This window comes from Roseovarius sp. MMSF_3359, assembly GCF_030733385.1.
GTDB lineage: Bacteria > Pseudomonadota > Alphaproteobacteria > Rhodobacterales > Rhodobacteraceae > Roseovarius.
The window spans coordinates 55,983-110,228 of the sequence record NZ_JASHJC010000011.1 but is presented as its reverse complement, the minus strand read 5'-3'; the positions used below and the strand labels follow the sequence as shown (position 1 = coordinate 110,228).

Here is a 54,246-nt window from a genome sequence, read left to right as displayed (position 1 = left end):
TCCTGCGATCAGGCCTATGCGTGATCTAAGACCTGCCGCCTTGATGTCGCGCTCAGCTGCAAACCGGGCCTTCCCGTGCAGATTGCCTTTGGGCTTGTTGGTCAGAAAGGCCAGCGTGATGAGCAGGGCAGGGGTGAGGCCAGCATAACCGCCCAGCTTGATCCATTTGGCGGTTTCAGCGCCTGCAAAGTCAGACAGGGCTAGCCGGGGCCAGAGAAGCAGATCGCTCATCGGATCAAAACTGAGGTTCAGGCCGCGGGCCGCGACGAATCCGGAAAGCGCTAACCCACCGCCAACGGACAGAAACCCGCAGAAGCCCAGGAATGCTCCCTTGGCCGCCGGCGAGAGGTCGGGCCATTTTTCGAGGATCACGGATTGGCCCCGCTGAGTTTGCGGCGCGGGTCGAAGTAGATTTCCGTGATACGAAACCGCCCGTCGCTGCGTTTGACCTGCACGACCACGTCGACCATCTGGAAGAGCATCTCCTTGATTTCCGTGCGCTTCAGATCGCGCCCCGCCTCGCTTTCCTTGACCAGCAGCGCCAACTGCTCGAAGGCCAGGAGCGCGCTGTCCGCATGGATGGTTGTGATCGAGCCGGAATGGCCGGTATTGACGTTGCGCAGGTAATAGAAGGCCGCGGAATCGCGCAGCTCCTGCAGCAGAATGCGATCGGGGCGCATGCGGAGTGCACTTTCCAGCAGTTGCCGCGCCGAGAGCTTCGCCTGTCCTTGGCCATCTTTCGAATAGATCAGTCGCACGTGGTTGGGCTGCGGGATGATCAGTTCCAGCGTGTCTTCGATGGTGAGGATGCGCTCGCTCTCGGGGATTTCACGGATCAGGGCTTTGGCGAAGGTGGTTTTTCCTGAGCCGGTAGCGCCGGAGACCAGGATGTTTTTCCGGGTCGCGACCGCGCGTTGGAGAAACGCCTTCCACGATCTCTTCGCGTGCAAATCGAGCAACTCTTGGTCCGTGGCCGACAGCGCCCCGGTTTCCGGCAGGATGTCGTCGAACATGCCCGCTGCATCGTAGTCTTCCAGCGTGAAGGCACGATCGGAAGGCTTGCGGATGGTGATGCTGATGGTTCCGGCAGGCACCGCGGGCGGGATGACGATCTGGATCCGTTCACCGCCCGGAAGCGACCCGGAGAGGATGGGCTTTGTCGGTGAAATCGACTGCCTGGTGTAAGTCGCCACGGTCGTCGCAAAACTGCTGAGATGGCCAAAACTGAGCGCGTCGATCTGTTCTCTTTCCCAGCCCGCATAGCTTTCAATGAACAGCTCCTGCGGCCGGTTGATACAAAGCTCGATCACCTCCGGCCGCGCGAGGTGGCGTTGAAGTGGCGCCAGAAAGGAGGCCAACCCGGCAGGGGCCAGGTTAGTTGTTTGGTGAGCGTCAAGCGGTGGCTGGGTTCCATCGGGCATTCGGGCTCACCGGGATTTCAAGCGATAGACGTCGGAAAAATCCAGATCGCGTGCGACCATGACCGCGACCTCTTCGCCCTGGTTCTTGCGCAGAACGATCGGTACGTTGATCGTGCTTTGCAGTTCCGTCTGGGCCAGGTTGCTGGCCCCGTTGGTGGTGTTCTCGATCGTGTCGGCATTGCTGGAACTGACCACAAGCGCGGCCAGTGTATCGTCGATCACCGACAGCAGCATCGTGCCGCCGAACCGGGTCCAGAACTTGGTGTCGATATCGCCATCAAAACCGGCGCGGCCAAGCCCGTCGGTTCCGGCAGAATCCAGCGTGACGATCACGCCATTGGGCGTTTCCGCCCGGGTCCAGATCACGAAGAGACGCTGAGTCCCGCGCTGCAACCCGCCACGATATTGACCGACGATCCGCGTGCCTTTTTCCAGAAGAACGACGGTACCAGTGGTGGCATAGATGTCATCGGTGACGGTACAGCGCACCATGCCGGGCTGCGAGGAATCCATGGCCGTGTCCAGCACGCAGGGAATGATCGTGCCTTGGGTGATCGTCAGATGCGGATTTGCCAGGACGGTCGCGCGGCTGCCGTCGAGCTTTGTCGGTTTCAGATCACCGGCAAGACCGGAGGTGCCCTGTGCGTCCGTCGACGATCCGAAGAAACCGCCCTCGGCGGGTGTGGCTGCATCCGTTGCCGGTTTTGCCGGCAATGCGCCCTCATAGGCCATGAGCGGCGCCCGTTTGGAACTTTCAAAGAGCAGCTCTGCCTCGGATGGTTCCGCAGGCAGCACCGCCTGTTCGTTCCGGATCTGCTCGATCGGACCAACGGCTGGGGTGTCGACCTTCACCGCCGCTGGTGTGACAGCCTCGGGCTGTGGATCGGAAATCTCCGCCGGCTGAAACTCCCCGCCCGCACGAATGCGGCGGGTGCTTTCCGCCACCGTCTCGGTGGGTTCTTCTTTGGCCGAGGGCCATTGCAACCAGGCCAGCACACCCAGGAAGGCGATGCCTGCCGCCAGCCCAAGCTTTTTGCCGAACTCTGCGCCACCTCCTTTGCCGGAGGCTTCGGTGATCGAGGTGATGCCTCGCTCGCCTTCCAGGGTTTGTCCTTCGCTCGGATGATCCTGATCCTTTGCCATCAGTTTGGCCCTCCGATGATTTCGCGCTCGACCACATGGCTGGTGGTGCCGGTGCTGATCGTGGTGTGCCCCTTGCCGACACCCATGTTGTAGATCGCTGTCACCTCCCGCCCGAGCCGCAGGCGGATCTCATGGGCCACGCCGTGTACGATGACCTCATTGCGATGAACCGTGGTATTGGCCAGGCGCTCTTCGCCATCGGCGCTGACCATGTAGACGGCCGGCAGACGATTGCTGCGCTTGAAACTCAGCACCGTCATGTCGCCATTGTCATACACCGACGCGGGCTGCAGGCTGCGCGACCCGGCGGCCAGGTATTTCCAGTTCTTCGTCCCGGAATGGGCGACGGAGTCAGACAGGCGGGCGCGCGCCGCCTGTTCCTGCGCGGCCTGGCGTTCCGATGCGCGCGAGGCACGGCGCGCTTCGGCCTCATCACGGGGATAGCGGAACCGGACCTGGAAATAGACATCGCGGTTGTTCGCCATGATGTCACCTTCGCGGGTGATGAGCTCGAAAGAATAGGTTCGTGTCGTGCCGTCGGACCGGACGGTTGCGATCTGCAGGTTTGTCGGCGGATGCGGCTCGCGGGCTTTCAGATAGAGGATGTTGCCCCGTGGTTTGAATTCCCAGGCAACCGTGTCGCCGCCGCCGACATCAAGGATCTCCTCGGACTGGTCGAAGACGATCTGCACCGCCGTGCGCACCGTGCCGACAACACGCACCACGTCCCATTCATTGTAGTTGACCGAGCGGACGCGGCTGTCGGAACTGCTGGGATTGGGTACGTCCAAAGCCAGGGCAGGTGATGCGGCCAGCATCGCGGCGGTGGTAAGAGCGATCAGGCGTTTCATTGGATCACCTCCGGGTCTGCGCGGTAGTCGGTCACGACAAAGCCGAGCGGGTTGATCATACGGTCCTGCGCACTGATTTCCGCCTGACCGTCGAACGTATAGGTGAGCGTGGCGACCCATTGGCTGCGCCGCTCGAGGTCTTCGTCTTCGTGCTTGGTGATCCGGTAGAAGCGCACTTGCGCCAGCCCATCATCCAGGAACGAGACCGACCGGATTTGAACCTCGGCCTTGGTTTTCTTGCCAAAGAGATATTGCGGACTGTCGGGATTGGATGCGTTGTATTGCGCCGAGAATTCGCCCTGTTCTTCGGGGCCCGACATGATCTGCACATGGTCAAAAATCGTGCTGCGCGCCGCATAGGAATAACCCTCGCGGGTGCGCACATAGAGCGCGAGGAAATACTTGGCGACGGCCTCGTCATAGTCTTCCTGACCATCCGTGAGCGCTGTCATGACCTCGGGCACACCGGTGGCCTGATCGACGCGGATCACGAAGGGCTCGACGGATTTGAGCGGCGCGAGGGCGGCAACGGCGATCACGCTGGCACAGGCCAAGACGCTGGCCATGCCGGCGATGGTCCAGGCCAGACGGGTTGAACGCCGCGCGGCCAACAGCCGGTCCTGGTCGAAGGTGCGGGCCTCGGCAAGATACGCCCGAAGTTCCTTGTCATTCTGGATCATTCGAGACCCCCGACCGTCTGACTCCGATCTCGGCCTGTTTGCGTTGAAGGGCTTCCTGATAGTCCCATTGCGTAGGATTGAGCGGGCGTACGACCGACCCCTGAACGTCAGGCAGGGGAGTCGTTGAGGCGCATCCCGCTGCGAGGAGCAGGGCAAGAAATGTGAATTTGTTCATCGGTTGACCTTGATCAGTGAATGGAGGTGCGGGAGATGTCCCGCGCTACGTTCGTGTCGCGCTCCCCCGGGCACCGCCTGAGCCGCCGCGCGTTCGAATGCCAAGATTGCGTTCGATGGAGCGCTGCAACATGCCCGTCGAGGCCTGCGCACCGGCTGAAAGCCCGGAGGCTACGGAGGGAATGAGAAGGAAGAAGAATATCGAGCACAGGAGGCCGCTTACGTAGGCGCCCCAGGCGACGCCGATATCAAGCACTGATGTTTTCGTGTAAATGCTACCCAGCAAACCGACAATTACGATTGTCAGTACGATGACAAGCAATTTCACCAATGCAAAGTTCAGGACCTGCCCCAGCCATGCGAAGAACCACCCCCGCGTCGCATCAAACAGGGCAAAACATATGAACAATGGGCCTATTGCCGCCATCACAGCGAGGGCGAACGTAGTCAACAAGCTGACAACAAAAGAAATTGCCGCGAAGAAGAAGGCAGCGACAAGAATAACGATAGAAATTATTCCGCCGATAATCACACCAGTCCAGCTCTCGCTCGCGTATTTCTCCTGTACTCTGTCGGAAAACTCGTGAGCTTGAACCATAACTGAATCCCCCGGTATCGTCCCGGAACCACCTGTGAGTGAATTTACGAAATCAGATGTGCCATCAGTGATCGTGCTTCCAACCCAGTTCGTATAATCTCCCGCTGAAGAGACGAGGGACCAAATGATAGCGAGCTTGATACCGCGAATGGCGAAATCAAGAGCGGGTTCCTGAATTGCGCCCCGCATGATCGCAACACCATAGAGAATTAGGTACAATGTCATTGCAGCTGTGAGCGGAGCGGTGAGAGCCGACGACATGTTTCCGGCAATGGCGTCAGCCTTTGACGTCACATTGCTTATGAAATTATCGTAAAGGCCCTGCCACATTGTCGCTGCTCAGCTCCCGTCGCCGTATAGTGATTTGACGGCATCTCTTTTGCTTTGACGGTCTTGTTCGCGCGCGATGATGTGCGCTGCCTCGATAGCATTCACGCAATTAGCATCAGATATTGCATCGTCCGTGACCTCGCAATTCGCCAACGTCTCTTCGCGCGCCTGCTTGTTTTCCTGAAAATATTGGACGGTATGGTTCGGCTCGTCTTCCTTGCAGGCCGAAATGACAAGCATGAGTGGCATTGCAGCTAGAAGTCTTAGATTGAGTTTCATTTGTATAGTTCCTCTGCGGCTTTCATAGTTGATGCGCGATTTTGGGCTGCAATTTCCCTCTGCCTTTGCGCCTCGACCGCGCTCTGCGCCTCCTGCAGCATGGCGAGGCCTTGGATACGGTTGGTGTCGTTTTGCAGCATGGCGGATTCGACCTGCAGACGGGCCTGCAGGGCGTCGATTTCCTTCTGGGTGGAGGCGGTTCCGATTGCCTGACGCAACTGTTCCAGCCCGGCCAGGCGGTCGTCGGCGGATTGAACGATGCGATCTCCAACCGCTGCATCGCGAGCCGTTCGAGCACCGATGCGATCAAGCTCCTGGCGGTAGAAATCCTCTGCAGACACGTCCGCCGCTGTCACCCGCGTGTGATCCAGAAACTCGTTGGCGGTGTCCGACAGATCGCCCAGGGCATCGATGTTCACATCGAGGGCGCTTGCGATGGACATGGCCTCTGGCCCGAGAAGCTCGCGCACCTTGGGATCGTTGAGCGCATCGACAATATCGGCCATTTCGGTCAGCCCGTTGACCGCATCATAGAGCCGCTTGGCTTCTTCCAGCTCCTTGACCATCTGGGCGATTTCCTTGGCGAACTCCGCCTTGGAATTGGCGATGGCGGTGGCGTCAATGACCGGCACACCGCCCGCATATGCAGGCGTGGACAAGGCCAGAGCGCACACCAAAAGCGCGGGTTTGAGTGTCATGTGAGGTCCTTTCGCTTGGCGTGGAAAAGGGGGAGCCACCCCGAGGGCTCAGGATGCTCTGCCCGGATGCGATTCATGAGCGCCGTGGTATCGGTGCGGCCCGACAGGATCGCTAAGGCGTCCTCCTGCCCGCGCAAATCAAGCTCGCAGACCACCGAATTGCCGCCCTGCTTGATCAGGAACTGCCCGACCGAAAGTTCATTGCGCACGATCCGATACTCGCGATGGGTCATGCCGAAGCTTCGGGTCAGTTCATCCTCATCGGCGCGTTCGTTTCCGAAGAAGATCTGGGTGGCGCATTGTTCGATGACGGTTCGGGCGATGGGGCTCTGCACGACATCGGAGGTCGACTGGGTGCCCGCGATCACGATACCGTTCTGCTTTCGGATCACCTTGAGCTTGTCCTTGACGAAGGCGACGAAGAACGGATCGGCCAGCGCCTTCCAGAATTCATCGATGACGATGGCGATGCGCTGACCGGTGATGAGCTGCTCGACCCGGTGCATGAGATACATCATCATCGGATTGCGGATGACGGGGTCATCCAGAAACGAGGTGATGTCGAAGCCGATCAGGTTCGCGTCAAACCCGATCTCATCGCGATCATTGTCAAAAACCCAGGAGAGCCGTCCGCCCTCGGCCCATTTGTCCAGCCGGTTGCCGATGTCATCGGCCTCACCGGAGCCGAACCCGATCAGCTCGCGCAGCACCGAGACCGAGCGCTGATCCTGCGGGACGTTGCCAAGACCGGCCACAGCGGCCTCAATTCGGGACGTGTCGTTCGCCGTCAACGGATGCTGCGGATCGGCCAGCATGGATGTCACCAGAGCCACCAGGAAGGCCTCATTGGCCGGTGTCAGTTCCAGTGCCTTGAAGGGCGCGCAGCCGGTTTTCTCGCCGGTCTGCAGCGCGAGATATGTGCCGCCCGAGGCGCGAACGAAGATTTCCCCGCCGCGATCCTTGTCGAAGAGCACGCGTTTCACATCGAGCTTTTCAAGCTGGGAGAGGGCGAAGTTGATGACCACGGTTTTGCCTGATCCAGAGGGACCATAGATCGCGGTATGCCCGAGGTCGCCCATATGGAAATTGAGATAGAAGGCGCTGTCGGCGGTGGTTTTCAGCTTGGCGACGGCCTTGCCCCAGTGATTGCCGTCACGATGCCCTGTGGGGTAATTGTGCAATGGCGAAAGGGAGGCAAAGTTCCGGCTGGTCATCAGGGCGGGGCGCAGGCGCTTCGCATGATTGCCGGGCAGCTGTGCCCAGAAGGCGCTTTCAAGCCCCAGGTCCTCGCGGGCGACAATCGCGCCGGAATTGGCCAGCAGGTTGCTCGCGTCCGCCACATGTCCCCGGACCGTCTCCAGATTGTCGCCGAGGATGAGCAAGGACAGGTTGTGCTCGCCCATCACGAAATTGCCCGCCATCAGATCGTCGCGCGCAGTCTGCAGCTCGTCTGCCTGGGAGATTGCATCATCCCCGGCATTGCGCATCCGGCCTTCCTTGAGCGTCATGGTTTTGAGCGCGTCGGCCCGCGCGATGGGGCGGAAGGATTGCGACAGCACGAAGCGGAACGGCGCTGTCAGCAGATCGTCCAGCATGGTGGGGCGGGTGACGGCCGGATATTCTTTGATGCCGAACATGGCGCCAAAACTGGAGTCTGCCGGATGGCGGATTTCCAGCGCCTCGCGGCCAAAGATCACCCGGTTCGTATAGAGCGCCGACCCGATTGATCCGCGCACCAGCGGCAGGAGCTGAGTGCGACCTGTGATGATCTGGCGCAACACGCTCATGGGTTCGGAACAGGTAAAACCGCGATCACTCTCGGCGAGACCAAGGCGCCGCGCGCCGTAGCGGGCGAGGTTTTTGGCCAGCAGCGACGCCTTGTCGTCGAGTGCATCCAAGAGATCCTGATCGACCTCAACCTGGCTTTTCCGGGCGTGCCTGATGCCGTTGGCAAATCGTGATCCCGCCAGCCCGCGTGGTTGCATGTAGATCGTGAGATAGAGATCGTTGCGATAGAGGTGCTTTTGCTGGATCTGGGCGCTGTAGGTCGCATCGAGCCACCGCCCAAAATCGGATGTGAACGCACCGCCGGGGTAGCTCTGATCTTCGCTGCGAATGACGTGGCTATAGATCATGACATTGTCGTCGGCGACATTGCGGATGTGATGGTTCAGCCCGTCATGCAGCGCATTGATCCCGCTGGTATCCGCTGTGCGGAAGGACGCGCCTTCGATCTTGAGCATTTGGAAAGCACCGCGCCCGGTCGTGATAATGGTGTGCGCATCCGCGTGGCGCAGGAAGGGCAGGTAGTCCGTGGCGGTGATTTCGCGTTTGAGCGCGCGGCCAAACCCCATCAGTCGACCTCCTCGATGCGGTAGCGCCGTTGAACCTGCAGGGGAGAGGGTGAGGAGCCGCCCCAGAACCCGCGGTTGCGGCATTTGGCACCGGTATCGAAGAAGCGGAAGAGTATACGAAAAGCGTTCTGGTCGCGTTTCACGATGAAGTAGGAAATCACCAGCAGGGGCACGGCGAGGATCAGGTAGAAGAGCGAATCCCCGAGGATCATCGCCAGCCCGCCGATCATCACAGAGATGAAGGCCGCCTCCAGAGGCACGCCGAACACCATCGCCGGGCGCGTGAGCGCCAGGTAAAGACGGTCGGTGTTCAGGGATTCCTCGCTCATGGGGTTTACGCGGTAATCAGATCGAGGATTTCGGTGGCCGCAAAAATCACGATGACGCCGATGGCCACCTGGCCGGTGCGGCGCATGTCGATGACGTTGAACATGTAAAGCGCGCCGACGATCATGATCGCGATCAGCGCCAATGGGCGGCGTGCGCTGTTGAACTCATCCACCACGTTATTGAGAAAATCGGTAAAGCCGGCCGCGGCGGCGGGGCTTGCAAGCCCAAGCAAGAGCACCAGGGCGATACTTGCAGGGGCGCGCATCCGGCCAACAAAATTGGTGATGGAATTCATCTGAATCTTTCCTTCTAGTTGAACACGAGGGCGGACGACGCGGCGCCCTCGGAAAATACGTCCCATGTCAGGATTGTGTCCTCGGGTGCCGCACGCTCCGGTGATTGAGCCTGAGTTTCAGCAGGGGGTGTTTCGACAGTCCCGCCCATCACGCGCGCGACGTAGCCGTTGGAAAATCCGCGCGTGAACGTGCCGGTATTGTAGGCGGACAGGGCCTGGTGCAGGGCGGTCTCGGGATCCGAGCCCTGCGCCCGCGCCCGGTCATATCCGTCGCGCAGCACCTTCTCGGAGGCCCTCAGGTTGGCGCAGCTGTCAAACACGGACTCGACTGTCAGACCAAGCCAGTCGAGGTTTGCGGAGTTGATCTGGCCGAGTCCCATGTCGATGGAATGGCCCTGGTCGATCAGCTCGCGCGCGATCCGCGTCGCTTCATCCTGGGAGCGATGATGGTAGCTGCGATGCTCCGCGCCGTTCACGCCGATGGCGAAGCGGTTGAACCCGCTCTCGGCCCGCACGAGCTTTTCCATGATCTCCGGCGCGACAGAAGGCGCGCAGTTTTCTGCGAGAACGAGAAAGGCGGGCAGGGGGATTTGTTCGGCAATGGCAACGGCTGCATTCCCAAGCAGGAGTGCTGCTATTGCGATGGATTTGCAGAAACTCAGCCCAGGGTAGAACGGGTTAGCGCTTGCGCCCTTTTGGCACCTCGTCAAGCCCGCGCAGCTCACCCGTCGTGATGATGAAATCCTTGCCGAAGGCGAGGTCAGTGCCGTCGCCAAATTCGAAATGGTGCTTGAAGAGGCCCGGCCAGATATTGAAGAGACGCGCCTCGATCCCGTGTTCCGATACCCGGTCCGAGATGAGAATGCTTTCCCTGCCGTCGACAAGGTAGATGCATTGGTAGCGCGGTTTGCCATCGTTCAGCTCGACCAGGTCATACCGACACTGAAAACGTGAGCCCTCGGCCATCAAAGCCTTTACGCCCTTGATGGTGATCAGCTGGTATTTTCTTTTGATCGGCATGTGTCGTCCCCCACTTGGGACGACTTCTAATACGTGCGGACCATCTGCGGAAAGGGATTCTCTGTCAATAGCAAAATACAAACCAAAAATCCAAAACAGGCAATATTCAATATTGCATCTATTCAAGTGACCTGACATGGTTGGGAAGAACGGCGCGGGCGACACGCCTCACAACCATGAGGCGTCTCAGACCACGTATCTGAAGGGGCGTCAACATACGAAATACGCCTCTAGGTAGAAAGTTGCCGAGGCACCGAAAACAGATGAAAAAGGATAACTCAGGGTGATCAATCGGGTGAAATCGAAGGCAAAGCGCCTGTTGTTTGGCGCAGCGCTGTCACTGTCTTTTTCAGTACAGGCAAGCGCTTACGAGGTGGATTGCGCGATCCTGCTATGTTTGTCCGGCGGCTGGCCGGCTTCCGCGGAATGCAACCACGCGCGTGCCGTGTTCATTCAGCGGATCACGCCCTGGCCCGTCGAGCCACCGCTGCAGATCTGGCGTTGCCCGATGGGTGCTGCGTTGAACGAGGGGTCGGTTACGACGCCGGGTGAGCGGTTGCGGAAACTGGCAAAGGCGGATGATCAGATGGAAGTGTTTACAGCTTCGAGCTCGCCAATTTCGACGCAGGAATTCGGCGCGATTCTGCCAGTTTTAGAGCACGGCAGCGAAGATACACCCGTATCTGAAATGCTCCGTCGCGTTTCGGCAGAAATCTCGGACGAGAACGGCACGGCTGATATTGATGTGTCAGGCCCGGAGTTCGACTTCATCCGATCCATCAAGGTCTGGAATATCCTGCGTTACAGCCACGCAAAGCGCGGCCGCAATGACGAATGCCGGGAGCAATCCAATATTCAACTAGGGACATATGGTGCGCAGGGTGAGTTCCACTGGACCCCGTCAGAGCCGACCCAGGTTCCGGATTGGGCGATCCCGACGCGAAGCTGCGAGCCGGCGAGCTATACGAGGGCAGCCGGTGTCGAATGGACCGATGTCGAAGGGAACCATGGGTTTGAGGTGGTGAACTATTGAGTGCCTGCTCGAACCGGTTTTGGCGGGTGAGGCTTATGAAATCGTTTTGGGTGTAAATGGGTGTAGAAATGGATTGACAAATGGGTATAAATGGGTGTTGTTTTGGGTATGTTCAGAACTGACGCATTGGTTATCACTTCGACAATCCTTGCCAGGATCGCGGAAATCGACGAGTTCAAAGGCGCCTGGCAAGCCCTTGGGACGCTCGCGCCGGACCGGCTGGCGGCGCTGAGACGGGTCGCAACCATCGAGAGCATCGGGTCGTCCACCCGCATTGAGGGCAGCAAGCTTTCCGATCAGGAAGTACAGCGGCTTCTGTCCAACCTGGAGATCAAAACCTTCGACACAAGGGACGAACAGGAAGTCGTCGGATATTCCGAAGTTATGGAAACTGTGTTCGAATCTTGGGACCACATCACTATATCGGAAAACCACGTCCTCCAGCTTCACCGAGACCTCCTGAAGCACAGCGAAAAGGATGAGCGCCATCGGGGGGCCTATAAAACCTCCTCCAACAGTGTCGCCGCGTTTGACGACACCGGCGCACAGATCGGGATCGTGTTTGAAACGGCGACACCGTTTGACACACCCCGGCTGATGACGGAACTCATCAGCTGGTACAGTGATGCCGCCCAGAAACGGGACATGCATCCTCTGATCGCGATCGGAATATTTGTCGTGGTGTTCCTGGAGATACATCCGTTCCAGGATGGGAACGGCAGGCTCAGCCGGGTCTTGACCACGCTGTTGCTGCTCAGGGCAGGGTACGCCTATGTGCCGTATAGCTCCCTTGAAAGCGTGATTGAGCAAAGCAAGGAAGGTTACTATCTGGCGCTGCGGCAAACCCAGGGCACAATCCGAAGCGCTGAGCCCGATTGGACGCCGTGGCTGGAGTTTTTCCTGAACGCCCTGCAAAAGCAGATGTTGCGGCTCAGGACCCGCGTTGAACGAGAAAAGCTGATGATGGGTGCCATGCCGGAACTGGCTGCGAAGCTTTACGAACTGACGCGGGAACACGGGCGTTTGACAATGGCGGATGCTGTAAAGCTTACAGGCGCCAACCGGAATACGCTCAAACAGCATTTCCGGGCGCTTGTGCATGACGGCCATCTGGAGCTTCACGGCCAGGCTCGGGGCGCCTGGTATTCGGTTCGGTAAATAGGGCTTATAAAAACAAGGTTTCTTGGTTGTCCCAGAATTCGGTCTGGAGGTTATTTTACGAGTTCTGCCGAAACATCAAGAGCGGCGATTGGGGCGGCGTGCGCCTCAGCCCATGGGGCAAGTTCATCTCACGCCGCTAAAACCAAGAATCCTATGCCGAGTGAAGCTGCGATTGAAGCCAGGGTGATTAAGCCAAACAATATTCGGTTCGTGGCAGACTGTGCGCTATCTGCGGGCGTCGACCGAACTTTTCGCAACTGCGCCCAAGCATACCCGAACAAAGTCACGGCGACAAATGTGGGCACGATCGCGAGTATCTTGAGTGGCCAGGTCTCTATGCCACCTAATACGTGGTACAGCAAAAGTGGCATGCTCCCCCAGAAGAGCCCAATGGCCGTCCAGGACATGAACTCCGAAACTGCGCGGACACGGGGTCTATTCCCGGTTGTCACGTCATCCCCCATGCCACGTTGTTGTGGCATCCAGGTGTTTTCGCCGGGCCCTGCATGGATCAGCACTCCTCATTGGTTTCCGGAATAACCAATACCGGGCATGTGGCTTTTTTCGACACTTGGCCCGCCACATCCGAGGACAGAATTCCTTCCAGCCATGTATGTTCGCCCGATCCGACGATGATCAGAGACGCGTTACATTCGTCCGCGGCCTTGAGGATTTCTTCGTCGGCGAACCCGATTTTGACATCAATAGCGCAGTTGTTGGGGACTGAATTCTGTTCGATGAACTCATGTAGAATTTTCTTGCGGGCGTCGGCTTCTGCCTCCACACGCTGAAATCCAGCGTCCGAAGCCCCTATGAACGGGACAACTGCCGTGAGGGTGCCGTGCGCAACCGGGGCTGTCGCATTGGGGACAACACTCACATATTGAATTCGGGCACCCGTCAGCTGCGCGACCCGCCGCGCAGCTTCATCCACCGCCAGATCGACATCGCTATTGCCGGACATAGCGGCGATGACATGTTCGATATCGCCGGTCCGTGTCGCATCTGCATCTGTTGTTTCAGGAAACCCATGCGGTTGACCGAGTTCGGACAGCGCTGAATGTATTGCCCAAATGGTCGGTGGCTGTTCTCCAACATCAAGTGCAGTTTTTGCTTCCTCGTCTGCAAACAATTCAGCTTCTGCTGCCATGGATTTCAGGACGAATTCTTTCTCTGACGGCTTGAGCACGTCATCGTCCAGAACGTCCTGGGCACATTTGTAATAGGCTCTGGGATTGCTACATCGCTCCTTTATGTATGTTTTCATAACCTTACCTTTCTCAACAACGGTTCGCCGACCGTTATTAGTTATCGCGTGATTGGATTGTGAGACCGCTTTGAATTGCGAGATTTCGGCTCGTCTTGCGTCCTAACCGTTCAACGGTTGGACATGCGGTTCTTCCCCCGAACAGGGTATCAAATTTGGGCTGATATTGACAGGCCGCCTCAGTGATTGGCACACAACATACTGGATTATAGAAATAAAAGCCCGTTCATGCGCTTCGGTTCGAGCTGGCAATGCGGCACTCTTGTCTTTGTTGACGTTTGGACCCCGTGATTGCTGACAACTGTGAAGTTGTATAGGGTCATGACGAATTCACCTTGGGGTCTAGATATGTCAGAAGCTCAGAATTTCGCCGAAGGGCCACATTGTTCATGTGTGGCCATGAGATGGGTTTTGGCCCATCCGGACGTGCCCATAGTCTTTAATGAACGGTCGGGCCAAAATGAGCTTCGAACGGGCAGTCAGCATCCAGTTCGTACGTTCTTTAAATACTGCCCTTTCTGTGGAGAGAAGCTGGCTCAATTCAACCCGCTATTGGCAAGTCAGAAACTGGCCTCCTGAACCAACGGGTGTCGTTCAGACAATGCTTACGGTTACCAGAGGCACGATGATTACCGTGCCAAGGAACAGCAGCCCGACGCATGCCAACAGACCGTCTTGGGTTATCAATGCTGTGGTGAACAAGACCACTGTGACCGCCAGTATCGATGACGAAAACGGCACAAATTCCAGAAACGGCATGGCAGCGCCACACACGATACAGAGCACCTGAAACAGTTTTCGGAAGGGCCACATCATCAACAGGTGCAGGCGTTGCCTGGATATGCTGTCGAGAATGACGCTTACCCAACGCAAGCTGCGAGCGGCTTTTTGCATCTTGGCGCCACTCAGCTCCAGTTGCATTATCCGCGCCGGCATCCATACGTGGTCCCGATCCGCCAGCATTTGCCCGGCGATTGATGCAATCAATAGGCCACATACGGTGGAGAGCATCGGTATGCCGCTAAGCGGCGATGCCACCAGCAAGGCTGGAACCAGCATCAGCACCAGAAACGACTTTCTGCCAAATTCTTCTACAAGATCGCCGACGCGCACTTTCTCTGCCTCGGCCTTGCGTGCGATCTGGTGAATAACCTTTCCAACGGGTCGTTGCGTGTTCATAGCTTCAGACATGACAGGGAAAGCCGCGGTTCAGATACTATGCGGCACGGCCCCACATCTGTGGGACCGTGCCAGGAGAGGCTTGACGATACGCAAGTATCTAACTCGCGTAGTGCTGCTTAGCCCGCCCAACGGAGTCCGACATTTCCTTCCAGGCGGATTCAAAGCCGGATTTCAGGTCTTCCCAGGCCCGTTCATTCGATGATTGCAGGGCTTCCAGCTTTTTCTGCGCCACATCACGCTGTTGTTCCAGCGTCTTCAAGTCTTCGCGCCACTTGATTTCCGCGTCGGCCGACGCCTGTTCAGCTTGCGCTTGCAGCTTTTCGATCTCGGCGTTCCATTCGTCCAGTTTTGCTTTGGCTTTTTCTACATAAGCTTCGCGAGTGTTCATAGGATTACTCCTTTCAAATTTCATTGATTTCGGTGTTCGGCTGCAATTTCGAGGCCTTCTTGCGGAACGGGCATCAATAGTCAGTTTGCTCTTTGCCCTCCGCCAATACTCGACCCAGACGTTTTTCAATCCGAGCCAGGCGCTCATCGCAGGTGTTGGTGATGTTCTGGATGGCGAGGAGCTCATCGAGAAGCATCCGTGGATCAGGCGGCGGCGTTTCCGTGACGTGTGATGCCTCCGCATCAACTTCACCTGTGAGCAACCAACGCACGGACACCGACAATGTTCCGGCAACTCTCGGCACCAGGGCGGATCTGGGCTCTGCATCACCACTCAGCCACATCGAGACCGTGGTTTCCGATGCGCCCACGAGCTTGGCGAACTTCTTGACCGAAAGGCCTTTTGTTTGCATTGCCAGCGCCAGACGTTCGCACATCTGAGTGTCAACCATTTGGGTCGTTTCACTATTGTCTTTCACGGGTCTGTTCTTTCCTGTGTCAGCTTATTCTGGGACGATTAGGATCGGTCGGTTGGTCCGTTCCGCAAGTTGCTCGGACGTCTTTGAGGTTAGCAAACCCTCTATCCAACTGCGGTCATGTGCGCCGACGATGATGAGGTCGGCGTTTCGCTCCAGGGCAGCGGCGTGTATCTCTTCGTCGACAAAGCCGCTGCGCACCTCCAACTGGTTTTGCGTCGACACGCCACAGATCGATTGAATGAGATCGCGTATCAGTTCTTCGCGCTGATCGCTTTCGGTTTCTGTTGCAGTTGGGTCGATGGTTGCAGCGGAAATCGGGATCGATGCACCGAACCCACCCGAGACAGTGACGGGTTGCACGACGCTCACAAAGGTCGTTATCCCACCGCTCATCTGGCGGATCGCGCTCGCGAACTGCACCACTTTCTCATCAAGCTTCGTCTCGCCGGAGAGCGCGACCACAATCCGGGAGAACACGCCCGAGCGCCTCTCCTCAACGTCGAGACCGGGCACATTCCCTGGGATTTGGTTCGGCTCGTCCCTCAGTCGCCCCAGGGCCGTTGTGATTTGCTCTGCATCGGGCGGATATTCACCTTTGACGGTCTCTTCCACGTCAGAAGCATTGAGCAGCTCAACGTCGACCGCCAAGGATTTCAGAACATGTTCTTTTTCGTCCGCTGACAGGTTTTGGTCCTTCAGAATATCTTCGGCACTCGTGTAGAAAGCGCTCGGATCAGCGCATCGTTTTTTGGCATAGTGTTTCATGATCTCCGTCCTGAGAGCATCTGCGATGCGGCAAGCATCGCAATGCACCCGGTATCTGGATTGATTTTGATGCTTTGGCTGCTCTGCCAAGCACCGGCGCGTGCCTTAAGCCAATTTGAAGCTCAGCACTTTTCGTTATTTTGTTGGACTTTTGATAGCATATTTTGCTGCAATTCGATAGGTCACGACCCGTGATTTATCCGGTTGCACATTGTATCTTGTTGTTAAGCATCACGGATTCGGTGTTGCGACCTTTCTTTCTTTTGCCATCCGGGCGAGACTTGGCGTTTTTGATCGGTTTGCGCTTACATAGCCGGGTGTGGGCGCATGACGCGCTTGCGCAGTGCATTGAAGATTTTGTGCGCTCCAATTCGTGTCCAGCGTGCAAAGTGCTCTGCGCGCATTTGGTGAGCCCGGGCGATTACACGGTCTATTTCAGCCTGACTGACAGATTTGAACTTGGGGTCTTCGAGCATGATAAAGCTCCTTTCTCATGTTCAGCGTTTCCGCTGTTACCCATGAGATGTGTGCTTTGTGCGAAGATACAAACCATAGCCGCTATGCACTCATCGCCTAGCCATTCAGACGTGCAAGGCTGGACCGGATAAACGTGTACTGGAAGGGAAACGTGCCGCGGCCAGACCCTGGCCGCGGTGCAAGTGCCTCTGAGCTGGTCTATTTCTTGTGTTTTTCGGCCAACTCATCCGTTACGTCATCATCGGCGCCTTCAAAAGACAGCTTTCGTGTCTTCATGGCAATTGCTTCTCGCGTCCACTCAGGATCATTCTTGGGTGCGCCAAAGGCATCCTTCGCCTTGACATCATTTGACGGCTTGGCGGTCTCGCCAGGTTCGCGTTCTGATGTGGGTGTCTCAGGCTCACGCTGGCTGTCCAGCACCCTGGTTTCTGACATTTGTTTCTTGGTAGTCATCATTAATCTCCTTTCTCGTTGGTTTTCCAGCACTCGAAAATGCGCGATGAAGCTCTCAGTCGATTACGGCCTTACTCCGAAGTGGTAGATGTTCCGTTTTCCGGTGCGGGCGCAATTTCGGTGTCATCAGGTGCGTTGTTGACGGCGAACACCAAAAGCGCACCCACTGCGGCAATTGCAACAACCATGCCGTAGAGCGCAGGACGGTGACGGCGTGTTTGTTTCGATAAATTTGTGTCCGGTGGGGACATAACTCCTCCTCATGGCTTCGTTCTATAATTTAGGGATCGTCTTGCGGATTGAGCTGAGCGCTACTCAGCGTCCGCGTGCTCTGGTTCCGGCACCACCAAGACGGGGCAGGTAGCAGCCCTCGTAACACTGCGGGCAACTGAAGGCGCGAACAGGCGTTCAAGCCAGGATCGGTTCGGCGACCCCACCACGATCACATCGGCACAGATATCAGTTGCATAGCGCATGATCGCCTCTTCAACAGGCCCAGAGCGCACCGCGATTGCAAGTTCCTCTCCAGCGCCGGTTTCCTCTCGCAGCTCAGAGAGAAGATTGGTGCGGTCCTTCACGATGTCCGTGTGGTCGGTCGTAACAATCGGGCCACCTGAGGTCATGGAAACGGCGGTCGCCGGTCCCGCGCCATCAAGATCGGTTGGCACAACGTTCAGCAGCGAAACCGTTCCGCCTGAATGCTCCGACAGATCCATGGCAGCATCTGTGATTTCACGGTTCAGTTCCTGATTGACCGTGGTCACAACCACGATGTTCTTGAACCGACGACCTCTCACTTGCGCGCCGCTTTCAGAAGCTTCTTTCGCGTCTTTGACTTTTTCCAGCTCTTTTAGAGCGGATTGAAGATCTTCGGCAGAATAGGCGTGCTTGTTACCTTCCATGCCTTCGGCGGTGGCGTCCATCAATTGGTCTGCGTCATCGGCCATAGACCGCAGGACTTTCTCTTTTTCTTCAAAGCTGAGCTTGTCGTCGCTCAGCACGACCTCCGGCGTTTTGAAATACCGTGTTGGGTTTGAAATTCGTTCTTCTGCATAATGGGTCATGTCTCTCCTTTCTCACCGAGATTGGATTACAACCGGGCAATTCGTCTGATTGGTTTTTGCCACCTCATCTCGAGGGAGCGTTTGAACTTCCAGGCAGATCAAGCTCTCTCGCGAGCAATCCGTCCGTGATGGGTCAACGTGTGTTTAGACCAAAAGTTCCATAAGGCAGAACATAACAGGTTCGGGCTGAATATTCAACGTGAGCGCTAACGCACGGGGAGTTTCTATTGTCTAAGTTCAAAAAAAGTCGGTTTATTTTCAGTATTTTAATTGGGTTCCCATCCTTGGATGCAAACCAAGGCTATGGATTCTGCGGCGCAGCGCGGCGTGTCGAATGGGGACGACCTCAAAACCCTTGGATCAGCAGATCAATCGCCGTGGTGATTTCCTCGAACCTGTCCTTCAGGCTGGTTACAGGTTCTCGCAACATTGTTCTGGGAACAGCGGCCATGAACTGAGTCACCATGACATATTCGCTACCGCCGATTACGAATATCGGGTTTAACCGCTTTGCCGGAACCGGTGCTTTGGTAGCGGCCATCAAGGGAACGACCATGCGCGTGTTCAGGGCATCGAGTAAATCTGCCTGAACATCAAGCAGAAGGGTATCGCTCTCAGTGCCGGGATAGACGTCGAACTTTGCCATCAGAACTGGCGATACCGATCGAGCGGCAGGCCGTGTTTGTCGACAAAATCATTTGAGCTTTCGAGCGCCGCTGCATTCTCGGTCCGCCATTGGTCTTCGCGTGCCCGGATAACTGCTGCGCGCACGCCTTCTTCCGCGGCGCGGGATATATTCACGTTGAGGGCCTTGGCATCCGATAGCAACTCGCTGTCGAGTGTCAGGTTTGTAGGTTTTCTGACAGGCGCAGAGGGCATGGCAATCTCCTTAGGTAAAGAGAGTATGCTTAGAAGATATGTGCGTCAAGTATGCGCATATTATATGCGCATAATCAAGGTTATGTTAATTAAATGCGGTTATCTGTTGCCAGATCGTCCAGAAAACGGCTGACTTCAACTTTGGCTTTCTCCCGAAGCGAATTTGTCTCCTCCAATATTTGCGGTGCGTGCAAAAAATCGAGCGAGCGAAAGTTATCCACCGGCGGGCGCAGCAATAGTGTTTTAGGAAAATTTCGCCGCCGTATGCTTCACGATGGACATCTGCATCAACTGGTTGGAAGCGTATACAGCATCGATCTTGCGTGGTCGCCCGAACGCCTGACCCTGAGTGCCGCCCGAGAAATCGACGGCGACCACATGATCAGCCGTGTCCTGAACGAGGTCCAACGGGCACGGGTTCGTCGCGCTGCCGTCAATATAGAAGTGCCCGCCAAACTCCACAGGCAAAAAAACTGCCGGGATCGCCGAAGACGCAGCCATCGCTGGCAGCTGTTGTCCGGACTCGAATACCGTGGTCGATTGTTCAAAATAATCTGTGGCGGCAATCTTCAGAGGGATCTTTAGGTCCTCGAACCGTGGCGGCAAATCAGGTGGCAGAAAGACACCAAGAATGCGTTCCAGATTGAGCTCCGCGATCCGTAGGCCACCTTCCTCGAAAAACGTCTCCAGATTGGCTGGCCACGTCCGAAATACATCGCTGAGTAGCCGTCGACGATTACTGACTCGGTCGAGAATGAAATCCTTGATCTCGGCACCGGACATTCCTGCGCAACGGGCACATCCAATGACCGATCCGATTGAGGTGCCGGCGATCATGCTGGGTATGACGCCAAGGTCATCGAATGCTTCCAGAACGTGAATATGTGCGAGGCCGGGCGCGCCACCCGCGCCAAGTGCCAATGCGATTGTGGTCAAACCTATTCCCTACCCCGCTTCTCAATATCTTCCAAAGTCGACGCGATCCTGAAACGTGTATGGGTCGAAGAACTCAAGAGGATGCTCGTCGAAGTGTTCGTACCGCGTGACGGTGTGGGCAGACGTCGAGTGCGCTCCCGCCTCCTTCAGTATTGCGATATAACCGGTTCTCGGTCTTGGCGGCTCACGTCGACCGATATGACCAGGTACCCAAACGACAGTTGCTCTTCAAGATATTGTGCATGATGGCGTCCAATGAACCCCCGCAGCAACGATCCCACGCCTGCCCCTGACCAGCTTGTCAGCGGCGTCCTTTGATGTTCCGGATTTCTTATTCATCTTCGCTCCAAAGTGGCTTCGATGAACCAGAAATCCTCCGTTACTCAAACCCCTAAATTCTTCCGGTAGGCGCTGATGTCAGACACAACCAAGCTTCAGCGCGGACACGGCCGGAGGCGACATCGGCCGCGCAGGACTAGGACCGCGTTCTTGACCATTATCCTGTTGAGCCGGGGCAGGCGAGTAAGCCTGAGCGGGTCCCGCGCATCGAGATGACTGACAGCGGGACATTGTTTCTGGATTATTAGGCTAAGTAGCTGAGTTGACAGACAGGAATTTGAGGTGGTCAGGTTGACCATCCGACTTGTGGCAAGAGTGTGGACTACACCCGTAAGGGCTCTTGTGATGAATTGGGATGATTGTCTCGAAGGATTGCTAATCCTTCGAGACAAGGGGTTTCCGTAGCGATTTATCGGTTCCGGCCGATGCGTTCTTCAACCATTTTGTTGAACTTTTTCGCGGTTTCTTCGTGCGCGACCATCTCTTCGCGGGTCACCTTACCATCGTTGTTCGTGTCGAGGTGTTCGAAGTGGCCGAGCATTGCGCCCTTGAAGTGCATGTTGTTGCCGTCATCTGGCATTTCGTGATGCCCCGTGACGTAGCCTTGATCGGCCAGGGCTGCACCGCCAAACATGATAGCTGAGATAAGCGTCACGAAGGTAGAAGTCTTGCGGGTCATGATTTAGCCTCTCGTTTTTCTGCTGCGAATGACCCAAACATGGCGGTGCAGGCTGATCCTGCAATGGCGGAGCCATGAGGATTTGTATCGATGTGTCTCACCGCTTTGTGATGTTACAATCGGCGACACTTTTCCTCGGCAAATCGCGAAGAAAAGAATAGGTTCGAGCTATGGCAGACACCCCGCACATAATGGTCGTTGACGACAGCCCAGAGATTCGAAACGCCGTTGGCAAATACCTCGAAAAAAATGGAATGCGCGTTACAAAGGCTGGCGATGCCGTTGAAATGGACGCTAAGTTGTCGAAGGGTCGATACGACCTGATAGTTCTTGATGTGATGATGCCAGGTGAGGATGGTCTTTCAATTTGCAGGCGACTGTCGTCGGAAGGAAAGCTGCCAATTCTCATGCTGACGGCATTGGATGAAGAGATGGATCGTATCGTCGGGCTTGAAATTGGCGCCGACGACTATTTACCAAAACCGTTCAATCCTCGCGAATTGCTCGCCAGAATAAAGGCGATCTTGCGGCGATCAAAACTACCAGAGCAATATGCTGGTAAACTCACTGGTAGCCAGATTTCCTTTTCGAATTGGGTATTGGATACAGATGCTCGTACGCTAACGTCAGAAGACGGCATTGAAGAAACACTGACAAGTTCCGAGTTTAAACTCTTGACTGTTCTCTTGGAGAGACCACGCGTTGTTCTAAGTAGGGATCAATTGCTTGATCTTACAGCTGGTCGCGCACCCACAGTATTTGACCGCACAATTGATAACCAGATAAGTCGCTTGCGCCGCAAAATTGAAAAGAACTCGGCGCGGCCCCGCATAATCACAACGGTTAGGAGTGGCGGTTATTGTTTGGCCGCGGATGTAAAAGAAATTAGTTGATGTCCAGATTGTTCAATAGCTTGCGTGGCCAATTGGTGTTGCTGATCATTGGGGCGCTTGTCGTGGCTCAATCAATCAGTCTTTGGCTGTTTGTCGACGAACGCAGCCTTGCAGTTCGCGCTGCAATCGGCGCAGAAGCGGCGGGCCGCGCCGCCAACATTGCATTGTTGATTGAAGAAGCGCCGCCGGAGCTTCGAACCTCTATCCTACGCGCGGCGGATTCACCTTTGGTGCGGTTCGAGATCGCAGACGAACCTACGGTGGATCATCTGGATCACTTCGATGGCGGTGCGGTGGAGGCGCGCATTCGCACGTTGCTTGGCCCTAGCGATACCCGGGACGTTAGAGTTGAATTGCACAAGGCAAGAAGCGTGTTGCCGTCGAATTCGAATGCCGAGTCTATTGCAAGCCACACGCATCCGAAGCTGATGCATGACCACTTTTCGGCAATTGAGATGACACTTTCTATAGAGCTCAGGGATGGTCAGTGGCTGAATGTCGACACAAGGTTTCAACGCCCGCCGTTGCAGTGGCCACTACTGTCGACATTGAGTTTCGGCATCACAGCGGCGATTATTCTAGCGGCGGTTTGCTGGTATCTACTCAGCCGTTTGACATATCCATTGCGCAGGGTTTCGGAAGCTGCAGAGCGTTTTGGCCGGGGAGAAAACGCAGATTTGCTTCCTGAAACTGGCCCACGGGAAATTCAAGAGCTGACGGCGACTTTCAACCAAATGCAAGATCGTTTGACACGGTTTGCAGCAGACAGGACACGGATCATGGCCGCGTTGGGACATGACCTTCGCTCTCCTTTGACTGCTCTTCGCGTTCGCGCTGAACTCGTCGATGATGATGAAACCAAAAATGCGATGATTTCCTCTATCGAAGAAATGCAGGAAATGGTTGAGACGACGCTGGCTTTCGCCAGAGGCATGGCCGTCTCCGAGCCATCTGAGTCAGTAGAACTGGGCTCGTTTCTGATTCAGCTAAAACACGATATGTTGAATAGCTTTGTGTTTAACGACGAAGATGCAGATGTCACACTTCGCGTTCGCCCAAATGCCCTGCGGCGGGCTCTACGCAATGTGATAGAAAACGCCATTCGATATGGAGGCGGCGCTGATGTGAGTATCAGCAGAGGTCAGGACATGGTGTCCATTGAAATCTGCGACGATGGTCCAGGAATTCCGGAAGAGGAAATCGAGGAAGTGTTTGAGCCGTTCTTTAGGTTGGAACGTTCCCGGTCGCGTGAAACAGGTGGCACAGGGTTGGGCTTGTCGATTGCGCGGACACTCCTGCGGGCCAGTGGCGGTGACATTACTTTGAGCAACAAACCGGAAGGCGGCGTACGAGCAAGAATAAGTTTGCCGACAGCTTCCTGATCGCCGAATTTATTCGGACAATAGTGCGTTTGGAATGCAGGTATTCTAGGCGAAGGATCGGATAGAGGCCGCATGAAGAGTGTGCCTTCTCGCCATTCAATGTTCGAGAAGAAATGTCACCAAGTCCTGGAGATCTTCGGCGGACATCGACCATCTCGGCATGCCTTTTCCCAGGCTAGTGCCATCTGGTTTGATGCCCTCTGTGATTGCGCGTCCCAAAGTTTCAGCCTTATAGCCTTCATGGCCGTGGTCGCTTTGCGAGTGTTCGCCGACAAGCTTTTCGGCTGCTATCGAAGGCGCAATTTGCCAAAAGTTAGGCCAAAGCCGACCTCCATTACGGTTTGTGCCATGACAATCCACACAGCCACCACTACCCATCATCTTCATATGATGATTACCGCCATACGGCTGAATCATGGAGCCCGATGCGCTACGCCCCGTGAAGTAGAGTTGTTCTCCATTGCTGGCGAAGGTGCTGGGCCAGTTTTTTTGGTCTTTATCTGGCGTAGTTGTTCTTGCGACGAATACTGCGAAAGCAACCAAGATGACAGAAGATGCAATCACGGCAACAAGAGCGGAATTCCTATTCAGCATAGCGAGTCTCTTCCTATCAGGTGGGATAGAAACAGATTGTTTCGGCGACTGACTATCAAACGCCCTTGAAATTGACTTTTCCTTCCAGCTCGATGGATTTTTCGATAGCTGCTTTCTTTTCGTCCGCGTATCGCCAACGGCCGAATTGCGCCACACCTATCCCGATGAAAATGATGATTGTGCCTGGCAGGAAGCCTGATCCTGGATCTTCTCCGAGTAGGATAATGGCTATTGAAATTGCGGCCACCGGAGAAAAGGAAGTGGCCAGGGCCACATCGCTCGCATTGGCGTATTTCAGTCCAAGGTTCCACGTAAACTGACCGATGATAATTACAAGAACTGCGTAGACCCATATCCATTGGAGAAGCACCGGCTGAAACATTTCGCTGAAGTGATGATGCGTGGAAAACAACACGTTGAACAAGACATAAATCAGGGTACCTAACACCGTGCGAAATATAGAAAACACGCCAAGGGGGATATGCTTCAAGGTTCTGCGTGCAATGATTGTGGAAACCGTAAAAGAAAGTGTCGCGACAACCGCTGCTATCTCACCTTGGCCTAGGACAAATCCAGTTCCATGATCTCTCAGCATCAGGATTACAATCGCTCCGACAAGTATGATCAGGGCGCCAAAAAAGCCCCAGAGATCGAGCTTTTCCTTTAGAAAAAACGCTGCCAACAGCATGAACAGAGGGGGGTCTATTCGTCCCGCGATGACGACATTTGTGACTGTGGTGTTTTCGAGGGCAAAAAAGAAAAGTCCCGGTGTTAATGCCGATGACAAGGTTGTTGAAATGACCAGGAATACCCAATCACGTGATGTAAGAGATCGAAGGTTTTTTGCCGTCCAATCCCGCCAGAAAAAAATGATCATGGGGATCAGAGAAATCAGCGAACCCAATACCAGCAGATTCGCGAAGGTGATGACGTTGTGCCCGTTAACGCGATTTGCATCACCAATTTGAACGAGCAATGTCACAACCGAATTGGATGCGGCATAGATTAAGACTGCAACCCAACATAGCGTAATACCCCAGAAGGCGGGGAAGGCCTTTTGCTTGACATCGCTTTCCTGCGCCACTGTTCAGCCGCCCGTGTTGAAACGCTGCAAGATCATTTGCGCGTGCTGCCGAGAGCATTTCCTCGGAAAAACTTTGGGTGAAATTCGGAATTCTTAGACGGTTCGTGACCGCCTTTGGGTCGATGGTGGCAGCACTGGATTAATCGCTGCCACCAATCAGTTCGATTATTTGAGTTTGGTGACGGTCAGTTTGCCATTCACACGTTCAGCGACAAATTCGATCTCCTGACCTTCCGACAACTGGGTCATGATGTCATCCTCGGCGCGGAACACCATGGTCATCGCCGGCATTTCGAGATCGACAAGTTCTTCGTGGATGATAGTCACTTTACCCGAGTCGGCCTTGATCTTTTTTACCACGCCTTTGGTATAGGAGTGTTTGGTTTCCGCTTGCGCCACTTCAATCGGCCCGTGCATTCCAGATTCGTAGTGACCGGGAATGAGACATGCGAACTCGAAGGTGCCTGCGTTGGCAAAGGCCCAGATGACTGTACCAGATTTCCCGGGGTCGAGACGCACCGAGTTGGGGTCATCGTGCTCCATATTCATCTTCGCCATGGCCTCCTTGTGCTTCACATTGCCTTCTTTCGTGTCGATGACAAATTCATGCTCCAGTTCACCCTTATTCGTGATGTTAAACTGGATTGTTTCGCCTTGTTTGAAACTGAATGCGCTTGGCTCGTAACTCATGCCACCATCATCGGTCTCGCGCATGGTAACATCGATGGTCCGTTCGACTTCGTCTGCTTTGCCCGGCTTGCCATAGGCCATCATCTTCATATCCATCATCATATCCATGGCTTCCTCGCCATGGCCGCCGCTATGCGTACCGGTTGCGAGTGCCGGTGAAGCTGCGAGTGCCGCAATAAGAGTCAGAATTGGAGCTTTCATTATATTTCCTTTCGTGGGGTTGCAGTTGTTGCGTTTTCAACTCTTGCGTTTGGTCAGAAGGGTTTTCGGATTGTCATTGCGGGTGAATTCCGGCAGTTCCCCGGTCCATTCATAGGCTTGCGTTCCCGGTGGGTTTTCGTACCAGCCAGGATCGGAATAATCGTCGCGATCAATACCCTCACGCACCTTGACGACCGAGAACATGCCGCCCATTTCAATGGGCCCGTACGGACCCCAGCCGGTCATCATTGGTACAGTGTTGTCCGGTATTTCCATCGACATCATCGCCATTTCGCCCATGCCGTTCGATCCCATCGGCATGAATTCCGGCTGGTGCTTGCGGATCATTTTCGTGAATTCGCGTTTGTCCGCCCCGATGAAGGTCGGAACGTCATGGCCCATGGCATTCATCGTGTGGTGCGATTTGTGGCAGTGGATGGCCCAGTCGCCGGGGTAGATCGCATCGAACTCATAGGCGCGCATCGCGCCCACGGGGATGTCGATGCTGACCTCGGGCCAGCGCGCCTCTTCGGGCACCCAGCCGCCATCGGTGCAGGTCACCTCGAAATCATAGCCATGCATGTGGATCGGGTGATTGGTCATGGTCAGGTTGCCCACACGCACGCGGACGCGGTCCCCTTGCCGAACGACAAGCGGGTCGATGTCGGGGAAAATCCGGCTGTTCCAAGTCCAGAGGTTGAAATCGGTCATCGTCATGACACGAGGCACGTAAGTGCCGGGAACGATATCGAACGCGTTCAGCATGATCAGGAAGTCGCGGTCGACCGGCATGAAGGTGGGATCTTTCGGGTGTACGATGAACATGCCCATCATCCCCATGGCCATCTGGACCATTTCGTCGCCATGCGGGTGATACATGAACGTTCCGGATTTCACCAAATCGAACTCGTAGATGAATGTTTTGCCCGGCGGAATGCCTGGATGGCTCAGTCCCGAAACGCCGTCCATGCCAGAGGGCAGGATCAAGCCGTGCCAGTGGATGGTGGTATGTTCGGGCAACTTGTTTGTGACATAGATGCGTACGCGATCCCCTTCGACCGCCTCGATGGTGGGGCCGGTCGACTGTCCGTTATAGCCCCAGAGATGGGCAATCATGCCATCGGCCATCTCGCGTTCCACCGGTTCGGCAATGAGGTGGAACTCTTTCACGTTGCCGTTCATCCGGAAGGGCAGGGTCCAGCCGTTCAGGGTGACGACAGGGTTGTAGTCCGGCCCCGTTGATGGGCGCTGAGTGATTTGGGTGGCCGCCGTTTCCATAATAGGAGCTTCGGGCAGGCCCATGTTCTGAGCCTTTGCCGCTGCGCCAGTGGCCAGGAGACCGGCACCGGCGCTCAGTAATTGGCGTCTGTTCATCATCAGTCTTCTCCTTATCTAGTGTGGGGCATCGCCACCGCCGGCGACATCGACGGCACCGGCGCCACCTGCGGCTCCGGCCCCGCCGCCATAGACTGCGGCAAGCATATTGGCGTCCGCGAGCCAGAAGTCCCGGCGGGCATTGGCTTCCATGAGTTTGGAGTTGAGCCGTGCGCGGGTATCGGCAAGCAGTTCGAACGTATTTGTGATCATGCCGCTGTAGCTTAGTAGCGCCTCTTCTTCGATGGTGCGGCGTAGCGGCAGCACGGCATCGCGATAGTGCCGGGCGATCTTGTGCGAACCCGCATAGGCGGCATAGGCGGAGCGTGCCTCCGACCGGACATTCACCGCCCGTTCTGCCAATTGATGCGCTGCAATCATGTATTGCGCCTCGGCCCGTTTCAGGCGGGCTTTGCCGCTGTCAAAGATCGGAATGGCGAATTCCAGCTCGATCTGTGGCGTGGTCCTTGTTTTCCGCACGCCATCCTCAAGTTCGCGCTCCGTTTCGAACCCGGCAATGAGTTCGAGGTCGGTAACAAACCGGGTGGCGTTTTCCATCCCTCGTGCCTGTGCATTTGCCTGCAGTTCAAGTTTGGCGATTGCCAGATCAACGCGGGCCTTCAGGGCTTCGGTTTCGACACCGGAGCGACTTCGAATATTTCCTGGCAGACGTGGAAGATTGTTCGGGACATAATAGTCTACTTCTGTGCCCCAAAGCCCAAGTTGGCGTGTCAACGCCTCTTTGGCCAATTGCGCATCAAGTTTTGCCTGCGCGCGTTGAGCGGTCAACTCGGCATAAAAAGCATGCTCGCGCGCTTGATCTGCCTTGTTCAGAAATCCCGTGTCGCCCAGGCGCGCCGCCAGTTCCGAGCCCGCATCCGCGGTGCTCTGGGCTTCCCGAACAAGCCCTGCCGCTTCGAAACCGGCCACCGCGTCGACCCACGCGCGCCTGGTCTCAACGGCGACGCGCAGGGTGTCTTCGACGGCCCTGAGTTGCGCCTGGGTGAAACGAAGCTCGGCAAGCTTTGTCCGATCCGGTTGGGTAAATACCGACAAAAGGTTGAAGGCGATCATGCCCTCAATGGCGCGATATGCCCCCAGCCCGTCGGCATTGATGCCCAACACCCCAAGCGAGACGACAGGGTTGGGTTGCATGATGCTTTGCCAGACATCGGCCGATGACACGCCCAATTCGGCGTAGCTCGCTTGTAAGCCACGGTTGTTGAGCAGAGCCACCTGGACCGCCGTGTCGGCGCTGATCGTTTTTTTGTGCACCAGGGCATGAACGCGTTTCGCGTTGGCTTCGATGTCCTGGGCAGACATCAACATGACGGCGTCTTTTCGTAGTATGCTTTTCGCAGACCCGCTGACCGCGCCAAAGCCGGCCCTGGGGTCTGCAAGTCGAGCTTTTTGTTCTGGTGTTGCGCAGGCGGACAATACGAGTGCTGCCGACAAGGTGAGGCCGATTTTGGATTTGGCACGCATCAGCTTTCCTCCTTTGCCGGAGATTGCTGATCGTTGAGTTTGCGCCAGTCTTCCGGACCTTTGACGGGCCGCGCGTTAAAATCACCCAACAATGCCGGGCCATGAACATGGCGTATCTGCGCGCTCTCGCTGCTCGCTGGGGCCAATACGTCTGCCGAAACGAGTTCGGGCGCTTTTGCGCAGGCCGCAAGGGCGAGCGGAGCCCCTAAAATAAACATAGTCTTCATGTGATAGTCCTGATCATTCCAAGAATGGATTTGGTTCCGGGCGCAGGCGCGCTGCGGTTCACTTGTTCCAACCCCGTTATTCGGGGGATCAGGTATTTGGAGGTCTGTGCAAGCTTTCTACACGTTCGATCACCTGCATGGTTTCAGAATTGTATTGAAGCTTGGTCAGTAACAAAAATGGTTCAGCCTGATAAGTGACGCCCTCTGCGAAAATCGCAGGGCACGCGTGAAACATACAACGCTCGTTGTCACGATCCGTGTCTTCGGCCGTCATATCAGCATCAGGTTCAATATCGCCCTCGTGTACAGCATCATGTTCACACGTATGACCAAGAACTTCTGCACAGTCGATCACGTGTGAAAATCCGATTGTTTCAGCCGTGATTCCATTTGTGCCCAACGACAGGGCAATCACGACAAGCCACAAACCTTTTAAAGAGCGTTTTACATTCATGAAATTGGAATATTATTTACATGCAATTCATCCAATAGAATTTTTGTATCGGTTTGTGTCAGTTGCCGCTCCATGAACCTGCAATTACGGTATCGATTCAGAAAGCCCATCAAGGACATGACGCAAAGTTTGAAAAAGTGATTGCCACCGAAAAAACATCCGACACGAGGTTTGTTCTCACGTCGTCCAGCTTTTATTCAAACGATTTTGGCATCAAACAACGTCTCAACGACTAGGCAATCCGGTGCATCGCCTTGTTCACATTGTGCAGCCATTTTGGAAAGTGTGCATTCGAGCCTACTCAGTGCCGTATCTTGTCCTTGAAGACGCTCTAGCGCTCCATCGTCATCGCGTGCACCTCGCCGCAGCTGACACCGTTTTGGTCCACCATGGTCAGCATCGTTCGGATCTCGCTGATGCTGAGTCCGAGTTCCCTGCCCGGTTTGATGAATGAGAGGCACTTGAGGTGATCGTATCTTTACCGTCGGTTGCCGCCGGCGGTCCGGTCGGGCTGTGGCATCAATTAGGTACGTTCGTAGTAGCGGATCGTCTCGATGTTCACGCCAGTCTCGCGCGACGTGGCGCCGATCGGATAGCCTCGAACCTTCGTAACCTCCGCCATCACGGACACTCCTTACATCTTTAGCAGCTACAGATGGTACGCAGTATGTCGCAATGGATCAATCGAGGACCCGAACATGACCTCGGACGCCAATACCGCGCCCGAGCAGGAATGCGATCTCGGAACGAAAGCCGCGACGGCGGGCGGAATTGTCCGGGCGTTCGTGATGACGTCTTGCCACATACTCGCTTTGGTCCTGTTCAGTCTGGGAGCCACCAGCGTGTGGATTGGCCAGCATGGCGCGCCCTATCAGGGCCAATGGCTCTTTTTCGTCTTCGCCGCTGCCTCGCTCGCATACGGGTTCTGGAAGGCGTACCGGCACGCCCGCCAAACCTGTTCCGACGGCAGCTGCGAGTGCCGGGTGAACCAGCCTTCGTGTTGTCGCTGATTGGATGATTGATTGTAGCGTTGGCTGGTTGTGCGCCGCTCTTATTGGTGCCTTCTTGTGCAGTCCTGGATCAGTCACTCTTACTACAACGCATGGACAACAGATAACCAGAATCTGATTGATTGGTTTGTAGATCGCGGCTCACCCGATCCGTCCCAAAAACGGAAATGCGTCAAGCATCCAATAGGATAATGCACTCAGTTGTCCCGTCATCATCGCGATCCCCATCACGATCATGACGGCACCGGCAGCTTGGTGAAGCCGTCGGCCGACTCGACCTATGGCGCGTAGCCGCCCAGCGATACGATCTGTGAAGGCCGCAACAATGAGAAATGGAATTCCAAGACCAGCGGAATAAATCGCGAGTAAAACTACGCCTTCGGAGATCGTCGCGCTGGCAGCGCTGGCCGTGAGAATTGCCCCTAGGATCGGGCCGATGCACGGCGTCCAGCCAAAGCCGAACGCAAGACCGAGCACGTAGGAAGCAGTCGGCTGACCGCCAGGGATGTCGAGATTGAAACGGAAGTCGCGCTCCATGACCGACAATCGCGTGGCGCCGATCATGAATAACCCAAACAGGATGATGATGGAGCCGCCAACCAAGTTCAACTCGTAGCGCCAACGCAGAAGGGCCTGCCCGAGCGCCGTCGCCGACGCGCCGAGCGCGATGAATATGGTCGAGAAGCCAAGCACGAAGCACATGCTCAGCCACACTGCGCGCGAGGTGGAAGCGGATGCGACACCGCCCTGGGCCGCCGTGCGTCCGGCAACGTAGGACACGTATCCAGGGACCAGCGGGAGGACGCAGGGTGACAGGAACGAAATCGCACCGGCCAGAAACGCTGCGGCCAGGCCAGGAAGAGAGACGTCCACCATCTACTTCCGCCCCCCGGAGAAGATTTGGCTCAACGGAAGCCTGATCGCCAGGAAATAGGAAGCAGACGGAACCACCATCCATTGCAACAGCGGCGTAAGACCGGCATCGAGTATCGGAACAACCGGCATGATGTCGCGATAGGCCCAGGCCGCGCGGATTACGATGTTTAGCCACTCGCTGAAGACCGTGTAGGCGACGCCAAAAACCACCGCTAGAAGCAGGACAGCTCCGGCCCGAGTTGCCGGCCAAGCCTGCCCACCGACGATGAATAGCGAGAGCAGCAGTGTGCTCATGGCGATCAGCAAGTCTCCGCCGGTGCAATGCACGACGGCAAAGACAATCTCGCTCCAACTGCCTTCGACCCAGATCGTGTAGAGCGGGATATGGGCACTTTCCCAGAGAAGGTGTCCAATGGCGGAATAGATGATGTAGCGCCGGATGACAGACAACCAGCTGGCCTCAGGCAGATCATAAACGTTGGTATTCGCGGTCATTCTTTCTGTTCGTCCTGCTTCAGCGCTCGTTGTCAGGCCGTTGACGTCGAGGATCATGTTGATGTGGTACGGTTGGTCTCAAGGCCAAGGTTTGGCCACTCCCGCGTGACGATCCGAAGATCAGGGTTGTCCTCGATCAGGAAGATCTTACCGTCTGGATTGCCCAGAACGCCGGCGTTTGTGTCGGACGTCAGGGCATCACTCACGCGTTTCTTGGCGGCAACCTGTTGTTCTTGGGCTACGGCTTGCGCCTCTTCCTGATAGTCTAAGAGGGTCTCGACCAGAACGTCCGGGTTCTCGCGGATGGTTTGCAGGATAAAGGCCCAAAAAGCCTCTTTCTCCGTTTGGTCGAGCGGGATGGATTTCTGAGTTGCAGCACCAAAAGGCGCAATCAGCATCCAAAGAAGGACCACCAGAAATCGAGTGGCCGGTGTTCTTGACATACGCATTCTCCATGTCGTGTCGCTGGGGGCGTAGGCCCCCGGCGATGGTCAATCAGCCCTTGTCCGTTGATGGCTGGGTTTCCATCATGGAGCCGTTCATCGCCTCCATCATTTCGGTGCAGGCCTTCATCATTGGGCCCATCTGCTGCATCATCTGCATCATGGGCATCTTGCCGGACATATCGCCATGCATCATGTTGCCTGACATGCCGTTCTCACCATCCATCATCTGGCCTGACGACCCGCTGTTGTCCTGGGCCACCACAGCGGTTGCCAAGAGAGTAGCCACAGCGGCAATGGCGCTCAGTTTCTTGATAGGTTTCATAAGTTTATCCTTCAGGTTTCCATAGGTTTTCAGGTTCAATCCCCCGGCAGGCCCGGTTCTACCGCCGAACCTTTTTTGTCGCAGGAGTCGGATTTGCACATTGCGCAATAGCCGAGCCCGCACATGACAGCGCAGGGAGCAAGGGCCAGGATCAGCGGAGCCGCCCCGATCGCCGTCACCCAACCCCAACTCAGGTAGAGTCCCGCACCTATGACTGCCATCGACAGGAGGATAAGGCCGCGGCGCCCCAGTTTGGGTCGCCACGGGCCTGCCCCTGATGTTTCCGTGTGCGGTGAAGTTTCAGACATTGGCTATTCACTCCTTTTCGTTAATGAAAGTCTGCATTTGTGAGATGATTTCCGGGCTATCCCATTCGGCCGGTCCAACCAGACGACCCAGTTCCTTCCCGTCGCGCCCGATCAAGACTGTTGTCGGTAATCCGAGAGCCCCGAAAGCAAGCATCGCACGGGTGCTGTCCGCCAGATACATGTCGAGGTGCTGAATGCGGATCTCATCGTAGAAGCGCCGGACGACCTTCAGTCCAGCCCGATCGATGGAGAGTGGCAGGACGTGAAAGTCGTCCCCGCCAAGACGGGACTGAAGCGCATCGAGGGTCGGCATTTCCTCGCGACACGGCACGCACCAGGTTGCCCAGATGTTGAGGAGCACGACCCTGCCCCGGAAATTTTCCAGTGTCAGATCTCGCCCCGTGCCGTCCACGAATGGCGGCGATAGCATCTCGCGCGGAGAGTCGTGCAGCCGCATCAGCGGCAATGCCTGGGCGGGCAGTGCGATGCCCAGGGCAGCTATACCGGCCATAAGTTCGCGCCGCTTCATGATCCGGACCCTCCTTGCAGGCGATGCACTACTGGAAGGATGTCTTCCTCCAATGAGCGGCGGTTGAAGGCCCCGATATGCTTGTAGGCGATCCGACCGTCGGCATCGATCACGAAGGTCTCCGGAAGCCCGTAGACACCCCAGTCAATGGAGACGCGCCCGTTTCTGTCAGCACCGATCTTCTTGTAGGGGTCGCCAAGCTCTTCGAGGAATGCCAAAGCCTCTCTTGGGCGATCCTTGTGGTTGATGCCGAAAATTGCGACGTCGTCGCGTGCGGCCAGTTCGTTGAGCAACGGCATCTCGACCCGGCACGGCACGCACCACGAGGCCCACACATTGACGATCGACACCTTCCCTTTCAGGTCAGAGGTCGAAAGGCCATCGGAGCGCCCCTCAATTGGTGGCAGCTCGAAATCGGGCACCGGTTTGCCGATAAGCGCTGACGGCAGGCGGTCATCATTGTTGAAGAGACCCCAGTAGAAGCCTGCGCCGATCAGGGCGAAGATCACGACCGGCAAAATGCTCAGAAGTCGACCCTTATGCCGACGCGGTTGCTCTGCGGCGCTCATAATTCACCTTTGTCGTTTGCCGAGACTTCGGCCTGAAACTCACGTTGCCGTTCGGGCCAGGTGCTTTTGATGTAGGCCAGGACATCGGCGATCTCGTCATCGGTGAGGATGCCCTCAAATGCCGGCATGTCGCTCTCATACCCCGGCACGACCGCCTGCACGCCGCCCTTAGTCACGATGAAGAGATTGCGGTCAGAGTGGTGCCAGGTGTGGCCCGTTTCATCGTGCGGCGGGGCCGGCATGCGGCCGTTGTCGAGGCGTCGCCGCCAGTCAGGCTGGCCTTCGAGATTCTCACCGTGGCAGGACGCGCAGCTTTCAGCGTAGACCCTTTCACCGGCCTCGAGGTCGGCCTCTGCAACAGGCTCTCCGAGAAAGGTCAGACCTTCGAGGGCTGCTGTCTCCGAAGATGACTGCGCCAGGACGACGCCCCCGATGACGGCCACGGTCAATCCCGCCAAACCAATGCCGGTTAGCCGTCTCATTTCGCCCCTCGTATATATTTGACCAAGGCGATTACGCTCAACACAAGTACGGCGAGAAGCAGCAGTAGAACCAACCCGCCGCCAAGCATCATCGCGCCCATCATTGGGCCACTCATCATCTCCATCCCCTCATTCATTGGAATAAACCGAAATACCGCCTTCGCCGAACGCATAGGTCTTTAGCGTGCCGTGCTTTTCACGCGCCATGCCGGGAGCGTTCGCTGGCATGCCTGGCAAGGTAATGCCCGTGATCTCGGGCCGTTCGCGCGTAAGGCGGTCGATGATGTCCACGGGAACAAGACCGCTGACATAGTAGCCTTCGATCTCGGCGAGGTGGCAGCCCAAACCCCTTTCCGGCACCCCGACTTCGACCGAGCGCTTGTCGAAGTTGCGGTCGTCGATGCGGGTGACGGTGAAGCCGTGCTCTTCGAGGTAGTCCGCATAAGCATCGCAGCACCCGCAGCCCGGATCGCGCCAGATCGTGATTTGCCTTGGCTGCTCTCCCGGTGCTGGAGCCGGGTCGGCAGCTCCTTGCGCCCAAGACAGGCTCGTTATGGCGGTCGCTCCGACGACACCGCCGCCGATCAGGCCAAATACCGTTCTTCTCTGCATTATTCTCTCCTTCATCCGGCCGCCGCGGCCCTCCAGGTTGCGCCGCCGTCGCGGCTGAGTTTCAGGGTGTCGCCGATGACAGCGGCAATATACGTTTCGTCACGCGGATGGACTGCGATGGCCGATGTGGCCTCTTCAGCCATGCGCGTCCAAACCACCCCGCCGTCCGCTGATGCCCAGAAGCCCGAAGGCAGCGCGGCATAGAGCCGTTCCGGCGCCGAGTGGCTGCTTGCCAGCGACAGTACCGGCTCGCCTTCTGGCAAGGGATTCTCGGGCGGGGGCGCATCGCCTGAGATCAGCGCATCCATCGCGTTACCCGGTTGGACGTCCTGCCAGCGACAGAAACAGTCGGGCACCCGCGTCAGCCCCATTTCGGTTCCTGCATAGATCCAGATGCCGCCCATGCCCGTCTCGAGATCGACGGAGGCCAGTGTAAGCGGATCAAGCTCGGCCTCTTTGAGCCAGGGGCGGTCCATCGCCAGCGTCCAGGTTTCGCCGGCGTCCTCGCTCTTGAATAGACCGTCGCCGCGGACCGCTGCATAGATCAGGTCGGGGTTCCGCGAAGCGATCGCGATGGCGTTCACGTCTCCGTTCGGAAGCCCGGCATTGCCGATGCGCCAGGTCGCGCCGCCATCTGCCGATAGTGCGACATCGCCCATTTCCAGTCCGGCGGCGACAAGGCCGGGGCGGTCAGAATGGGTGGCCAAGGCTAGGACCTTGCCGGGCGTCGCTCGCTCGACCCAGCTGCCGCCATTGTCCCCGCTGACGGCCAATGTAGAGCCGGCTGTCAACAGCACATCGCCGTCAAAGGCAAGCGCCCGGATTTTGTTGTCGCTGCCGGCTCGCGTAAAGCTCGGCATAAGCACAAGAGCTCCAGCGCCAAGAACCGACGAAAGAAAATCGCGGCGCGTGGGAAGCCGGGGTGTAGTTGCGGGTCTCAGTTTGCAATCTCCCATGTTCAGGCCACCCGGATCACGCCCATCATTCCCGCCGCCTGGTGCTCGAGAATGTGGCAATGAAACATCCAGTCGCCGGGATTGTCGGCGACGAAGGCGATCTCGACGCGTTCGCGCGGTGCCATCAGAACCGTGTCCTGCCACTCGCGATGCTCAGTCGGTGCCCCATCGCGGGTGATGACCCGGAAAGAGTGGCCGTGCAGGTGGATTGGGTGATGGAATGCCGTTGCGTTGGTCATCTGGATGACGTGACTTGCATCGCGTTCGAGGGTGAGGAAGGGATCGAGCATATGCCCCTCGGCCGCCTTGCCGTTGACGAACCATATGCCGCGCCCGTCGTGGCGCATGCCCATCATGCCGCCCCCCATCATGCCACCGGATTGACTGAGACCCATGTCGCGTTCGACCATCGCGCCCATCATGCCGCCGGTGAACAGCACCTCGTGGCGGCGCGCAGACGCCATATCCGGTTCCAGAAGCGGATTGTCAGGCAAGGCAATATCCCAGTCGGGTGCCGCGTCGCGCAGTGGCGCGCCCTCGTAGACGATATCGAGCAGCCGATACTCGTTATCTCGATAGGCCCGATCGACGAGTGGAACGTTCGAGTTCGTGGCGGTCGAACAATCCAGGATGACATCGGCCCGCATGGCGGGACCGAGCACGACCCGCCCGCCGGGCGCTGCATGGGGTGCCACAGGCTGGCCATCCAGCGCGATGATGCGAGGTTCGTACTCGCCGAAGTCGAGCGCAAAAATGCGGGCATTGGCGGCGTTGATCAGCCGCAGACGGATACGTTCGCCTCGTTGCACTACGAAGCTCTCGGGAATCTGCCCGTTGATCGTGACCGTGTTGCCCAACCGGCCCGCGTGGCTCATATCCATGGCCGCGCCAAAGTCGTCCGAGATTGCGGCATCCTGCGTCAGGCGCCAATCGTCGAGCACCCAGGTGATGTCGCGGTCGACCTGCGGCGCGTTCGGTTCCTCGATGATGAGAGGTCCGTAGAGCCCCCGTCCGACCTGCTCGAAGCTGCGCTGGTGCGGGTGATACCAAAAAGTTCCTGCATCGATTGCGTCGAACTCGTAGGTGAAGGTTTCACCAGGTGCGATTGGTCTTTGGGTCAGGTGCGGAACGCCGTCCATCGCGTGCGGCACGCGCAGCCCGTGCCAGTGGACCGTGGTTTCCTCGGCCAGTCCGTTCGTGACATCGATGCGCATGCGGTCGCCCTGCCGAACCCGCAACTCGGGGCCGGGAACTTTGCCGTTATAGCACCACGCCGGCGTCTCAGGGTGAGGTTCGGGGACGAGCTGTGCGCGGCTAGGCGCGGCACGCAACGAGAAGCTGCGAGTCTTCGTCTCGGCGAACGATGGCATTCCAAAGGCGGCGGTCGCCATACCCGCCCCCGAATATGCGATGAACGAACGGCGCGTTAGAGCCGGATTGGATCGGTTGAACATGTACTTGCACTCTCTGATTTTGCGGTCCACCGGCATGGAGGTCTGTGGAGCCGGTGCGATTGTGTTGTGCGACTGCGCTGAAGCGCGCAGTTGGCACAAGTCGACACATCAAGCGCGATCAGGCGCCCGTGTGTCGGATCAGAGGTGGAATCGAGGAGGTTCTTTGGCCGGAGGACCAGTGATGCTATGCGCAACCCGCTCAGGCATCCGGTCGTGTGTGATGGACGTGGCGACGTGGCCCGTATCTGCAGAAATGACCGGAACGGCGGCCATCACTGTTACGTTGCACACGAAATCGCAAATCGCGCCCTTCAGTCCGGCCTCCGGATCGCCGCACGCGTCGCAATCGTCCATCCCGGACATCCCCGCGTCCACAGTGATCATCGTGGAGGCCATGGCAGCCGATCCCGCCGAATGCGCCACTGCGCCCACGGCGAAGGCCGTAAGTGCAACAAAACAGAAGAGGCGGACGAAAAACTCCATAACTTTAACTTACTACTGCACTGATTGAATTTCCAGCATCTGCTGGTCGCGTTTCTGTGAAGAGTGATCCGATGTCCGCTTGTCGCCTTCGTTCGAGATGTGCTGCGCCAGATCGTTCAGGATTGGGCAATCGGGCCGCCTGTCGCCCTGGCATCGCTTGACAAGGTCGCGAAGCGTCGCGCTCAGCGACTGCAGCTGCTCGATCTTTCGATCGATGCGCTCCAGATGCGTTTTGGCAATGGCCTTGACGTCAGAATTCGACCGTTCGCGGTCCTCGTAGAGTGAGAGCAGCGCCCGGCATTGCTGGATGCTGAATCCTAGCGAACGGGCCCGGCCGAGAAACGCCAGTTTGTTCAATTCGCGATTTCCGAATTCACGATAGCCATTCTCGCGGCGAGGCGGCTGAACCAGACCTATGTCCTCGTAGTATCGGATCGTTTTGGCGGGCAGCCCGCAGCGTTCGGAGACGTCGCCTATGTTCATCGGGTGCGGTCCTTTTCTTCCTCGGACCGATAGATAGGACTTCCACCAACTGGAAGGTCAAGCTCAAAACAAATTTCGACGCCGCTTGACCTTCCAGTTGGTGGAATTCCCATATTCCACTTGTCAACTGCTGGAGACGAAAATGGAAGATGCACGAGAAACCGTCGAGACCCATCGGGATCCGGTGTGTGGGATGGAAGTCCGAGTGATGAGCAACACCCTGAGTTTTGAAGACGCAGGCGGCACCTACTATTTCTGCTCCGCGCGCTGCCGCGAAAAGTTCGCGGAGTCTCCGGAATCATATGTTTGCGGTGGCCCCGCTCCTGAACCGATGCCCGACGGAACAGTCTACACCTGTCCGATGCACCCTGAGATCGAGCAGGTCGGTCCCGGCGACTGCCCGATCTGCGGCATGGCGCTGGAGCCAAAAGATATTCAGACAGTCGATGAAGGCCCCAACCCGGAACTCGTCGATTTCACCCGACGGTTCTGGATCGGGACGTTCCTGACGGTTCCCGTCGTCATCCTTGCCATGGGAGGTTATGTCGGACTGCCCGTGCGCAGCTGGATCGGCGAGGGATTGGCGCACTGGCTCGAACTGATCCTGGCCACGCCGGTCATTCTCTGGTCTGGCTGGCCATTCCTGGTGCGTGGCTGGAAAAGCTTTCGCACCATGAACCTCAACATGTTTAGCCTGATTGGTATGGGTGTCGCCGCAGCATGGGTGTTCAGCACTGTCGCCATAATTACGCCCGGACTGTTCCCGAGCGGCTTTCGCGATGCTGACGGCAATGTCGGCGTCTATTTCGAAGCGGGCGCGGTGATCGTGGTTCTGGTGCTGCTCGGCCAGATTCTGGAACTGCGCGCCCGCGAGCGGACAGGTTCGGCCATTCGTGCCCTGCTCGACCTCGCGGCCAAGAACGCCCGTGTGATCCGCGAGGACGGATCGGAAGAAGAAGTGCTGCTGGAGGAGGTGCAGATTGGTGACCGGATCCGGATCCGTCCGGGCGAGAAGGTGCCGGTTGACGGTGTCGTCGTCGATGGGCGTTCGTCGGTCGATGAATCGATGATCACGGGTGAGCCGGTGCCTGTCGAAAAGGTCGAAGGTGATACGGTGACAGGGGCGACCATCAACGGCACAGGCAGCCTCGTGATCGAAGCGAAACGCGTGGGCAAGGACACGATGCTGGCACAGATCGTCGAGATGGTGTCGGCCGCACAGCGGTCCCGTGCCCCCATTCAGAAGCTCGCAGACGCCGTGGCCGGCTATTTCGTTCCGGCGGTGATCGTGGTTGCGATCGTCTCGTTCGCCGCCTGGTCGATCTGGGGACCGTCACCTGCACTCGCCTACGGTCTGGTTTCCGCCATCGCGGTCCTTATCATCGCTTGCCCCTGCGCGCTTGGTCTCGCGACGCCGATGTCGATCATGACCGCGACTGGGCGCGGGGCACAGGCCGGCGTTCTGATCAAGAATGCGGAAGCTCTGGAGGCGTTCGAGAAAGTGGATACGTTGATCGTCGACAAGACAGGCACGCTCACGGTGGGTAAGCCGGAGCTGTCCGCCGTGTTGCCGGAAGACGGACATAACGAAACCGAGGTTCTTCGATTGGCTGCCAGCCTCGAGCGCGGCTCCGAGCACCCGTTGGCCGAGGCGATCGTGCGCGGTGCCGAGGTGCGCGGCTTGAAGCTGGCCAATGCCGACGACTTTGAGGCCGTTACCGGCATGGGGGTGAAGGGCACCGTGGACGGCAAGCCAGTGGCCCTTGGCAACGCCAAGATGCTCACCGAACTCGGTATCGAGGCGCTGGCCACAACCGAAGTTGCCAACGCCCGTCGCGACGAAGGTGAAACGGTGATGTTCGTGGTGGTCGAGGGCACGATTGCCGGTCTCGTGAGCGTGGCCGATCCGATAAAGGAGACTACGCCCGCCGCACTGAAGGCCCTGCACGACCTCCGCATCCGGATCGTCATGGCCACCGGAGACAACGATCGCACGGCCAAGGCCGTGGCGGGACCGCTCGGAATCGACGAGATACGCGCGGATGTGCTGCCCGAGGACAAGGCGCGCATCATCCGCGAGCTCCAGGCCGAGGGCCGCAAGGTCGCCATGGCCGGAGACGGAGTAAACGACGCGCCTGCGCTCGCACAGGCCGATGTCGGGATCGCCATGGGCACCGGCGCTGATGTCGCGATTGAAAGCGCCGGATTCACGCTCGTGAAAGGAGATCTGATCGGGCTGGTCCGAGCGCGGCGTCTGTCCCTGGCGACGATGCGGAACATCCGGCAGAATCTGTTTTTTGCAATGATCTACAACACGGCTGGCGTACCGGTTGCCGCCGGGGTGCTCTTCCCGTTCTTTGGTCTTCTGATCTCGCCGATGTTTGCGGCCGCCGCGATGAGCCTTTCGTCTGTCTCGGTGATCGGGAATGCACTCAGGCTCCGATCGGTGCGCCTCTAGCGCAGAGTAGGCATCCCAAATGGGTTCACGGCAAAACCTGATTTCCACTCACTTGAGTAGAGCGCACACTTCGCACTTAACACTTTCTTGCATTCTGCTTCGAAGAAAGATGCCGGCCCATTCCTTCTTCGAACGCAATACGCGGACGGAGGCGCATTGGAACCTAGACAACAATCGGCGTCCAAGCACCGAAGGCTTTCGGTGGTCATATTCGTCTCGCAGGAAAGCGATCGACCAAACCAGCGCACCAAGAGTAGCTGCGGCAATCAGAAGACCGATGATCATAATCACGGAAGACATCCAAGACCTATTGACCTTGGCGCTTGTCATGGCCGAACAGCGGAGCCTCGCTGGTACAAACGCCATTGCGCTCAAATTCCAGCGTGGAATGTGTAATCCTGAATTCTGCACCAATTTGCATCTTTAGCTCTGCCTTTATCTGCTCCAACCGGTCCCATGCAGCGTCTTCGACGACGACATGGGCATCGAGCGCTGGTGCATTCTCTTCCATCTGCCACAAGTGCACATGGTGGACGTCGCTCACGCCATCTGTTTGGCGCAGAACGGCTACCACCTCCCCTCCGTCGATGTCCGGCGGACTTCCGAGCATAAGCGTCCGGATCGGGCCACCAATCTCAGCGAATGCCAGGTACAGAATGTAAATCGCGATCCCAATTGTGATCGCGGGATCAACCCAACGCATGTCGTAGAGGATGATCAGCGTGCCGCCGACGATCACGGCGACCGAGGCCAGAGCGTCGGAGAGGTTGTGCAGGAACAAGGCGCGTATGTTCTGGCTGCCCTTCTGCATCGAATAGGTCAGCGCCGCCGTCAGGGCGTCGACCGCCAGCGCCAATCCCGCGATGATGACGACAGTCCACCCTTTCACCTCGGGCGGCTCGATAAGGCGCATGCCACCTTCATAGATGAGATAGAGACCAATAACGATCAGCGTCGTGTAATTGATCAATGCAGCCACGGTCTCGATCCGACCATAGCCGAAGGTCATCCGTTCATCGGCGGGCCGTCGCGCAATCTTGCGGGCCGCAAAGGCAATGACCAGCGCCGCCATGTCCGAGAAGTTGTGCAGCGCATCTGCGATTAAGGCGAGTGAGCCCGCGAAAATGCCGCCCACGATCTGGGCGACCGTCAGAAGACCGTTGGCCCAAATCGCAATTGCCACGCGGCGGTCCCCGCTGGACGGGTCCAGATGGGCATGGCTGTGGCCGTGGTGGTTATGCGGCATGGGTCTCTCCCTCATGCTGGTGTGCAATGGAGGCGTCGGGTTTCAGGCGGCCCGCGCGGAAAGCCCGCACGCGCGCATTCATCCAGTGCCGGATGATGTTGCGATAGAGCCAACCACGCAAACGCCCAAACTTCTGCTCATGTTCTGCATAGAAGGCGTCGGGCGTGTCGAACGTTCCAAAATCCTGCACAATCCCGGTTTCCTGGATGTAGGTGTCCTGCCCGGTCCAATCGACGGGCGGCGCGCTCAGGCAATCCGTTCCGGCGCCGAAACCGCATAGGCTCTCGCGGTCTGCAAACGACGATTGCAGAATCTTCAGAAATGCGCTGTCAAGAATGAAGCCTTCAAGGTTGATCCATGTGCCATCCAGCTCGACCTCGATCCACGAATGAAGGATCTCTTCCGGCGCGATCGGGTAGACCAGTTCCGGCACCACGCCGCGCTGAAGGCCCTTGTGGATCGTGAACCCGTGGATCCTGCACTTTATCCCCACCGCCCGAAGGAGGGCCATCAGCAGCGTCCCTTTGGTGTTACACTGCCCGTAGCCATCGGATAGCACCTCGGATGCTGGAATGTCGTCGGCGCGGTTGTATCCGAAGGCGATCTCGTTGCGCACAAAGTCATAGACAGCTCCGATTTTGTCGGTGTCGGACAGATCACGCCAGCCCCGTCCTTCGATGAGCCGCGCGATGGAATCCGCCCCAAAATCCAGGATCGGAGTTGCCGTTAGCAAGGGGAGTTCATGTGACACAATGGGTCTCCTCGAATCTTTCGAGGATATAGGTAATTGCTACAGTGACTGTAGGTTCAAGAGAAAATTTCGAAAAGTTTGTCGCGCTTTTTCAGATCCCAATTTGATCATGCTCAGTCAAACACTCAGAATGGTCTCTAAGCACTTCAAGGACACGGCATTGCGCGGCGTTACCGCCGCTACATTCCTTGACCATGCGCTTCAGTTCCGCGCGCAACGCTTTCAACCGTTCCATCCGCTGCTCAACGAGTTTCAATTGGCGGCGCGCGATTTCATCGGCTTCGTGACATGGCCGGTCAGGCGCGTCCGACAAATCAAGCAACTCCCGGATCGCGTCGAGAGGAAATCCCAACTGTCTGCTGTGTCGAATGAATGCGAGGCGATCGAGTTCAGCGTTACCATAGCGCCGTTGCCCGCCTTCGGTCCGACCAGGTTCCGGCATCAAACCAATCTGCTCATAATACCGGATCGTCTGAACCTTGGTGCCAGTTCTCTTCGCGAGTGTCCCAATTGTGAGCATGTCGAAACCCCGTTAATCCTCTAGTTAGTGTAGATTTGTCTCACCGGTCTCGCAACCGCAGAACTCACGTTTTGGCGATCTCCGGCGCGCTCCTAAGAAAACCACTTGAACCTACAGTAGCTAGAGGATGTAATCCAGCTAAAAATTAAGAATCACACACAGGCGGAACAACGTGCGTCTTTCAGGCATACAAAAGGTTCTATTGGGTCTGGCAGGCACAGCGCTTCTTGCCTTTGGGGGTTTTCAGTTCGTCGGCAACCGGGCCGCTAGTGACGCGGATATGTCTGATCCTGCTTTCCGCGCCGCGTTCGAACTGACAGATCACCAGGGAATGATCCAGACCGAACGCGACTTTGCCGGGCGGTGGATGCTCGTCTTTTTTGGCTTTGCGAACTGCCCGGATGTCTGCCCAACGACACTCGCTGAAGTTGCCGCCGTCATGGAAGACCTGGGAACGGATGCGGAGAAAATACAGCCGATCTTCATCTCGATTGATCCTGAACGCGACACACCAGATGCGCTGGCCGAGTTCGTGCCCTTGTTTGATGCAGGCATCATTGGGCTGACCGGCACACCGGACCAGATCGCAGAGACGTCCGAGACCTTTCCGATCTTCTTTGAGCGGATCGAAGAGGCCTCCGCGCCAGATGGCTACACAATGGGCCACACATCGCACCTGTTCCTGTTCGATCCCCAAGCGGGCTTCGCAGACTCCTGGGCTTACGGTACTCCCGCCGAAGAGATCCTCGCCGATCTAAGAGAGAGGCTCTGATCAAGATGAACCGCATATACGGAGAAACGGCCCTCGGGTTGGCCTGGGTAATCGCGCTTGCAGCCTCGCTGGCGGTTCTGTTCATTGGCGAGGTGCTCGGGCAGACGCCCTGCCTGCTCTGTTGGTTCCAACGGGCCTTCATGTTTCCCCTCGCCATCGTGCTAGGACTTGGCCTCTGGTGGCGCGATGATCGCGTGGGCCGGTACGGGGTTGCGCTTGCAATTGGCGGCGGTGCCGTCGCGCTTTGGCATCTCGGGCTTTATGTCGGTGTCATCCCGGAACGGATTCAACCCTGCACCGCAACCGGTCCCTCCTGCACGGACGACAACCAATTGGTGTTGGGCGTCCCAATCCCGCTGATGGCGCTTGCTGCTTTTGCCGCAATCGCGGCGCTGTCCGCCCTTTCGTTAAAGGACAAACACGCATGAACCGTCGTGGCCTCATTCTCTCTGTCGCAGCCATAGGTGCCGCCGCTTTCGGCGGAGCAACTTGGTATGTAAACCGCCCTGCCCCGGTATCCGAGACAGAAGCCGTCGCCCCGGAATTGGCAGAAGCTCTGATCCGGCCTTACTCTCCTATTCTTGGTCCGGAGGACGCGCCCGTAACCATCGTCGAGTTTTTCGATCCCGCCTGCGAGGCCTGCCGGGCGTTTCATCCTATTGTGAAGGACATCATTGCTGAGCATGGCGATGCCGTGCGCGTCGTCATCCGCTACACGCCGTTTCACGGTGAGGGCTCCGAAGTAGCTATCCGCGTTCTTGAGGCCGCGCGCATGCAAGGCGTCTTCGAACCTGTATTGGAGGCTGTCCTGCGGGATCAGCCCCAATGGGCTTCTCATGGCGGCATGCGGCCGGAGTTGCTGATCGGGATAGCAGCATCTGCCGGACTGGATCCGGAAGCAGCGCAAGCGCAACTTCTCGCGCCACAGACAACCGGCGTTCTCAACCAGGATCGAGCAGATGTAGAGACTGTCGGTGTTCGCCAAACACCGACCTTTTTTGTCAATGGCATGCCGCTGGATCCATTTGGCGAAGCGGAATTGCGCCGTTTGGTAGCAGCTGAAGTCGCGGCGGCCCAAAGTTGACCAGTGAGAAAGAAGGGAAAACCAAAGTGAAGACAGTAGTCTATGGCCTGATGGCCGCCCTCATGTTCGCATTAAGCGCCACAATGCCCGCTATCGCTGGTTCCGAGGACGTTGTCGTCGAAGATGCCTGGGCGCGCGCGTCGATCGGCGTAAACCGTCCGGGTGCCGCGTATATGACCATCCGCAATACCGGCGACGAGGCTGTGACACTGACGGGCATCCGCACAGATTTGGCTATAATGTCTGACATTCACCAGACATCGACAAATGCTGAAGGCGTCAGTTCGATGGCACCAGCGGGCGAGATCGAGATTGCGCCGGGTGACGCTGTGTCACTGGAACCGGGCGGCCTGCACGCCATGCTGATGCGCTTGCAGCGACCGATGGCCGAGGGAGAAAGCTTCTCTTTGACGCTCGACTTCTCGGACGGCGGTGAGATCGTGGTCGAGGTTTCAATTCTAGGTATTGCCGCACGCGGCCCAGACGGCTGATGAACCTGCTAAAGATAACGGTTTATGCCCTCGCAGGCCTCGCAGCGATTGCCCTGACACTTGCTGTCGGGTGGTGGCGGGTTGATGGCCCCGAGGCGCCCGAACGGACGGGGTTGCGACCGGTCGACCTATCCGCAATGGATTTCCGTCTCTCTGATCACGAAGGTGAGGAGGTTGGACCCGAAATCCTGATAGGTCGCCCGACGATGGTCTTTTTCGGCTTCACCTACTGCCCGGACGTCTGCCCAACGACGCTTTCCGACATCTCCGGCTGGCTCGATGACCTGGGCGAAGAGGTGGAAGGGATGAACGTGGTGTTCATCACCGTCGATCCCGAGCGCGATACCGTCGAGGCAATGGCCGAATATGTCAGCTATTTCCATCCCGCGATCCGCGGGTGGACCGGTCCGGAAGAAGAAGTCGCACGCGCGGCACAAGGCTTCCGCGCACGATATGAGCGGGTATCGACCGACGGTGGGGATTACACCATGAACCACACTGCGAGCGTTTTCCTGTTCGACGACGATGGCCAGTTCACCACCATGATCGACTATCACGAGCAGAGAGAATTCGCGGTGCCGAAAATCCGGCGTGCGCTCAATAAAGAAACTGAGGGGGCAACATGAAAATTAGAACACTCGCGGCAGGTTTCGCAATCGTATCGGTGCTGTCGCTGGGCGGGTTCGCGATATCGAGCATCTGGTCGAAGGATCCGGTCCCTCCAGTTCTGGCTGCTGCGACCAACTGGTCGCCACCCCAGCTCCCGCTTCCCGCGTCTATTGAAACGGAAATACCGCAGTTCGCGCAACCACGTGCGGAGCCCGCAATACCATTCCAGTCCATGCCACGTCTGGAGGTTGCGATGGCCGATACTCTCTTACCGACGATAGAACCTCCGCTCGCCAATTGGTCACGCGATATCGCCACCGGCGAGACGCTCGACACCGTTCTTGAAGAAGCAGGTCTCTCAGCGACCGACCGTGCCGAGGTCGCCCTGGCCCTCGGCGCGGAATATGATCTCAGGCGACTTAGGCCAGGGCACTCGGTCACCGTTGTCTCGACGATGGACGGCAGCCCACGCAGCGTCGCGCTCTCCGTTGAGGACGGTGTGAGGATCGAGGCGATCTTTGGCAAAGAGTTAGCCACGCAAGTCGTGACCCCGGATCCTGAGTTCATAACACTAGCGGGCGAAGCGGTGATCGACAGCTCGCTTTTCGCCGCGCTCGAAGACGCTCGAATGCCCGCCCGCTTCGCTGTCGATCTGGCACAGATGCTGGGTGGAACCGTCGACTTCCGTCGTGAGATGACCGGCGGTGAAACCCTTCGGCTTCTGTGGCGCGAAGCCCGCGTTGGTGAAGACAGGATTGGCCAGCCGGAACTGACCTTCGCGTCGCTGGAAATCGGCGGCGCGCTTTACGAGGTCGTCTGGCCAGAGAATGGGAGCGGTCAGGCGACGATCTATGTCGACGGTGCAGTTCTCCGCGTTTTTGCGCAGCCCGTGGAAGGGGCACGTTTAAGCTCGGTGTTTGGCCGTCGTACGCACCCGGTCTACGGCAATGTCCGCATGCACACTGGCGTCGATTTCGCAGCCGCACGCGGAACACCGGTTCAGGCCACGGCGACCGGACGCGTCAGCTTCATTGGCTCGCGGGGAGGATACGGTCGCGTTGTCGAAATCGCCCACGGCTCGGACACCAAGACACGCTACGCGCACCTGAGCGCTGTGACGGAAGGCCTTGAGACGGGCCAACGCGTGGCCGCTGGAGACATGATCGGGCGTGTGGGCGCCACCGGCACTGCGACCGGGCCAAACCTGCACTACGAGGTTCTGGTAGATGGCCGCCCGACAGACCCCCTCTCTGACGCGCGTCTCGCCGAAGCTGCCGAACGTGAGGCAGATGACGCTGGTGCGCTGTCGCGACTGGCCGAAGCCCGCGCGCTCCTCTCCGAAAATCTCGGCATCGAAATCACACTGACAGAAACCGAAAGGCTCTGACCTATGAAACACTTGACCCAAGCTCTGACCCTCGCCTTAGTCCTTCTCCCGGCGGCGCAGGCCCTCGCGGAGGCAACCCCAATCGACGTCCGCAAGACCAATGGATGCGGTTGCTGTCTGTCCTGGATGAATCATCTCGAAGAGAACGGCTTCGCACCAACAGGTCAGGACATGTTTGGTGGCCTTCTCGTTCGCTTCAAGCTCGACAACGGAGTGCCGCAGCGCATGGTCTCCTGCCACACCGCGCTCGTCGACGGTTACGTGATCGAGGGACATGTGCCTGCCGCCGACATCCGCCGCCTGCTGGACGAACGCCCCGATGCAGTCGGCCTAGCAGTGCCTGGAATGCCCTATGGTTCGCCCGGCATGGGACCCGAGGAGGACCGAGAGGCCTACGACGTATACTTGATTCGAAAGGACGGTTCGACCGAGGTCTTTTCGAGTTACCCGGAAGGCTGAGCACCTTCAGGATGTGTCATACTTGTCAGACCATGCGCGGCGCAAACTTCGCGCTGATTGCCGACGTCAGGGTTGGCTGACGCAATGCGCTCGCTAAAAGGAACACCAGCCATCGGGATGCTTGCCGCCCTCGCGGCTTTCGCGATCGATCAGGTCACAAAGGCCATCGTCGTCACGTATGCGAGCGTCCTGAGCGCTGTTGTGCCGGTGTTCCCCGGGTTCAACCTCACGTTCCACCGCAACGATGGCGTGACTTTCGGGCTTCTCGGTGGAGCGCCTTGGTGGAGCCTCGCGATTCTTGCCCTTGCGGTCTGCGCATGGCTCGCGATCATGATGCTTCGCACCGAAAACGGCATCGAGGCGCTTGCCTATGGAGCAATTATCGGCGGCGCCCTCGGCAATGTCGTGGACCGCGTGCGATATCGGGCCGTGACAGATTTCCTCGATTTCTACGTCGGCTCCGCGCACTGGCCCGCCTTCAACATTGCTGACGTCTTCGTGGTCGGCGGTGTCGGATTGCTTCTGGCAGCACCGATGATGCAGAGGCGCTTCTGAAACGATCAATGAAGTCTTTGCCCCTTGCTTCGTTCGGCGGATTTTTTTTGCCCAAGAAAAGGTCTTTCCGGAAGGAAAAATCTCTCGAGGCACAAGTCTGAATATTCTATAATGCTTTTAAGGGAACTAACTCCGGCGAGCTTGCCGACGCCCACGTATGGACTTTTTTCAAAGCATCGCGTCAAAATGAACCAAGTTGCGAAGTCAAGCTAGTAAGTGACCAGCGGATATTGAATCTCAAAGAGGATCGCTTAATCAAGGATCTGATCGGCGCATGCCCCTGCCAACACTTACTTTATGTCGAACCTGCCGTGAAGCTGACCCCGCTCTGTTCGATCAAGTCGCCTCAATTCTGGAGGCGTCGAAGGTGAAGGCTAAATTGCAGCAGGTGGACTGTATGTCCGGTTGCCAGCGGCCGCAGACGCTGGCTGTACGGCAGAACGGCAAGACCGCTTATCTATTCGGTGAGATTACTGCTCTAGATCTGCCGAACATCTTGACGTTCATCCGTATGTATCAAGACAGCCCAGACGGCAACTTCGCTGATGCGCGGCCACTGGGAAAGCTGCGTTTCAAGGCCATTGCCCGCATTCCGGCAGATGTTTCGTAACCCGCCCGCGACATGCCGGGAGAAGTTCCAGCGATAGAGTTTAGTGCGTTGCGTTCTATGGGCAGCGACAAAATTCTATTGAACATGGCGCTGCAGAACTCTTGTACGACGGTTTCGTACTTGACCAGCCGCTGCCTTTTGAGACAGGAATAATCAATACGGTGTTCAAAGGTGCTTAAGCACTGGGACTGAAACGGGAATGAGGACGGTGGACCAAATCGCGGCACCGAAGCCTCAACCGCCCCCGCGACTGTGAGCGGCGAGCGACCTTCCGATACCACTGGCGTAAAGGCGCCGGGAAGGGGGAAGACCGCAGCGACCCGCGAGTCAGGAGACCGGCCGTGTAATAAACGCAATTTACGCCGTCGGGTGTGACGGCAAGGAGGACTAAAGTGACGACAAAAGCGATCAAGGCATCTGCTGTACGTTCAACCATGCTGCCGGCAGTGTTTGCCCTTATTCTGGGTCTCGGTATTATCACTGTGACCGGCCATGTTCAGGCTTCTGGCCTGCATGACGCTGCTCACGATGTGCGCCACGCAACTGGCTTCCCCTGCCACTAAGGCCATGTTCAGTCGTATTCTGACCAGCGCGTTGTTCGCTGGTGCTGCAGCTGGGCTGATTGCCGCCCTGCTGCAACTGAATTTCGTGCAGCCCGTACTACTCCACGCCGAACTTTATGAGGGCGGCGAATTGGTGCATTTTGGCGCTGATCCCGTGACCGCGCACCCCGATTTGCCCGGCATGTTCGCTGAGCCGGTGCGCGACGGCCTGAGCATCATCTTCACGATGCTGACTTACACCGGCTATGCTCTGGTCCTGGTGGCACTGATGTCGATGGCCGAACGCCGGGGGCATGAGATCAACGGCCGCAAAGGCCTGCTGTGGGGTCTGGCTGGCTTTGTCGCTTTTCACTTTGCACCTGGTTTGTCGTTGGCTCCGGAAGTGCCCGGCGTGGCTGCAGCCGATGTCGCTACACGCCAGATTTGGTGGACGGTCACCGTCGCTACGGCAGGCGTGGCCATGTGGCTGATTGCCTTTGGCGGCAATCTGGTAAGCTATCTGGCCGCCGCCGGGCTGTTATTGGCGCCGCATATCATCGGTGCGCCTGAGCCCGACAGCTTCGCCGGTCCGGTTCCAACCGAGATCGGGGCGCTATTTGCGGCCCGGGCCTTTGGCATCGGTATGGCCGCCTGGGCACTGCTGGGCAGTTTTGCCGGCTACTTCTGGCAGGTGGAAGGCAAGCGCTCGGGCGCTGCGGCCTGATCCCATGCCTCAATTGCTTACCCGCCGGCCGCACCGTTGGGGGCTTTCTATTTTCAAGGAGGACAAGATGTCCCGTTATCTCGCCCTCTTTGCCATCGGACTGATCTTTGGTGGCGGTGCCGGTTTTGTGATCGCCGCTGGCAGCGGAACCACCTTTGACGGCCATGACCACGCTGACCCGGCGCAACACGGCGGCACTGCAGAGATGGCAACCCATGAGCACTCCGCTGCCACTGACCTGCCGGCCGACAGCGATGCGCCCAGTGTGGCGATCCGGATGATAAAGGATCCGATGGCAGGTTGGAACTTGCATGTGACACCACAAAACTTCCGATTTGCACCTGAGAATGCCTCGGCTGCGGATATACTTGGCGAAGGGCACGCGCACGTCTATATCAACGGGGAAAAGCTGGGCCGCCTTTATGCCAATTGGATACACCTCCCATCGCTGCCGGAAGGCGATGTCGAGGTAAAAGTCTCCCTTAATGGCAACAGCCACAGCCCGCTAATGGTTGGGGGTGTGCCGGTTGAGGCCAAACTGATCGTTCAAGCAGACGGTGACGGCTCCTGAGCGGCAATTCGTATCAAGATCGAACATCAGTTTCACGGGCCTAGCGGCACCTGCATTGCTCTATGCTCGCAGACCAGATTTAAGTCCACAGTTCTCGGTCCCGACGTATCTTGCTAAGAAATGGATATTGCACCTACCACTTCGCTATTGGCTCATTTATCTCCCTAAAAAATCCTTGAAGGCGCGTAAGGTCTCTTCGCTTACATGGTGCTCGATACCTTCGGCATCGTGCTCGGCAACATCTTTGGAAATGCCCAGGGCGATAAGGAACTCCACCACAATCCGGTGCCGTCGCCGACAGGCTTCGGCCAACGCCTGGCCCTGCTCGGTCAGAAAAATCGCGCGGTAGCGTTCACGCCGCACCAAACCTGCCTTTTTCAATCGCGAGATGTTCTTCGTGACGGTCGGGGGTTTCACACCCAATCGTTCGGCAATTTCGACAGGTCGCGCCTCTCCTCGGGTTTCAATCAACTCTGCGATCAGCTCGACATAATCCTCTGCCATCTCGCTTTCATGCGCTTGGCGCACGATCGCAAAACCTTCCGCCTGAGCTTCCGGAGCCCGTTCCACGGGTTGAATTGTTTCACGGTCATGTGATTGCAGCTTTGTCATATCAGGACTTTGCCTTCCAACTGAGCAATTGACAACTTGTTTGCTTTGGGTAGATAAGTTAGACGTGGCTAACTTTTGGGGTTGGAGACTAAATTGATCCGGAAACTCTCAGGCTTGCTGGTTGCGGCGTGGATTGGCGCAACAGTCTCATTTGGGCCGTCCCATGCAACACCGGCAAAGGAAGCGCCGTGGTTGCCAGATGCAGCGGCCTATCGGCTGACCCTCTTTCTGGGAAATTTGGAGCCAATCCCCTGGGATCAGGTCGAAACAGCCTGGTCTGATCCCTATCACGGCTCGGAGTTCTCTGCGGGCGCGCTTGCATGGTTGAGCGCGAATAGCGACATCGGTGCGGAACCCGTACTGGACGCGATTGCGCGAAAAGATCGTCAGGCCCTTTTCGAAGCTGCGACGCAAACAATCGCGCACAGAATCGAAGAGGAATTGGACCGCGCGCTCAACGCGGACGACCCAGCCACCGCGCAGCAGGCGGTACAGACCGCGCGCGAACTCTACCGCGCCTTTGCGGATGGCATCGGCGCAGCCGATGCCGATGCAGCGCGCCAAATTGGTCGTGCATGGCTGGAGCTAAACAACAGCACAGGCTCCGCCGGAGTCCTTGGCGCAGGAGCGACACCTGCCGACCGAGAAGCGATGGTCGCTGCACGGACGACCATCTCAATCTATCTCGCTGAGAATTACCTGGCCGCTGACTTCGCCCCGAGGCGACAGCTTACCCCATTGCCTGAAACAGCCATACTCAGCGGGCGCGAAATCGACTTACCGCCGAGCCTTCCGCCGGGGGCGGATATCTTCGATCAGGACCCATTGCCGCTGCTTGTCCTGAACTTCGAGGAACAGGGCATCGATGAAACCGATCTGCCACTGATCGCCTACGGCGACATGCTCTTCGATAGTGCCCAGATATTCGGCGGCCCCGCGCGTGATCTTGGGATCGCGTGTTCAACCTGCCACAATCGGTCGGACATCAATCAACGGCTCTTCATTCCAGGTGCCAGTCATCAGCCTGGTGCCATCGATGTGGACGGCGCCTTCTTCAATCCGGTCTTCAACGATCGACGCGACGATCCGCTCGATATCCCCAGCCTGCGCGGCCTGCGGTTCACTGGGCCCTATGGTCGCGATGGTCGCTTCGCGTCACTACGCGACTTTACCCGCAATGTGATCGTCAATGAATTCGGTGGCGCGGAACCGACGCCCTTCATGCTGGATGCGCTGGTTGGGTACATGCTCGAGTTCGACTTTCTGCCGAATTCCATGCTGACAGCGGATGGCCGTTTAACTGAGGCCGCTCCGGTGGCGGCGGTACGAGGCGAAGCAATCTTCAATCGGCCATTCGAGGGATTGGGCAACCAATCCTGCGCGAGCTGCCACGTACCCGATGGCAATTTCCTCGACCGTCAGGCGCATGATATCGGTTCCGCCAGTCCGCCTTACCAGGGCGCCCGGTCCGGCGCATTCGACACACCCACATTGCTCGGAACAGCCTATACGGCGCCCTACTTCCACGATGGTTCGCTGCCGACCCTCGCTTCAGTGGTGGGTTGGTTCAACGAGACAAAGTCACTTGGACTTGCTGCGTCCGATCGCGCGGACCTGACCGCCTATCTCGAGACGATCGGCGCGGCGGACGAACCCTATGAAGCCTTCGATGCTGAGAATACGCCCTTCCGCCTAGCGTTCGCGGAGCTGACCACATTCGCGTCGACGCTGGACACGCTGCTGCCCCGCCGGGACGCAGAACATATCCTTCTCTTGGTTGAAACTGTTGGGGCAGACCTTTCCGCCGACGCCAGTACGATGTCCAACCTGACTGCCCGGCCCGACGTCTATGCGCTTGCCGATCGGTTAAACCAGGTTGGCGCGGCCGTGCGTCAGGGAGACTGGGGCACCGCAGAGGCAAGCTGGACGGCGTTCAAGGCCGAGGCCGAGACACTTGAAGCGAGGGCATTCTGATGCAGGTCCGATTGAATCGCAGATCATTGCTGGCCTTGTCCGCCGCAGGTGCATTGTCTCTGGGAACACCTCTTGCGGCCCAAGAGACGAGCTTACGCCTCGCCTTCATTCCGCAAGAAAATCCTGACAAGTTGCTTGGCGATATTGCGGCAATCACCAACTGGCTTGCCGAACAAATCGGCGCTCCCGTCGAGGGGT

The 54,246-nt window shown here is 57.5% G+C and carries 70 protein-coding genes and 1 riboswitch (2 of these 71 running past the window's edge); of the genes, 20 read left to right on the top strand and 50 right to left on the bottom strand.

The genetic code is table 11. The features are described from left to right. The 13 genes from RBB29_RS16040 to RBB29_RS15980 form a co-directional block, all read right to left on the bottom strand. Positions 1–372: the 5' end (the start) of a type IV secretory system conjugative DNA transfer family protein gene (locus tag RBB29_RS16040; RefSeq protein WP_306115044.1), read on the bottom strand. 1,740 nt of this gene lie to the left of the window's left edge; 372 of the gene's 2,112 nt are visible here — the first part of the coding sequence; the start codon lies at positions 370–372; the stop codon falls past the left edge of the window. Then, entirely contained in the window at positions 369–1,421 is a 1,053-nt protein-coding gene (gene virB11, locus RBB29_RS16035) for a P-type DNA transfer ATPase VirB11 (protein ID WP_306115043.1), read from the bottom strand. The genes RBB29_RS16040 and virB11 overlap by 4 nt, the downstream gene beginning before the upstream one ends. Positions 1,422–1,427: 6 nt before the next feature. Further along, on the bottom strand, positions 1,428–2,564 hold the full coding sequence (virB10, locus tag RBB29_RS16030) for a type IV secretion system protein VirB10 (protein ID WP_306115042.1): 1,137 nt from the start codon (positions 2,562–2,564) through the stop codon (positions 1,428–1,430). After that, positions 2,564–3,415 carry a P-type conjugative transfer protein VirB9 gene (gene virB9 / locus RBB29_RS16025; RefSeq protein WP_306115041.1) on the bottom strand — a complete coding sequence of 284 codons (852 nt, stop codon included), beginning with the start codon at positions 3,413–3,415 and terminating at the stop codon, positions 2,564–2,566. Before virB9 ends, virB10 begins: the two co-directional genes overlap by 1 nt. Continuing rightward, the gene (locus RBB29_RS16020) at positions 3,412–4,095 is read right to left on the bottom strand and encodes a virB8 family protein (protein WP_306115040.1); all 684 of its coding nucleotides are present in this window, start codon (positions 4,093–4,095) and stop codon (positions 3,412–3,414) included. The genes virB9 and RBB29_RS16020 overlap by 4 nt, the downstream gene beginning before the upstream one ends. A 220-nt stretch (positions 4,096–4,315) precedes the next feature. After that, positions 4,316–5,197 carry a type IV secretion system protein gene (locus RBB29_RS16015; RefSeq protein WP_306115039.1) on the bottom strand — a complete coding sequence of 294 codons (882 nt, stop codon included), beginning with the start codon at positions 5,195–5,197 and terminating at the stop codon, positions 4,316–4,318. A gap of 9 nt (positions 5,198–5,206) precedes the next feature. Next, entirely contained in the window at positions 5,207–5,476 is a 270-nt protein-coding gene (locus tag RBB29_RS16010) for an EexN family lipoprotein (RefSeq protein ID WP_306115038.1), read from the bottom strand. After that, complete coding sequence (locus RBB29_RS16005) at positions 5,473–6,174, bottom strand: type IV secretion system protein (protein WP_306115037.1); 702 nt, start codon at positions 6,172–6,174, stop codon at positions 5,473–5,475. The genes RBB29_RS16010 and RBB29_RS16005 overlap by 4 nt, the downstream gene beginning before the upstream one ends. Continuing rightward, a complete protein-coding gene (locus RBB29_RS16000) occupies positions 6,171–8,528 on the bottom strand; it encodes a VirB4 family type IV secretion system protein (protein ID WP_306115036.1) in 2,358 nt (785 codons plus the stop codon). The genes RBB29_RS16005 and RBB29_RS16000 overlap by 4 nt, the downstream gene beginning before the upstream one ends. Continuing rightward, positions 8,528–8,857 carry a type IV secretion system protein VirB3 gene (locus RBB29_RS15995; protein WP_306115035.1) on the bottom strand — a complete coding sequence of 110 codons (330 nt, stop codon included), beginning with the start codon at positions 8,855–8,857 and terminating at the stop codon, positions 8,528–8,530. Before RBB29_RS15995 ends, RBB29_RS16000 begins: the two co-directional genes overlap by 1 nt. Positions 8,858–8,862: 5 nt before the next feature. Further along, entirely contained in the window at positions 8,863–9,153 is a 291-nt protein-coding gene (locus RBB29_RS15990; protein WP_306115034.1) for a TrbC/VirB2 family protein, read from the bottom strand. Between the two features lie 14 nt (positions 9,154–9,167). After that, positions 9,168–9,863: a lytic transglycosylase domain-containing protein gene (locus RBB29_RS15985; protein WP_306121181.1), complete on the bottom strand. Its 696-nt coding sequence runs from the start codon at positions 9,861–9,863 to the stop codon at positions 9,168–9,170. Then, positions 9,832–10,173 carry a hypothetical protein gene (locus RBB29_RS15980; protein ID WP_306115033.1) on the bottom strand — a complete coding sequence of 114 codons (342 nt, stop codon included), beginning with the start codon at positions 10,171–10,173 and terminating at the stop codon, positions 9,832–9,834. Before RBB29_RS15980 ends, RBB29_RS15985 begins: the two co-directional genes overlap by 32 nt. A gap of 283 nt (positions 10,174–10,456) precedes the next feature. On the opposite strand from RBB29_RS15980, the gene RBB29_RS15975 reads away from it, so the two are divergent. Then, positions 10,457–11,206, top strand: a complete 750-nt coding sequence (locus RBB29_RS15975) for a hypothetical protein (protein WP_306115032.1) — start codon at positions 10,457–10,459, stop codon at positions 11,204–11,206. A gap of 90 nt (positions 11,207–11,296) precedes the next feature. After that, the gene (locus tag RBB29_RS15970) at positions 11,297–12,364 is read left to right on the top strand and encodes a Fic family protein (protein ID WP_306115031.1); all 1,068 of its coding nucleotides are present in this window, start codon (positions 11,297–11,299) and stop codon (positions 12,362–12,364) included. Between the two features lie 514 nt (positions 12,365–12,878). Here RBB29_RS15970 and RBB29_RS15965 read toward each other — a convergent pair. The 12 genes from RBB29_RS15965 to RBB29_RS15910 form a co-directional block, all read right to left on the bottom strand. After that, a complete protein-coding gene (locus RBB29_RS15965) occupies positions 12,879–13,634 on the bottom strand; it encodes a universal stress protein (protein WP_306115030.1) in 756 nt (251 codons plus the stop codon). A 594-nt stretch (positions 13,635–14,228) separates the two neighbouring features. Then, positions 14,229–14,825 (bottom strand): exopolysaccharide biosynthesis protein, encoded by a 597-nt coding sequence (locus tag RBB29_RS15960; RefSeq protein WP_306115029.1) that lies wholly within the window; start codon positions 14,823–14,825, stop codon positions 14,229–14,231. Between the two features lie 88 nt (positions 14,826–14,913). Then, on the bottom strand, positions 14,914–15,204 hold the full coding sequence (locus RBB29_RS15955; RefSeq protein WP_306115028.1) for a hypothetical protein: 291 nt from the start codon (positions 15,202–15,204) through the stop codon (positions 14,914–14,916). 73 nt (positions 15,205–15,277) lie between these two features. Further along, positions 15,278–15,682: a helix-turn-helix domain-containing protein gene (locus RBB29_RS15950; protein WP_306115027.1), complete on the bottom strand. Its 405-nt coding sequence runs from the start codon at positions 15,680–15,682 to the stop codon at positions 15,278–15,280. A 24-nt stretch (positions 15,683–15,706) separates the two neighbouring features. Then, on the bottom strand, positions 15,707–16,447 hold the full coding sequence (locus RBB29_RS15945; protein WP_306115026.1) for a universal stress protein: 741 nt from the start codon (positions 16,445–16,447) through the stop codon (positions 15,707–15,709). 675 nt (positions 16,448–17,122) lie between these two features. Beyond that, positions 17,123–17,377 (bottom strand): hypothetical protein, encoded by a 255-nt coding sequence (locus tag RBB29_RS15940; protein WP_306115025.1) that lies wholly within the window; start codon positions 17,375–17,377, stop codon positions 17,123–17,125. Between the two features lie 71 nt (positions 17,378–17,448). Further along, entirely contained in the window at positions 17,449–17,628 is a 180-nt protein-coding gene (locus tag RBB29_RS15935) for a hypothetical protein (protein ID WP_306115024.1), read from the bottom strand. A gap of 60 nt (positions 17,629–17,688) precedes the next feature. Next, the gene (locus RBB29_RS15930; RefSeq protein ID WP_306115023.1) at positions 17,689–18,441 is read right to left on the bottom strand and encodes a universal stress protein; all 753 of its coding nucleotides are present in this window, start codon (positions 18,439–18,441) and stop codon (positions 17,689–17,691) included. 346 nt (positions 18,442–18,787) lie between these two features. Continuing rightward, positions 18,788–19,087: a CcdB family protein gene (locus RBB29_RS15925; RefSeq protein ID WP_306115022.1), complete on the bottom strand. Its 300-nt coding sequence runs from the start codon at positions 19,085–19,087 to the stop codon at positions 18,788–18,790. Next, a complete protein-coding gene (locus tag RBB29_RS15920) occupies positions 19,087–19,320 on the bottom strand; it encodes a type II toxin-antitoxin system CcdA family antitoxin (RefSeq protein WP_306115021.1) in 234 nt (77 codons plus the stop codon). Before RBB29_RS15920 ends, RBB29_RS15925 begins: the two co-directional genes overlap by 1 nt. A gap of 243 nt (positions 19,321–19,563) precedes the next feature. Beyond that, on the bottom strand, positions 19,564–20,256 hold the full coding sequence (locus RBB29_RS15915; protein WP_306115020.1) for a patatin-like phospholipase family protein: 693 nt from the start codon (positions 20,254–20,256) through the stop codon (positions 19,564–19,566). Between the two features lie 748 nt (positions 20,257–21,004). Beyond that, complete coding sequence (locus RBB29_RS15910; RefSeq protein WP_306115019.1) at positions 21,005–21,274, bottom strand: hypothetical protein; 270 nt, start codon at positions 21,272–21,274, stop codon at positions 21,005–21,007. Between the two features lie 170 nt (positions 21,275–21,444). On the opposite strand from RBB29_RS15910, the gene RBB29_RS15905 reads away from it, so the two are divergent. Both RBB29_RS15905 and RBB29_RS15900 read left to right on the top strand, forming a co-directional pair. Further along, a complete protein-coding gene (locus tag RBB29_RS15905) occupies positions 21,445–22,167 on the top strand; it encodes a response regulator (RefSeq protein ID WP_306115018.1) in 723 nt (240 codons plus the stop codon). Beyond that, positions 22,167–23,549: an ATP-binding protein gene (locus tag RBB29_RS15900; protein WP_306115017.1), complete on the top strand. Its 1,383-nt coding sequence runs from the start codon at positions 22,167–22,169 to the stop codon at positions 23,547–23,549. Before RBB29_RS15905 ends, RBB29_RS15900 begins: the two co-directional genes overlap by 1 nt. Positions 23,550–23,645: 96 nt before the next feature. On the opposite strand, the gene RBB29_RS15895 is transcribed toward RBB29_RS15900, so the two are convergent. The 9 genes from RBB29_RS15895 to RBB29_RS15855 form a co-directional block, all read right to left on the bottom strand. Further along, positions 23,646–24,143, bottom strand: a complete 498-nt coding sequence (locus RBB29_RS15895) for a c-type cytochrome (RefSeq protein WP_306115016.1) — start codon at positions 24,141–24,143, stop codon at positions 23,646–23,648. A 55-nt stretch (positions 24,144–24,198) separates the two neighbouring features. After that, positions 24,199–25,227, bottom strand: coding sequence for a DMT family transporter (locus RBB29_RS15890; RefSeq protein ID WP_306115015.1), 1,029 nt, complete (start codon positions 25,225–25,227; stop codon positions 24,199–24,201). A gap of 165 nt (positions 25,228–25,392) precedes the next feature. Next, complete coding sequence (locus RBB29_RS15885; protein WP_306115014.1) at positions 25,393–26,118, bottom strand: copper-binding protein; 726 nt, start codon at positions 26,116–26,118, stop codon at positions 25,393–25,395. 36 nt (positions 26,119–26,154) lie between these two features. Further along, positions 26,155–27,495, bottom strand: a complete 1,341-nt coding sequence (locus tag RBB29_RS15880) for a multicopper oxidase family protein (RefSeq protein WP_306115013.1) — start codon at positions 27,493–27,495, stop codon at positions 26,155–26,157. A 15-nt stretch (positions 27,496–27,510) separates the two neighbouring features. Then, entirely contained in the window at positions 27,511–28,977 is a 1,467-nt protein-coding gene (locus RBB29_RS15875; protein ID WP_306115012.1) for a TolC family protein, read from the bottom strand. After that, positions 28,977–29,204 (bottom strand): hypothetical protein, encoded by a 228-nt coding sequence (locus tag RBB29_RS15870; protein WP_306115011.1) that lies wholly within the window; start codon positions 29,202–29,204, stop codon positions 28,977–28,979. Before RBB29_RS15870 ends, RBB29_RS15875 begins: the two co-directional genes overlap by 1 nt. A gap of 88 nt (positions 29,205–29,292) precedes the next feature. Beyond that, positions 29,293–29,658: a hypothetical protein gene (locus RBB29_RS15865; protein ID WP_306115010.1), complete on the bottom strand. Its 366-nt coding sequence runs from the start codon at positions 29,656–29,658 to the stop codon at positions 29,293–29,295. A 331-nt stretch (positions 29,659–29,989) separates the two neighbouring features. Beyond that, positions 29,990–30,058: a hypothetical protein gene (locus RBB29_RS15860; RefSeq protein ID WP_306115100.1), complete on the bottom strand. Its 69-nt coding sequence runs from the start codon at positions 30,056–30,058 to the stop codon at positions 29,990–29,992. 123 nt (positions 30,059–30,181) lie between these two features. Then, positions 30,182–30,280, bottom strand: coding sequence for a MerR family transcriptional regulator (locus RBB29_RS15855; RefSeq protein ID WP_306115009.1), 99 nt, complete (start codon positions 30,278–30,280; stop codon positions 30,182–30,184). A 76-nt stretch (positions 30,281–30,356) separates the two neighbouring features. Here RBB29_RS15855 and RBB29_RS15850 point away from each other — a divergent pair, with 76 nt between their 5' ends. Beyond that, positions 30,357–30,668, top strand: a complete 312-nt coding sequence (locus RBB29_RS15850) for a mercury transporter (protein WP_306115008.1) — start codon at positions 30,357–30,359, stop codon at positions 30,666–30,668. Between the two features lie 141 nt (positions 30,669–30,809). On the opposite strand, the gene RBB29_RS15845 is transcribed toward RBB29_RS15850, so the two are convergent. From RBB29_RS15845 to cueR, 12 genes are all read right to left on the bottom strand, one after another. Next, positions 30,810–31,544 carry a cytochrome c biogenesis CcdA family protein gene (locus RBB29_RS15845; protein WP_306115007.1) on the bottom strand — a complete coding sequence of 245 codons (735 nt, stop codon included), beginning with the start codon at positions 31,542–31,544 and terminating at the stop codon, positions 30,810–30,812. Then, entirely contained in the window at positions 31,545–32,039 is a 495-nt protein-coding gene (locus RBB29_RS15840; RefSeq protein ID WP_306115099.1) for a hypothetical protein, read from the bottom strand. 53 nt (positions 32,040–32,092) lie between these two features. Beyond that, entirely contained in the window at positions 32,093–32,482 is a 390-nt protein-coding gene (locus tag RBB29_RS15835) for a hypothetical protein (RefSeq protein ID WP_306115006.1), read from the bottom strand. Between the two features lie 52 nt (positions 32,483–32,534). After that, positions 32,535–32,807, bottom strand: coding sequence for a hypothetical protein (locus RBB29_RS15830; protein WP_306115005.1), 273 nt, complete (start codon positions 32,805–32,807; stop codon positions 32,535–32,537). A gap of 315 nt (positions 32,808–33,122) precedes the next feature. Beyond that, positions 33,123–33,644 (bottom strand): TlpA disulfide reductase family protein, encoded by a 522-nt coding sequence (locus RBB29_RS15825; protein ID WP_306115004.1) that lies wholly within the window; start codon positions 33,642–33,644, stop codon positions 33,123–33,125. Continuing rightward, positions 33,641–34,213, bottom strand: a complete 573-nt coding sequence (locus tag RBB29_RS15820; RefSeq protein WP_306115003.1) for a DsbE family thiol:disulfide interchange protein — start codon at positions 34,211–34,213, stop codon at positions 33,641–33,643. Before RBB29_RS15820 ends, RBB29_RS15825 begins: the two co-directional genes overlap by 4 nt. Continuing rightward, positions 34,210–34,695: a c-type cytochrome gene (locus tag RBB29_RS15815; RefSeq protein WP_306115002.1), complete on the bottom strand. Its 486-nt coding sequence runs from the start codon at positions 34,693–34,695 to the stop codon at positions 34,210–34,212. The genes RBB29_RS15820 and RBB29_RS15815 overlap by 4 nt, the downstream gene beginning before the upstream one ends. Positions 34,696–34,824: 129 nt before the next feature. Next, entirely contained in the window at positions 34,825–35,307 is a 483-nt protein-coding gene (locus tag RBB29_RS15810) for a DUF411 domain-containing protein (protein ID WP_306115001.1), read from the bottom strand. An 11-nt stretch (positions 35,308–35,318) separates the two neighbouring features. Further along, entirely contained in the window at positions 35,319–36,167 is an 849-nt protein-coding gene (locus RBB29_RS15805; protein ID WP_306115000.1) for an exo-alpha-sialidase, read from the bottom strand. Between the two features lie 98 nt (positions 36,168–36,265). Then, the gene (locus RBB29_RS15800; protein WP_306114999.1) at positions 36,266–37,654 is read right to left on the bottom strand and encodes a multicopper oxidase family protein; all 1,389 of its coding nucleotides are present in this window, start codon (positions 37,652–37,654) and stop codon (positions 36,266–36,268) included. Positions 37,655–37,855: 201 nt separating this feature from the next. Continuing rightward, positions 37,856–38,200, bottom strand: a complete 345-nt coding sequence (locus RBB29_RS15795; protein ID WP_306114998.1) for a hypothetical protein — start codon at positions 38,198–38,200, stop codon at positions 37,856–37,858. 12 nt (positions 38,201–38,212) lie between these two features. Beyond that, the gene (cueR, locus tag RBB29_RS15790) at positions 38,213–38,683 is read right to left on the bottom strand and encodes a Cu(I)-responsive transcriptional regulator (RefSeq protein WP_306114997.1); all 471 of its coding nucleotides are present in this window, start codon (positions 38,681–38,683) and stop codon (positions 38,213–38,215) included. 142 nt (positions 38,684–38,825) lie between these two features. Here cueR and RBB29_RS15785 point away from each other — a divergent pair, with 142 nt between their 5' ends. Further along, positions 38,826–41,141 carry a heavy metal translocating P-type ATPase gene (locus tag RBB29_RS15785; protein WP_306114996.1) on the top strand — a complete coding sequence of 772 codons (2,316 nt, stop codon included), beginning with the start codon at positions 38,826–38,828 and terminating at the stop codon, positions 41,139–41,141. 307 nt (positions 41,142–41,448) lie between these two features. On the opposite strand, the gene RBB29_RS15780 is transcribed toward RBB29_RS15785, so the two are convergent. The 3 genes from RBB29_RS15780 to RBB29_RS15770 all read right to left on the bottom strand — a co-directional run bounded on the left by RBB29_RS15780 (position 41,449) and on the right by RBB29_RS15770 (position 43,658). After that, on the bottom strand, positions 41,449–42,387 hold the full coding sequence (locus tag RBB29_RS15780; RefSeq protein WP_306115098.1) for a cation diffusion facilitator family transporter: 939 nt from the start codon (positions 42,385–42,387) through the stop codon (positions 41,449–41,451). Then, on the bottom strand, positions 42,377–43,138 hold the full coding sequence (locus RBB29_RS15775) for a transglutaminase family protein (protein ID WP_306114995.1): 762 nt from the start codon (positions 43,136–43,138) through the stop codon (positions 42,377–42,379). The genes RBB29_RS15780 and RBB29_RS15775 overlap by 11 nt, the downstream gene beginning before the upstream one ends. A gap of 91 nt (positions 43,139–43,229) precedes the next feature. Continuing rightward, positions 43,230–43,658 (bottom strand): helix-turn-helix domain-containing protein, encoded by a 429-nt coding sequence (locus tag RBB29_RS15770; RefSeq protein WP_306114994.1) that lies wholly within the window; start codon positions 43,656–43,658, stop codon positions 43,230–43,232. A gap of 172 nt (positions 43,659–43,830) precedes the next feature. Between RBB29_RS15770 and RBB29_RS15765 the strand changes: the two genes are divergently transcribed. The 12 genes from RBB29_RS15765 (at position 43,831) to RBB29_RS15710 (ending at position 51,462) form a co-directional block, all read left to right on the top strand. Beyond that, positions 43,831–44,430, top strand: coding sequence for an SCO family protein (locus RBB29_RS15765; protein ID WP_371931513.1), 600 nt, complete (start codon positions 43,831–43,833; stop codon positions 44,428–44,430). 5 nt (positions 44,431–44,435) lie between these two features. Beyond that, complete coding sequence (locus RBB29_RS15760) at positions 44,436–44,858, top strand: disulfide bond formation protein B (protein WP_306114992.1); 423 nt, start codon at positions 44,436–44,438, stop codon at positions 44,856–44,858. Further along, positions 44,855–45,514 (top strand): thioredoxin domain-containing protein, encoded by a 660-nt coding sequence (locus tag RBB29_RS15755; RefSeq protein WP_306114991.1) that lies wholly within the window; start codon positions 44,855–44,857, stop codon positions 45,512–45,514. The genes RBB29_RS15760 and RBB29_RS15755 overlap by 4 nt, the downstream gene beginning before the upstream one ends. 50 nt (positions 45,515–45,564) lie before the next feature. After that, positions 45,565–46,005, top strand: coding sequence for a copper chaperone PCu(A)C (locus RBB29_RS15750; protein WP_306115097.1), 441 nt, complete (start codon positions 45,565–45,567; stop codon positions 46,003–46,005). After that, positions 46,005–46,631: an SCO family protein gene (locus tag RBB29_RS15745; RefSeq protein WP_306114990.1), complete on the top strand. Its 627-nt coding sequence runs from the start codon at positions 46,005–46,007 to the stop codon at positions 46,629–46,631. Before RBB29_RS15750 ends, RBB29_RS15745 begins: the two co-directional genes overlap by 1 nt. A 215-nt stretch (positions 46,632–46,846) precedes the next feature. Further along, positions 46,847–48,001: a M23 family metallopeptidase gene (locus tag RBB29_RS15740; RefSeq protein WP_371931515.1), complete on the top strand. Its 1,155-nt coding sequence runs from the start codon at positions 46,847–46,849 to the stop codon at positions 47,999–48,001. A gap of 3 nt (positions 48,002–48,004) precedes the next feature. Further along, complete coding sequence (locus RBB29_RS15735; RefSeq protein WP_306114988.1) at positions 48,005–48,460, top strand: DUF411 domain-containing protein; 456 nt, start codon at positions 48,005–48,007, stop codon at positions 48,458–48,460. 84 nt (positions 48,461–48,544) lie between these two features. Continuing rightward, positions 48,545–49,015, top strand: a complete 471-nt coding sequence (gene lspA, locus RBB29_RS15730; protein WP_306114987.1) for a signal peptidase II — start codon at positions 48,545–48,547, stop codon at positions 49,013–49,015. 274 nt (positions 49,016–49,289) lie between these two features. After that, positions 49,290–49,625, top strand: coding sequence for a DUF1636 family protein (locus tag RBB29_RS15725; RefSeq protein WP_306114986.1), 336 nt, complete (start codon positions 49,290–49,292; stop codon positions 49,623–49,625). A gap of 142 nt (positions 49,626–49,767) precedes the next feature. Then, a riboswitch (cobalamin riboswitch) is annotated at positions 49,768–49,984 on the top strand. A gap of 75 nt (positions 49,985–50,059) precedes the next feature. Beyond that, the gene (locus RBB29_RS15720; RefSeq protein WP_371931514.1) at positions 50,060–50,188 is read left to right on the top strand and encodes a CbtB domain-containing protein; all 129 of its coding nucleotides are present in this window, start codon (positions 50,060–50,062) and stop codon (positions 50,186–50,188) included. A 4-nt stretch (positions 50,189–50,192) separates the two neighbouring features. After that, positions 50,193–50,891 carry a CbtA family protein gene (locus tag RBB29_RS15715; RefSeq protein ID WP_306115096.1) on the top strand — a complete coding sequence of 233 codons (699 nt, stop codon included), beginning with the start codon at positions 50,193–50,195 and terminating at the stop codon, positions 50,889–50,891. A gap of 67 nt (positions 50,892–50,958) precedes the next feature. Continuing rightward, positions 50,959–51,462: a hypothetical protein gene (locus RBB29_RS15710; protein ID WP_306114984.1), complete on the top strand. Its 504-nt coding sequence runs from the start codon at positions 50,959–50,961 to the stop codon at positions 51,460–51,462. A 156-nt stretch (positions 51,463–51,618) separates the two neighbouring features. Here RBB29_RS15710 and mntR read toward each other — a convergent pair whose 3' ends face one another. Continuing rightward, positions 51,619–52,074, bottom strand: a complete 456-nt coding sequence (gene mntR / locus RBB29_RS15705) for a manganese-binding transcriptional regulator MntR (protein WP_306114983.1) — start codon at positions 52,072–52,074, stop codon at positions 51,619–51,621. A gap of 114 nt (positions 52,075–52,188) precedes the next feature. Between mntR and RBB29_RS15700 the strand changes: the two genes are divergently transcribed. Beyond that, positions 52,189–54,048, top strand: coding sequence for a cytochrome c peroxidase (locus tag RBB29_RS15700; protein WP_306121180.1), 1,860 nt, complete (start codon positions 52,189–52,191; stop codon positions 54,046–54,048). After that, positions 54,048–54,246, top strand: partial view of a phosphate/phosphite/phosphonate ABC transporter substrate-binding protein gene (locus tag RBB29_RS15695; protein ID WP_306114981.1) — the beginning only. Its footprint extends 677 nt past the window's final position; the window shows 199 of its 876 coding nt (coding positions 1–199); it begins with the start codon at positions 54,048–54,050; its stop codon lies beyond the right edge, outside the window. The genes RBB29_RS15700 and RBB29_RS15695 overlap by 1 nt, the downstream gene beginning before the upstream one ends.

Bases quoted from the DNA above. Each gene is read 5' to 3' on its own strand.
- RBB29_RS15735 (WP_306114988.1), top strand. From the start codon at position 48,005: ATGAAACACTTGACCCAAGCTCTGACCCTCGCCTTAGTCCTTCTCCCG.
- RBB29_RS15755 (WP_306114991.1), top strand. From the start codon at position 44,855: ATGAACCGTCGTGGCCTCATTCTCTCTGTCGCAGCCATAGGTGCCGCC.
- RBB29_RS15855 (WP_306115009.1), bottom strand. From the start codon at position 30,280: ATGGCGGAGGTTACGAAGGTTCGAGGCTATCCGATCGGCGCCACGTCG.
- RBB29_RS15970 (WP_306115031.1), top strand. From the start codon at position 11,297: ATGGGTGTTGTTTTGGGTATGTTCAGAACTGACGCATTGGTTATCACT.
- RBB29_RS15845 (WP_306115007.1), bottom strand. From the start codon at position 31,544: ATGGTGGACGTCTCTCTTCCTGGCCTGGCCGCAGCGTTTCTGGCCGGT.
- RBB29_RS15880 (WP_306115013.1), bottom strand. From the start codon at position 27,495: ATGATGAACAGACGCCAATTACTGAGCGCCGGTGCCGGTCTCCTGGCC.
- RBB29_RS15930 (WP_306115023.1), bottom strand. From the start codon at position 18,441: ATGACCCATTATGCAGAAGAACGAATTTCAAACCCAACACGGTATTTC.
- RBB29_RS15710 (WP_306114984.1), top strand. From the start codon at position 50,959: ATGTCCCGTTATCTCGCCCTCTTTGCCATCGGACTGATCTTTGGTGGC.
- RBB29_RS15885 (WP_306115014.1), bottom strand. From the start codon at position 26,118: ATGAAAGCTCCAATTCTGACTCTTATTGCGGCACTCGCAGCTTCACCG.
- virB11 (WP_306115043.1), bottom strand. From the start codon at position 1,421: ATGCCCGATGGAACCCAGCCACCGCTTGACGCTCACCAAACAACTAAC.
- RBB29_RS15800 (WP_306114999.1), bottom strand. From the start codon at position 37,654: ATGGCGACCGCCGCCTTTGGAATGCCATCGTTCGCCGAGACGAAGACT.
- RBB29_RS15720 (WP_371931514.1), top strand. From the start codon at position 50,060: ATGCTGCCGGCAGTGTTTGCCCTTATTCTGGGTCTCGGTATTATCACT.
- RBB29_RS16000 (WP_306115036.1), bottom strand. From the start codon at position 8,528: ATGGGGTTTGGCCGCGCGCTCAAACGCGAAATCACCGCCACGGACTAC.
- RBB29_RS15945 (WP_306115026.1), bottom strand. From the start codon at position 16,447: ATGAAACACTATGCCAAAAAACGATGCGCTGATCCGAGCGCTTTCTAC.
- RBB29_RS15805 (WP_306115000.1), bottom strand. From the start codon at position 36,167: ATGCCGAGCTTTACGCGAGCCGGCAGCGACAACAAAATCCGGGCGCTT.
- RBB29_RS15825 (WP_306115004.1), bottom strand. From the start codon at position 33,644: ATGAAGCGGCGCGAACTTATGGCCGGTATAGCTGCCCTGGGCATCGCA.
- lspA (WP_306114987.1), top strand. From the start codon at position 48,545: ATGCGCTCGCTAAAAGGAACACCAGCCATCGGGATGCTTGCCGCCCTC.
- RBB29_RS15785 (WP_306114996.1), top strand. From the start codon at position 38,826: ATGGAAGATGCACGAGAAACCGTCGAGACCCATCGGGATCCGGTGTGT.
- virB9 (WP_306115041.1), bottom strand. From the start codon at position 3,415: ATGAAACGCCTGATCGCTCTTACCACCGCCGCGATGCTGGCCGCATCA.
- virB10 (WP_306115042.1), bottom strand. From the start codon at position 2,564: ATGGCAAAGGATCAGGATCATCCGAGCGAAGGACAAACCCTGGAAGGC.
- RBB29_RS15715 (WP_306115096.1), top strand. From the start codon at position 50,193: ATGTTCAGTCGTATTCTGACCAGCGCGTTGTTCGCTGGTGCTGCAGCT.
- RBB29_RS15900 (WP_306115017.1), top strand. From the start codon at position 22,167: ATGTCCAGATTGTTCAATAGCTTGCGTGGCCAATTGGTGTTGCTGATC.
- RBB29_RS15830 (WP_306115005.1), bottom strand. From the start codon at position 32,807: ATGAAACCTATCAAGAAACTGAGCGCCATTGCCGCTGTGGCTACTCTC.
- RBB29_RS15760 (WP_306114992.1), top strand. From the start codon at position 44,436: ATGAACCGCATATACGGAGAAACGGCCCTCGGGTTGGCCTGGGTAATC.
- RBB29_RS16005 (WP_306115037.1), bottom strand. From the start codon at position 6,174: ATGACACTCAAACCCGCGCTTTTGGTGTGCGCTCTGGCCTTGTCCACG.
- RBB29_RS15740 (WP_371931515.1), top strand. From the start codon at position 46,847: ATGCCACGTCTGGAGGTTGCGATGGCCGATACTCTCTTACCGACGATA.
- RBB29_RS15780 (WP_306115098.1), bottom strand. From the start codon at position 42,387: ATGCCGCATAACCACCACGGCCACAGCCATGCCCATCTGGACCCGTCC.
- RBB29_RS15990 (WP_306115034.1), bottom strand. From the start codon at position 9,153: ATGAATTCCATCACCAATTTTGTTGGCCGGATGCGCGCCCCTGCAAGT.
- RBB29_RS15895 (WP_306115016.1), bottom strand. From the start codon at position 24,143: ATGCTGAATAGGAATTCCGCTCTTGTTGCCGTGATTGCATCTTCTGTC.
- RBB29_RS15870 (WP_306115011.1), bottom strand. From the start codon at position 29,204: ATGAAGACTATGTTTATTTTAGGGGCTCCGCTCGCCCTTGCGGCCTGC.
- cueR (WP_306114997.1), bottom strand. From the start codon at position 38,683: ATGAACATAGGCGACGTCTCCGAACGCTGCGGGCTGCCCGCCAAAACG.
- RBB29_RS15960 (WP_306115029.1), bottom strand. From the start codon at position 14,825: ATGTCTGAAGCTATGAACACGCAACGACCCGTTGGAAAGGTTATTCAC.
- RBB29_RS15920 (WP_306115021.1), bottom strand. From the start codon at position 19,320: ATGCCCTCTGCGCCTGTCAGAAAACCTACAAACCTGACACTCGACAGC.
- RBB29_RS15925 (WP_306115022.1), bottom strand. From the start codon at position 19,087: ATGGCAAAGTTCGACGTCTATCCCGGCACTGAGAGCGATACCCTTCTG.
- mntR (WP_306114983.1), bottom strand. From the start codon at position 52,074: ATGACAAAGCTGCAATCACATGACCGTGAAACAATTCAACCCGTGGAA.
- RBB29_RS15965 (WP_306115030.1), bottom strand. From the start codon at position 13,634: ATGAAAACATACATAAAGGAGCGATGTAGCAATCCCAGAGCCTATTAC.
- RBB29_RS15905 (WP_306115018.1), top strand. From the start codon at position 21,445: ATGGCAGACACCCCGCACATAATGGTCGTTGACGACAGCCCAGAGATT.
- RBB29_RS15750 (WP_306115097.1), top strand. From the start codon at position 45,565: ATGGCCGCCCTCATGTTCGCATTAAGCGCCACAATGCCCGCTATCGCT.
- RBB29_RS15840 (WP_306115099.1), bottom strand. From the start codon at position 32,039: ATGACCGCGAATACCAACGTTTATGATCTGCCTGAGGCCAGCTGGTTG.
- RBB29_RS15910 (WP_306115019.1), bottom strand. From the start codon at position 21,274: ATGACCCGCAAGACTTCTACCTTCGTGACGCTTATCTCAGCTATCATG.
- RBB29_RS15770 (WP_306114994.1), bottom strand. From the start codon at position 43,658: ATGCTCACAATTGGGACACTCGCGAAGAGAACTGGCACCAAGGTTCAG.
- RBB29_RS15820 (WP_306115003.1), bottom strand. From the start codon at position 34,213: ATGAGCGCCGCAGAGCAACCGCGTCGGCATAAGGGTCGACTTCTGAGC.
- RBB29_RS15995 (WP_306115035.1), bottom strand. From the start codon at position 8,857: ATGAGCGAGGAATCCCTGAACACCGACCGTCTTTACCTGGCGCTCACG.
- RBB29_RS15955 (WP_306115028.1), bottom strand. From the start codon at position 15,204: ATGAACACTCGCGAAGCTTATGTAGAAAAAGCCAAAGCAAAACTGGAC.
- RBB29_RS16020 (WP_306115040.1), bottom strand. From the start codon at position 4,095: ATGATCCAGAATGACAAGGAACTTCGGGCGTATCTTGCCGAGGCCCGC.
- RBB29_RS16015 (WP_306115039.1), bottom strand. From the start codon at position 5,197: ATGTGGCAGGGCCTTTACGATAATTTCATAAGCAATGTGACGTCAAAG.
- RBB29_RS15935 (WP_306115024.1), bottom strand. From the start codon at position 17,628: ATGTCCCCACCGGACACAAATTTATCGAAACAAACACGCCGTCACCGT.
- RBB29_RS16010 (WP_306115038.1), bottom strand. From the start codon at position 5,476: ATGAAACTCAATCTAAGACTTCTAGCTGCAATGCCACTCATGCTTGTC.
- RBB29_RS15810 (WP_306115001.1), bottom strand. From the start codon at position 35,307: ATGCAGAGAAGAACGGTATTTGGCCTGATCGGCGGCGGTGTCGTCGGA.
- RBB29_RS15980 (WP_306115033.1), bottom strand. From the start codon at position 10,173: ATGCCGATCAAAAGAAAATACCAGCTGATCACCATCAAGGGCGTAAAG.
- RBB29_RS15875 (WP_306115012.1), bottom strand. From the start codon at position 28,977: ATGCGTGCCAAATCCAAAATCGGCCTCACCTTGTCGGCAGCACTCGTA.
- RBB29_RS15940 (WP_306115025.1), bottom strand. From the start codon at position 17,377: ATGACTACCAAGAAACAAATGTCAGAAACCAGGGTGCTGGACAGCCAG.
- RBB29_RS15865 (WP_306115010.1), bottom strand. From the start codon at position 29,658: ATGAATGTAAAACGCTCTTTAAAAGGTTTGTGGCTTGTCGTGATTGCC.
- RBB29_RS15795 (WP_306114998.1), bottom strand. From the start codon at position 38,200: ATGGAGTTTTTCGTCCGCCTCTTCTGTTTTGTTGCACTTACGGCCTTC.
- RBB29_RS15725 (WP_306114986.1), top strand. From the start codon at position 49,290: ATGCCCCTGCCAACACTTACTTTATGTCGAACCTGCCGTGAAGCTGAC.
- RBB29_RS15835 (WP_306115006.1), bottom strand. From the start codon at position 32,482: ATGTCAAGAACACCGGCCACTCGATTTCTGGTGGTCCTTCTTTGGATG.
- RBB29_RS15815 (WP_306115002.1), bottom strand. From the start codon at position 34,695: ATGAGACGGCTAACCGGCATTGGTTTGGCGGGATTGACCGTGGCCGTC.
- RBB29_RS15745 (WP_306114990.1), top strand. From the start codon at position 46,005: ATGAACCTGCTAAAGATAACGGTTTATGCCCTCGCAGGCCTCGCAGCG.
- RBB29_RS15850 (WP_306115008.1), top strand. From the start codon at position 30,357: ATGACCTCGGACGCCAATACCGCGCCCGAGCAGGAATGCGATCTCGGA.